44 protein-coding genes and 1 CRISPR repeat array (1 of these 45 running past the window's edge) are annotated in these 57,671 nt (G+C 75.3%); of the genes, 25 read left to right on the forward strand and 19 right to left on the reverse strand.

Going from position 1 to position 57,671, the window contains the following annotated elements:
- The 4 genes from O4U47_RS09765 to O4U47_RS09780 all read left to right on the forward strand — a co-directional run.
- Positions 1-2,495, forward strand: a 2,495-nt coding sequence (locus tag O4U47_RS09765) for a condensation domain-containing protein (RefSeq protein WP_270677385.1), incomplete at its 5' end; no start/stop codon positions are given.
- A gap of 783 nt (positions 2,496-3,278) precedes the next feature.
- Positions 3,279-10,742, forward strand: a complete 7,464-nt coding sequence (locus O4U47_RS09770; protein WP_270677387.1) for a non-ribosomal peptide synthetase — start codon at positions 3,279-3,281, stop codon at positions 10,740-10,742.
- A 63-nt stretch (positions 10,743-10,805) separates the two neighbouring features.
- Entirely contained in the window at positions 10,806-11,792 is a 987-nt protein-coding gene (locus O4U47_RS09775) for an ABC transporter substrate-binding protein (RefSeq protein ID WP_270677389.1), read from the forward strand.
- A gap of 632 nt (positions 11,793-12,424) precedes the next feature.
- Positions 12,425-13,051: a GNAT family N-acetyltransferase gene (locus tag O4U47_RS09780; protein WP_270677390.1), complete on the forward strand. Its 627-nt coding sequence runs from the start codon at positions 12,425-12,427 to the stop codon at positions 13,049-13,051.
- Positions 13,052-13,103: 52 nt separating this feature from the next.
- Here the strand turns inward: O4U47_RS09780 and O4U47_RS09785 are convergent, their stop codons facing one another.
- Positions 13,104-13,256, reverse strand: a complete 153-nt coding sequence (locus O4U47_RS09785; RefSeq protein ID WP_270677391.1) for a hypothetical protein — start codon at positions 13,254-13,256, stop codon at positions 13,104-13,106.
- A gap of 110 nt (positions 13,257-13,366) precedes the next feature.
- Here O4U47_RS09785 and O4U47_RS09790 point away from each other — a divergent pair, with 110 nt between their 5' ends.
- Positions 13,367-14,629, forward strand: a complete 1,263-nt coding sequence (locus O4U47_RS09790) for an MFS transporter (protein ID WP_270677392.1) — start codon at positions 13,367-13,369, stop codon at positions 14,627-14,629.
- Between the two features lie 52 nt (positions 14,630-14,681).
- Here O4U47_RS09790 and O4U47_RS09795 read toward each other — a convergent pair whose 3' ends face one another.
- Complete coding sequence (locus O4U47_RS09795; RefSeq protein WP_270677393.1) at positions 14,682-15,107, reverse strand: winged helix-turn-helix transcriptional regulator; 426 nt, start codon at positions 15,105-15,107, stop codon at positions 14,682-14,684.
- Between the two features lie 142 nt (positions 15,108-15,249).
- On the opposite strand from O4U47_RS09795, the gene O4U47_RS09800 reads away from it, so the two are divergent.
- The 9 genes from O4U47_RS09800 (at position 15,250) to O4U47_RS09840 (ending at position 26,205) form a co-directional block, all read left to right on the forward strand.
- Positions 15,250-16,128, forward strand: a complete 879-nt coding sequence (locus tag O4U47_RS09800) for an SDR family NAD(P)-dependent oxidoreductase (RefSeq protein WP_270677395.1) — start codon at positions 15,250-15,252, stop codon at positions 16,126-16,128.
- 250 nt (positions 16,129-16,378) lie between these two features.
- Positions 16,379-16,609 carry an MbtH family protein gene (locus O4U47_RS09805; RefSeq protein ID WP_017557660.1) on the forward strand — a complete coding sequence of 77 codons (231 nt, stop codon included), beginning with the start codon at positions 16,379-16,381 and terminating at the stop codon, positions 16,607-16,609.
- Positions 16,606-17,940: an enterobactin transporter EntS gene (gene entS / locus O4U47_RS09810; RefSeq protein WP_270677396.1), complete on the forward strand. Its 1,335-nt coding sequence runs from the start codon at positions 16,606-16,608 to the stop codon at positions 17,938-17,940. Before O4U47_RS09805 ends, entS begins: the two co-directional genes overlap by 4 nt.
- On the forward strand, positions 17,937-18,746 hold the full coding sequence (locus O4U47_RS09815) for a siderophore-interacting protein (protein ID WP_270677397.1): 810 nt from the start codon (positions 17,937-17,939) through the stop codon (positions 18,744-18,746). Before entS ends, O4U47_RS09815 begins: the two co-directional genes overlap by 4 nt.
- 232 nt (positions 18,747-18,978) lie before the next feature.
- A complete protein-coding gene (gene panD / locus O4U47_RS09820; RefSeq protein ID WP_270677398.1) occupies positions 18,979-19,401 on the forward strand; it encodes an aspartate 1-decarboxylase in 423 nt (140 codons plus the stop codon).
- Positions 19,402-19,676: 275 nt separating this feature from the next.
- The gene (locus O4U47_RS09825; protein WP_270677399.1) at positions 19,677-19,934 is read left to right on the forward strand and encodes a hypothetical protein; all 258 of its coding nucleotides are present in this window, start codon (positions 19,677-19,679) and stop codon (positions 19,932-19,934) included.
- 513 nt (positions 19,935-20,447) lie between these two features.
- Positions 20,448-21,737 carry an MFS transporter gene (locus tag O4U47_RS09830; protein WP_270677400.1) on the forward strand — a complete coding sequence of 430 codons (1,290 nt, stop codon included), beginning with the start codon at positions 20,448-20,450 and terminating at the stop codon, positions 21,735-21,737.
- Positions 21,738-22,762: 1,025 nt separating this feature from the next.
- Positions 22,763-23,371: a DUF4352 domain-containing protein gene (locus O4U47_RS09835; protein WP_270677401.1), complete on the forward strand. Its 609-nt coding sequence runs from the start codon at positions 22,763-22,765 to the stop codon at positions 23,369-23,371.
- A 104-nt stretch (positions 23,372-23,475) separates the two neighbouring features.
- Positions 23,476-25,092: direct repeats of the CRISPR family, unit length 29 nt; unit sequence CTGCTCCCCGCGCACGCGGGGATGGACCC.
- Positions 25,093-25,227: 135 nt separating this feature from the next.
- On the forward strand, positions 25,228-26,205 hold the full coding sequence (locus O4U47_RS09840) for a DUF2332 domain-containing protein (protein WP_270677402.1): 978 nt from the start codon (positions 25,228-25,230) through the stop codon (positions 26,203-26,205).
- Between the two features lie 16 nt (positions 26,206-26,221).
- Here the strand turns inward: O4U47_RS09840 and O4U47_RS09845 are convergent, their stop codons facing one another.
- Positions 26,222-26,812, reverse strand: a complete 591-nt coding sequence (locus O4U47_RS09845) for a helix-turn-helix domain-containing protein (protein WP_026123448.1) — start codon at positions 26,810-26,812, stop codon at positions 26,222-26,224.
- 151 nt (positions 26,813-26,963) lie between these two features.
- Between O4U47_RS09845 and O4U47_RS09850 the strand changes: the two genes are divergently transcribed.
- Positions 26,964-27,671: a B3/B4 domain-containing protein gene (locus O4U47_RS09850; protein WP_270677403.1), complete on the forward strand. Its 708-nt coding sequence runs from the start codon at positions 26,964-26,966 to the stop codon at positions 27,669-27,671.
- A gap of 22 nt (positions 27,672-27,693) precedes the next feature.
- Here O4U47_RS09850 and O4U47_RS09855 read toward each other — a convergent pair whose 3' ends face one another.
- The gene (locus tag O4U47_RS09855; protein ID WP_270677404.1) at positions 27,694-28,485 is read right to left on the reverse strand and encodes a VOC family protein; all 792 of its coding nucleotides are present in this window, start codon (positions 28,483-28,485) and stop codon (positions 27,694-27,696) included.
- A 400-nt stretch (positions 28,486-28,885) separates the two neighbouring features.
- Between O4U47_RS09855 and O4U47_RS09860 the strand changes: the two genes are divergently transcribed.
- Positions 28,886-29,869, forward strand: coding sequence for a universal stress protein (locus O4U47_RS09860; RefSeq protein WP_270677407.1), 984 nt, complete (start codon positions 28,886-28,888; stop codon positions 29,867-29,869).
- Positions 29,870-29,983: 114 nt separating this feature from the next.
- Here the strand turns inward: O4U47_RS09860 and O4U47_RS09865 are convergent, their stop codons facing one another.
- The 4 genes from O4U47_RS09865 to O4U47_RS09880 form a co-directional block, all read right to left on the reverse strand.
- Entirely contained in the window at positions 29,984-31,678 is a 1,695-nt protein-coding gene (locus O4U47_RS09865) for a sensor histidine kinase (protein ID WP_270677501.1), read from the reverse strand.
- A 215-nt stretch (positions 31,679-31,893) separates the two neighbouring features.
- Positions 31,894-32,619, reverse strand: coding sequence for a CBS domain-containing protein (locus tag O4U47_RS09870; protein WP_270677408.1), 726 nt, complete (start codon positions 32,617-32,619; stop codon positions 31,894-31,896).
- A 23-nt stretch (positions 32,620-32,642) separates the two neighbouring features.
- Complete coding sequence (locus O4U47_RS09875; RefSeq protein ID WP_270677409.1) at positions 32,643-33,539, reverse strand: universal stress protein; 897 nt, start codon at positions 33,537-33,539, stop codon at positions 32,643-32,645.
- A 131-nt stretch (positions 33,540-33,670) separates the two neighbouring features.
- Positions 33,671-34,342, reverse strand: a complete 672-nt coding sequence (locus O4U47_RS09880) for a response regulator (RefSeq protein WP_270677411.1) — start codon at positions 34,340-34,342, stop codon at positions 33,671-33,673.
- 425 nt (positions 34,343-34,767) lie between these two features.
- On the opposite strand from O4U47_RS09880, the gene O4U47_RS09885 reads away from it, so the two are divergent.
- Positions 34,768-35,409, forward strand: coding sequence for a CBS domain-containing protein (locus O4U47_RS09885; protein ID WP_270677413.1), 642 nt, complete (start codon positions 34,768-34,770; stop codon positions 35,407-35,409).
- A 70-nt stretch (positions 35,410-35,479) separates the two neighbouring features.
- Here the strand turns inward: O4U47_RS09885 and O4U47_RS09890 are convergent, their stop codons facing one another.
- From O4U47_RS09890 to O4U47_RS09900, 3 genes are all read right to left on the reverse strand, one after another.
- Positions 35,480-36,586: an endo-1,4-beta-xylanase gene (locus O4U47_RS09890; RefSeq protein WP_270677415.1), complete on the reverse strand. Its 1,107-nt coding sequence runs from the start codon at positions 36,584-36,586 to the stop codon at positions 35,480-35,482.
- Between the two features lie 543 nt (positions 36,587-37,129).
- Entirely contained in the window at positions 37,130-37,429 is a 300-nt protein-coding gene (locus O4U47_RS09895) for a hypothetical protein (RefSeq protein WP_270677417.1), read from the reverse strand.
- Positions 37,430-37,652: 223 nt separating this feature from the next.
- Positions 37,653-38,519: a (2Fe-2S)-binding protein gene (locus tag O4U47_RS09900; protein WP_270677419.1), complete on the reverse strand. Its 867-nt coding sequence runs from the start codon at positions 38,517-38,519 to the stop codon at positions 37,653-37,655.
- 503 nt (positions 38,520-39,022) lie between these two features.
- Here O4U47_RS09900 and O4U47_RS09905 point away from each other — a divergent pair.
- Positions 39,023-40,492 (forward strand): peptide MFS transporter, encoded by a 1,470-nt coding sequence (locus tag O4U47_RS09905; RefSeq protein ID WP_270677421.1) that lies wholly within the window; start codon positions 39,023-39,025, stop codon positions 40,490-40,492.
- 132 nt (positions 40,493-40,624) lie between these two features.
- On the opposite strand, the gene O4U47_RS09910 is transcribed toward O4U47_RS09905, so the two are convergent.
- From O4U47_RS09910 to O4U47_RS09920, 3 genes are all read right to left on the reverse strand, one after another.
- Positions 40,625-41,812 (reverse strand): JmjC domain-containing protein, encoded by a 1,188-nt coding sequence (locus O4U47_RS09910; RefSeq protein ID WP_270677423.1) that lies wholly within the window; start codon positions 41,810-41,812, stop codon positions 40,625-40,627.
- Between the two features lie 309 nt (positions 41,813-42,121).
- On the reverse strand, positions 42,122-44,314 hold the full coding sequence (locus O4U47_RS09915; RefSeq protein ID WP_270677425.1) for a prolyl oligopeptidase family serine peptidase: 2,193 nt from the start codon (positions 44,312-44,314) through the stop codon (positions 42,122-42,124).
- Positions 44,315-45,577: 1,263 nt separating this feature from the next.
- Positions 45,578-46,066 (reverse strand): Lrp/AsnC family transcriptional regulator, encoded by a 489-nt coding sequence (locus tag O4U47_RS09920; protein WP_270677427.1) that lies wholly within the window; start codon positions 46,064-46,066, stop codon positions 45,578-45,580.
- Between the two features lie 229 nt (positions 46,067-46,295).
- Here O4U47_RS09920 and O4U47_RS09925 point away from each other — a divergent pair, with 229 nt between their 5' ends.
- Positions 46,296-46,925, forward strand: coding sequence for a LysE family translocator (locus tag O4U47_RS09925; RefSeq protein WP_270677429.1), 630 nt, complete (start codon positions 46,296-46,298; stop codon positions 46,923-46,925).
- On the opposite strand, the gene O4U47_RS09930 is transcribed toward O4U47_RS09925, so the two are convergent.
- The gene (locus tag O4U47_RS09930; RefSeq protein ID WP_270677430.1) at positions 46,827-47,666 is read right to left on the reverse strand and encodes a 4'-phosphopantetheinyl transferase family protein; all 840 of its coding nucleotides are present in this window, start codon (positions 47,664-47,666) and stop codon (positions 46,827-46,829) included. The two genes, O4U47_RS09925 and O4U47_RS09930, sit on opposite strands and share 99 nt — an antisense overlap.
- Positions 47,667-47,761: 95 nt before the next feature.
- Here O4U47_RS09930 and O4U47_RS09935 point away from each other — a divergent pair, with 95 nt between their 5' ends.
- From O4U47_RS09935 to O4U47_RS09955, 5 genes are all read left to right on the forward strand, one after another.
- A complete protein-coding gene (locus tag O4U47_RS09935; protein ID WP_270677431.1) occupies positions 47,762-48,520 on the forward strand; it encodes a DeoR/GlpR family DNA-binding transcription regulator in 759 nt (252 codons plus the stop codon).
- Positions 48,521-48,943: 423 nt separating this feature from the next.
- Positions 48,944-50,257, forward strand: coding sequence for an MFS transporter (locus tag O4U47_RS09940; protein ID WP_270677432.1), 1,314 nt, complete (start codon positions 48,944-48,946; stop codon positions 50,255-50,257).
- A 97-nt stretch (positions 50,258-50,354) separates the two neighbouring features.
- A complete protein-coding gene (locus tag O4U47_RS09945; protein WP_270677433.1) occupies positions 50,355-50,528 on the forward strand; it encodes a hypothetical protein in 174 nt (57 codons plus the stop codon).
- A 63-nt stretch (positions 50,529-50,591) separates the two neighbouring features.
- The gene (locus O4U47_RS09950; RefSeq protein ID WP_270677434.1) at positions 50,592-51,398 is read left to right on the forward strand and encodes a DeoR/GlpR family DNA-binding transcription regulator; all 807 of its coding nucleotides are present in this window, start codon (positions 50,592-50,594) and stop codon (positions 51,396-51,398) included.
- Between the two features lie 103 nt (positions 51,399-51,501).
- The gene (locus O4U47_RS09955; protein ID WP_270677435.1) at positions 51,502-52,275 is read left to right on the forward strand and encodes a polyprenol monophosphomannose synthase; all 774 of its coding nucleotides are present in this window, start codon (positions 51,502-51,504) and stop codon (positions 52,273-52,275) included.
- Between the two features lie 173 nt (positions 52,276-52,448).
- Here O4U47_RS09955 and O4U47_RS09960 read toward each other — a convergent pair whose 3' ends face one another.
- The 3 genes from O4U47_RS09960 to O4U47_RS09970 form a co-directional block, all read right to left on the reverse strand.
- Positions 52,449-53,174, reverse strand: coding sequence for an FAD/NAD(P)-binding protein (locus tag O4U47_RS09960; protein ID WP_270677436.1), 726 nt, complete (start codon positions 53,172-53,174; stop codon positions 52,449-52,451).
- Positions 53,175-53,278: 104 nt separating this feature from the next.
- Positions 53,279-53,482, reverse strand: coding sequence for a VOC family protein (locus O4U47_RS09965; protein WP_270677437.1), 204 nt, complete (start codon positions 53,480-53,482; stop codon positions 53,279-53,281).
- 120 nt (positions 53,483-53,602) lie between these two features.
- Positions 53,603-55,108 carry an MFS transporter gene (locus tag O4U47_RS09970; protein WP_270677438.1) on the reverse strand — a complete coding sequence of 502 codons (1,506 nt, stop codon included), beginning with the start codon at positions 55,106-55,108 and terminating at the stop codon, positions 53,603-53,605.
- Positions 55,109-55,529: 421 nt separating this feature from the next.
- Between O4U47_RS09970 and O4U47_RS09975 the strand changes: the two genes are divergently transcribed.
- Complete coding sequence (locus tag O4U47_RS09975) at positions 55,530-56,111, forward strand: hypothetical protein (protein WP_270677439.1); 582 nt, start codon at positions 55,530-55,532, stop codon at positions 56,109-56,111.
- A gap of 195 nt (positions 56,112-56,306) precedes the next feature.
- Here O4U47_RS09975 and O4U47_RS09980 read toward each other — a convergent pair whose 3' ends face one another.
- Positions 56,307-57,671: the 3' portion of an ABC transporter permease gene (locus O4U47_RS09980; protein ID WP_270677440.1), read on the reverse strand. It continues 1,170 nt past the right edge of the window; 1,365 of the gene's 2,535 nt are visible here — the last part of the coding sequence; the start codon falls outside the window, past its right edge; its stop codon occupies positions 56,307-56,309.

Here is a 57,671-nt window from a genome sequence, read left to right on the forward strand (position 1 = left end):
GTGTTCCGGGTGAGCTGTACCTGGCGGGGGCGCAGTTGGCGCGCGGGTACGCCGGGCGGCCGGACCTGTCGGCGGACCGGTTCGTGGCCTGCCCCTTCGGGGACCCCGGCGAGCGCATGTACCGCACCGGCGACCTGGTGCGGCGCGGCCCCGGCGGCATCGAGTACCTGGGGCGCACCGACTTCCAGGTGAAGATCCGGGGGCTGCGCATCGAGCTGGGCGAGATCGAGGCGGCGCTGGCCCGCCTGCCCGGGGTGGCCGCCGCGGCCGCGGCCGTACACGGCGGCGCCTCCGGGGCGCCGCGCATCGCCGGGTACGCCGTCCCGCGCCCGGGGGCGGGGCCCGACCCGGAGGAGCTTCGTGCCGGGCTCCGGTCGGCTCTGCCGGAGTACATGGTGCCTTCGCAGGTCATGGTCGTGGACGGGCTTCCGCTCAGCCCGAACGGCAAGCTGGACCGCACGGCGCTGCCCGCCCCGGAACCGCTCGGCACCGGAGCCGGGGCCGGGAGGGCGCCCGCCGACGCGGCCGAAGAGGCGCTGTGCGCGCTGTTCACCGAGGTGCTGGGGCTGGAGTCGGTCGGCGCCGACGACGGCTTCTTCGCGCTCGGCGGCGACAGCATCCAGGCCATCGCCCTGGTCGGCCGGGCACGGGGGCGCGGGATCGCGCTGACGCCCGCCGACGTGGTCACCGAGCAGACGCCCGCCGGGCTCGCGGCGGTCGCCGGCCGGACCGTGCCCGACGGCGGCGCGGGGGACGGGGGCGCGGACGACACCGGCGAGGTGCCGTTCACACCGGTGATGCACTGGATGCTGGAGCAGGGCGGGCCGTTCGCCCGGTTCAGCCAGTCGATGGTGCTGCACACCCCGCCGGAGGCCGACGCCGCCCGGATCGAGCGGACGCTGCAGGCCGTCATCGACGCCCATCCGGTGCTGCGGGCGCGGGCGGTGGTCGGCGCCACGGCGGACGGGCACGCGGCCGAGGGCCCTGCGGGCGGCACCGTGGGGGCTCCTGACCGAGCCGGGGCCGATGGCGACCACGAGGTCCACGGCGAGGTCCACAGCACGGATCCCGCCTCTCCGGAGGCACGGCCATCGGCCTCCGACGCGGGTGCGCCCGATGGTGTCACGGACACGGGGGCCGAGAGCAGCACCTTCCGCACACGGACCCCCCGAGGCGGCTCCGATCCCGACACCGGTTCGGCCGAGGCCGTGGGGGGCCTTCCCCGCCTGGTGGTCGCCGCCCCGGAGGACGTCCGCGCCTCGGACCTCCTCCACCGCCGGGACGCGTCCGGCCTCGAGGGCGACGCCCTGGCCGCCGTCGCCGCCGAAGAGGCGCGTGGGGCGCAGTCCCGCCTCTCGCCCGGGGACGGGTCGGTGCTCAGGGCCGTGTGGCTGGACCGGGGCCCACGCCCGGGGCGCTTGGTGCTGGTCGTCCACCACCTGGCCGTGGACGGTGTCTCCTGGGGCGTCCTGCGCCGCGACCTCGCCGCCGCGTGGGCCGGCGCCGAGGAGAAGACCCCCGTGCTCCCCGCGCCCCCGGCGACCTTCGAGACGTGGGCCCACCGGATGGCGGCCGGTGCCGGGGCCCCCGAGCGCCACGCCGAGCTCGCCGACTGGCAGAGGATCACCGCACCCGTCGACATCCCCGAACCCGCACCGGACCCGAAGCGCGACACCGCCGCCACGGTGCGGCGGACGACGGTCCGGCTCGGCGCCGCCGACACCGGGGAGGTGCTGGGCGGACTCCCGGCGCTGTACAACGCGGGTCCGGACGACGCCCTGCTCACGGCGCTGGCCCTGGCCTTCGCCCGGTGGAGGGGCGACCGGGCGGGCGCCGCACCGCAGCCGCCGCTCCTGATCGACATGGAGCGGCACGGGCGCGACCCGGAGGACGCGGGCGGTCTGGACACGTCGGGGACCGTCGGCTGGTTCACCGCCGTACACCCGGTGCGCCTGGAGCCGGGCGTCGACCCGGAACGGGTGCGCGCGGGCGGGCCGGAGGCGGGCCAGGCGCTGAAGGCGGTGAAGGAGCAGCTGCGCTCGGTCCCGGGCAGCGGGGCGGGCTACGGCCTGCTGCGGTACCTGTCCGGGGACGGGGCGGCGCTCGCGGGAGGAGCGCGGCCGCAGGTGCTGTTCAACAACCTCGGGCGCATCGCACCCGCCCCGGAGGCCCAGGCGTGGGGGCCCGCGCCGGAGACCGGGGCGCTGCCGCCGGGTGCCGACCCGGACGCGCCCGTGCGGTACGCGTTCGAGGTGGTCGCCTCCACGCGCGGGGGCGACGGCGGCGCCGAGCTGACGGCGACGTTCGCCTGGCCGGAGCACCTGTTCACCGAGGAAGAGGTGCGCGCACTGGCCGAGGAGTGGACGGCCCAGCTCACAGGGCTGGCGAACCACGCCCGAACCCCGGACGCCGGTGGGGCGACCCCGTCCGACATGGCCTTCGAGGGCCTGGACCAGTCCGAGATCGACGCGTTCGAAGCGGAGTGGGACCTTTGAGCGGAACCGAACCGGGGCGCCCGACCGGCCCGGCGGCGGTCCGCAGCGCGGGCGCCTGCTCCAGGGCGGCCGTCTCCAGGCGGGGTGACGCCTCCGGCGATCGGCTCCCGGCACCGGTGGCGATGGCGGTGTCGGGAGGCGTCGTGACCACGGCACCGGCGGGCGCGACAGTGCTGGAGGCACTGGCGGGTCCGACCGAAGCGGCGCCCCGGGGATCCGTCGCAGCGGTGGCCGACGAGCACCCGGCTTCTGGCCGAAGGTCGCGTCCGTTGGAGTGGTGTCTTTTCCATCGGACCAGGTCAGCGCGGTCGGCACGGCGCTTGGGGCAGGACCGGCCCGCCGTGAGCGCCCTGACCGGCGTCCCGCCGGTGCGCACACCTCCGCCCCGGGCCCCCGATGATCTCGGGGAAAACGACGCCGCAAGCGCGGTTTCAGCGTCGTTCCCCCCGAGATCAACGACGGGAGGGGCCGGGCCGACCGTGCCGGACTGGTCCAAGGGAAATGAACACCACTCCAGCGGACACGACCGGCCTCCAGCGGTCCGCCCCCTGCCGGAGATGGGGATCCCCGCCGGGCTGGTCCCGCCGCCAGCGCCCCGCACCCTTCGGAGACGGCGCGAGAGGGCGGGCTCACCCACCCGGGAGGACGAACGGGCGCGCCCCGCCCCCGGAATCCGGGCCGGGGCCGCCTGATGCGGCCTGTGGACCCCCTCCCCCTCGCACCGAACTTCCGGTCCGCCCACGCGGACCCGGCACGACACACGCTTGAGAAAGGCGGACACGAGTGAGCAGCGCATCCGGGCTGGAGGACATCCTTCCGCTGACCCCCCTCCAGGAGGGGCTGCTGTTCCACAGCGGGCTCGGCGACGGCGCCGCCGACGCCTACAACGTGCAGGTCGCCCTCGACCTCGACGGCCCCCTGGACGCCGAACGGCTGCACCGGGCCGCCGACGCGCTCCTGGTGCGCCACCCGCACCTGCGGTCGGCGTTCCGCCGCCGCCGCAACGGGCAGCCCGCCGCCCTCGTCGGCGCGTCCGTCCCCGCCTCCTGGCGGTTCACCGAGACCGCCGAGGACGCCGTCCCGGCGCTCCTGGAGGCCGAGCGGGCGGCCCGCTTCGACCTCGCGCGGCCGCCGCTCATCCGGTTCGTGCTCGCCCGAACCGCCCCCGACCGCCACGTCCTGGTCCTGACGCACCACCACATCCTCCTCGACGGGTGGTCCCTGCCGCTGCTGGTGCGCGACCTGATGCGCATCTACGCCGCCGACGGCCCCGCGTCCCTGCCCAAGCCCGCCCCCTACCGCCACTACCTGGCCTGGCTCGGCTCCCGCGACACGGCCGCCGCCCAGAAGGCCTGGGCCGAGGCGCTCGACGGGGTGTCCGGGCCGACCAGGGTCACCGAGGCGGCACCGGCCGAGCGGCGGGCCGACACCGCCGCCTCCGGCCCCGATGCCGCCGACGCCGACGCGCCGCGCGGCGTGACCGTCGACCTGCCCGGCGACCTGACCCGGCGCGTCGAGGCGCTGGCCCGCGAGCGCGGCGTCACCCCCAGCACCGTCCTCCAAGCGGCCTGGGGACTCCTCCTCGCGCGACTGCTCGACCGCGACGACGTCGTCTTCGGCACCGCCGTCTCCGGCCGCCCGCCCGAGCTCCACGGCGCCGACGCCATGATCGGCCTGTTCATCAACACCGTTCCGGTGCGTGTGGCCCTGCGGCCCGGCGAGACCACAGCCGGGCTGCTCACCCGACTGCGCGACGAGCGCGCGCGGCTGATGGACCACGACCACCTCGGCCTGGCCGACATCCAGACCGCGGCCGGGGGCGGCGAGCTGTTCGACACCCTCCTGGTCGTCGAGAACTACCCGCTGGAAGGCGCCGACCCGGCCCAGGACGTCCCCGGGCTGAGCGCGCGCGTGCGCGGGGCCGCCGACGCCACCCACTACCCGCTGTCGGCCGCCGCGATCCCCGGCGGCGCCCCCGACGGCGGACTGCGCCTGAAGTTCGGGCACCGGCCGGACCGCGTCCCCGCGGGTCTCGCCGAACGCATCGGCGGCTGGATGGCGGGGCTGCTCGCGGCCGTCGCCGACGCCCCCGACGCCCCGGTCGCGGGCCTGGCCCTGCCCGGCGGGGAGGAGCGGGAGCGCCTGGCGGCCCTGTCCACCGGAGGCCCGGTCGACGTGCCCGCCGCCACCTTCCCCGACCTGTTCGAGCGCCGTGTCGCCGCCGCGCCCGAGGCGCCCGTGCTGGAGGGGCGGGACGCCGCCGGGCGGGACACCGCATACACGGCCGCCGAGGTGCGCGACCGGGCCAACCGCCTCGCGCGGGCGCTCATCGCCCGCGGGGCCGGGCCCGAGCGCACGGTCGCCGTGGCCGTGCCGCGCTCGCCCGAACTGATCATCGCCCTGGCGGCGGTCATGGCCTCCGGGTCGGCCTACATGGCGCTGGACCCGGCCCACCCCGACGAGCGGTGGGCCACCATGCTCGGCGACGCCGCCCCCGTGTGCGTGCTGGCCTGCGGCGACCTGGCGGGGCGGGTCGGCGCCCTGACCGGTGCGCCGGTGCTGGTGCCCGACGGCCACGACGCCGCCGAGGTCGCCGACGCCTCCCCGGAACCGGTGGCCGACGCCGACCGGGCCGCCCCGCTGACCCCCGCCAACGCCGCCTACGTCATCTACACCTCGGGCTCCACCGGGACGCCGAAAGGAGTCGTCGTCCCGCACGCCGGGATCGCCAAGCTCGCCGCCACGGCCGACCGGCGGATCGGCGCCGGGCCCGGCGCGGTGATCACCCAGGTGGGGTCGCCCGCGTTCGACGTGGCGTTCTGGGAGATGTGCATCGGCCTGCTCGGCGGCGGCCGCCTGGTGGTCGTCCCCGACGACCTGCGGGTGCCCGGCCCGCCGCTGGCCGACTTCCTGCGCGAGCGCGCCGTCACGCACGCCGCCCTGCCGCCGGCCCTGCTGTCGGCGATGCCCGAGGGCGCCGACCTGCCCCCGGGGATGACCGTGCTCGCCGGGACCGAGGCGGTCCCGCCCGCGCTGGTGCGCCGGTTCGCCGCCCGCGGGCCGATGTTCAACTGCTATGGGCCCACCGAGGGCATCGTCAACGCGACGATCGGGGTGTGCCCGCCGGACTTCGCGGAGGAGCGGGTGCCCATCGGCCGCCCCGACCCGGGGGTGCGCGCCCGGGTGCTCGACGGCGGGCTGCGTCCGGTGCCCCCGGGTGTGCCGGGGGAGCTGTACCTGGCCGAGGAGCCCGGTCCGGGCGGGGCGCGGGTGCTGGCCCGCGGGTACCTGAACCGGCCGGGGCTGACGGCCGGGAGGTTCATCGCCGACCCGTGCGCCGCCGAGCCCGGCGCGCGCATGTACCGCACCGGTGACCTGGTGCGGTGGAACGGCGAGGGGCTCCTGGAGTTCCTGGGCCGCACCGACAACCAGGTCAAGATCCGCGGCTTTCGCGTGGAGCCGGAGGAGGCCGAGGCCGCACTGGCGGCGCTGCCGGAGGCCGCCGCCGCTGCCGTGACCGTCCACCACGACGACTCGGGGTCGCCGATGCTGGTCGGCTACGCCGTCCCGGCCGACGACCTCGGCGGCGGCGCGGCCGTCCTCGACCCCGCTGCGGTCCGGGCGCGGCTCGGCGGCATCCTGCCTCCCGCCATGGTCCCGGCGGCGATCGTGCCCATGGACGCCCTGCCCGTCCTGCCCAACGGCAAGGTGGACCGCTCCGCCCTGCCCGCGCCCGACTTCGCCGCCCTCGCCGTGCGGCGGCCCGCCCGCGACCCCGGCGAGCAGCTCCTCTGCGACCTGTTCGCCGACGTGCTCGGGGTGCCCGAGGTCGGCATCGACGACGACTTCTTCGCCCTGGGCGGGCACTCCCTGCTCGCGGGCCGCCTCGTGGCCCGCATCCGCGGCGCCCTGGGCCGCGAGGTCCCCCTGCGCACGGTCTTCGACGCGCCGACCGTCGCCGGGCTCGCGCGCCGCCTCGGCGGGGACCGGGCGCGCCCCGCCCTGCGCCGCGCCGAGCTGCCCGAGCGCCCGCCCCTGTCCTACGCCCAGCAGCGCATGTGGTTCCTGCACCGCCTAGACGGGCCGTCGGCCACCTACAACATCCCCTTCTGCGCCCGCCTCACCGGCGGCCTGGACACCGACGCCCTCCGGGGCGCCCTCGGCGACCTCACCGACCGGCACGAGACGCTGCGCACCGTCTTCCCCGAGGACGACGGCGTCCCCTACCAGCGCATCCTCGCCCCCGAGGAGGGCAGGCCCGCCCTGCCCGTCACCGGCGTCGCCGCCGACGGCCTGGACGCGGCGCTCGGCGCCGAGGCCGCCGCCGGGTTCCGCCTGGAGGACGAGCCGCCGCTGCGCGCCCGCCTCTTCCGCGTCGGCCCCGACGACCACGTCCTGCTGCTGGTCGTCCACCACATCGCCGCCGACGGGTGGTCGGCCCGCCCGCTGCTGCGCGACCTGGGCCGCGCCTACACCGAGCGCCGCCGCTCCGGGCGCGCCCCCTCCTGGACGCCGCTGCCCGTCCGCTACGCCGACCACGGCCTCCACCAGCGCGCCGTCCTCGGCGCCGAGGACGACCCCGACAGCGAGGCCGCCCGCCAGGCCGCCTACTGGCGGGAGCGCCTGCGCGGCCTCCCCGAGGAGCTGCCGCTGCCCACCGACCGGCCGCGCCCCGCCGTCGCGCGCGGTGCAGGCGGCTCGGTCGGCACGGTGCTCGGCGCCGATCTGGAGGCCCGCCTGCGCACGCTCGCGCGCTCGGCGGACGTGAGCGTGTTCATGGTGCTGCAGGCGGCCGTCGCGGCGCTGCTCACCCGCCTGGGCGCGGGCACCGACGTCCCTCTCGGCACCCCGGTCGCCGGGCGCGACGACGCCGCCTTGGACGAGATGGTGGGCTTCTTCGTCAACACGCTGGTGCTGCGCACCGACACCTCCGGCGACCCCGCCTTCCGCGAGCTGCTCACCCGCGTGCGCGACACCGACCTGGAGGCGTTCGAACACGACTCCCTCCCCTTCGAGCGGCTGGTGGAGCTGCTCAACCCCGCCCGGTCGATGAGCCGCCACCCCCTGTTCCAGGTCATGGTGGCCTACCAGAACGGCGGCCCGACCCCGCCGGAGATGGAGGGGCTGCGGGTGGCCCGGCGGCCGGTGCGCGCCGACGCGGCCAAGTTCGACCTGGCCTTCGAGTTCGCCGACCGGGGCGCCGGTTCCGCCGACGGCACCGACGGCACCGACGGCGGCGGGCTGGAGTGCGCCCTGGTGTACGCGACCGACCTGTTCGACCCGGACACCGCCCGCAACGTGCTGCTCCGCCTGGAGCGGCTGCTGGACACGGTCGCCTCGGCGCCGGACACGCCGCTGAGCACGCTCGGGCTGATGGCCCCGGAGGAGGAGCGGGCGGCGGCCGAGGCCGCGTCCGGGCCCGCCGTGCCCGCCGGACCGGTGACCCTGCCGGAGCTGTTCGAGCGGCAGGCGGCCGCCGGGCCGGACGCTCCGGCGGTGGCCTGCGCGGGGCAGGAGTGGACCTTCGGCGAGCTCAACGCGCGCGCGAACCGGCTCGCCCACGAGCTCATCGCCCGCGGGGCGGGGCCCGAGCGCCTCGTGGCGCTCCTCCTGCCGCGCTCGGCCGACACGCTCGCGGCGATCCTGGCCGTCCTCAAGTCCGGCGCGGCGTACCTGCCGATCGATCCGGCCTACCCGGACGGCCGCATCGCCGGAATGCTGGAGGACGCGGCCCCGGCCCTGCTGATCACCGCCCCGGAACTGGAGGAGCGGTCGTCCGCCCTGCTGGAGCAGGCCCAGGGCGGCCCGTCGGCACAGTCCGGAGCGGGAGCGGACGCCCTGTCCTTCGTCGAGGGGGCCCACCCCGGGGAGGCGGTGGCGGGGGCCGCCGCCACCGCAGGTCCGCGCAACGGAAGCGACGGAGTCCGCAGGCCGCGACCGGCACACCCCGCCACCGCCCCCGCGACCACGCCCATGAGCGCGGAGGCCGGGAGCACCGGCGGCGGCCCCTCGGCCCCCGATGGCGACCGGTCCGCTCCCGCCGGGCACGACCGTCCGACCTCGCTTCTCGTCCTCCGCCCGGACACGGCCTCCGGCCGTCCCGCCACCGACCCCGCCGACGCCGACCGGACGGCGCCGCTCACCCCCGCCTGCGCCGCCTACACCATCTACACCTCCGGCTCCACCGGCCGCCCGAAGGGCGTGCAGGTCGAGCACCGCAGCATCGCCAACCTGTTCGCCAGCCACCGAGAGACCCTCTACCTGCCCACCCGCCGCCGCGCCGGACGGGACCGCCTCCGCGTGGCCCACTCCTGGTCGTTCGCCTTCGACGCCTCCTGGCAGCCGCAGCTGTGGCTGCTGGACGGCCACGCCCTGCACATCGCCACCGAGGAGGAGATGCACGACCCCGAGCTGCTGGTGCGGCGGCTGCGCGCCGAGCGGATCGACTTCGTCGAGGTCGCCCCCTCGCACGCGGTGCAGCTCCTGGCCGCCGGGCTCGACCGCCCCGGCGCGGACGGCTCCCGCGCCCACCCGCTCACCATGGGCGTCGGCGGCGAGGCGGTGCCCCGGACCCTGTGGGCGCGGCTGCGCACCCTGCCCGGCACCGAGGTGCACAACCTGTACGGCCCCACCGAGGCCACGGTCGACGCGCTGTCCGCGCGGCTGGCCGACGGGGAGCGGCCGGTGATCGGGCACCCCACCGCCAACACCCGCGCCTACGTGCTGGACGCGCGGCTGCGCCCGGTGCCGCCGGGCGTGGTCGGGGAGCTGTACCTGGCCGGGGCCGGGGTGGCCCGCGGCTATCTGGGCCGCCCCAAAACCAGTGCCGAGCGGTTCGTCGCCGACCCGTCCGGTGGGCCGGGCGCCCGCATGTACCGCACCGGCGACCTGGTGCGGCGCCTGCCGGACGGGGCCGTCGACTACATCGGCCGGTCCGACGGGCAGGTGAAGGTGCGGGGCTTCCGCATCGAGCTGGGGGAGATCGCCGCCGCGCTGGAGGCGCACGACCGCGTCGCGGCGGCCGCCGTCGACACCTGGGAGCCGGTCGACGGCGACCGGCGCATCGCCGCCTACGTCGTGCCCGCGCCGGGGGAGGGCGCCCCGGAGGCGAGCGGGCTGCGGGCGCACCTGGCCGAGCGGCTGCCCGACTACATGCTCCCGGCGGCCTACGTGGCGCTCGACGCGCTGCCGCTGACCGCGCACGGCAAGCTCGACCGGGACGCCCTGCCGGTGCCCGACGCCGCCTCGGCCCCCGCGCCGGGCCGACCGCCCCGGGACGGCGCCGAGGCCGTGATGTGCGCGCTGTTCGCCGAGGTGCTGGGCGCCGACGGGATCGGCGCCGACGACGACTTCTTCGCGTCCGGCGGGCACTCGATGCTGCTGGTGCGGCTGCGCTCGCGGATCGCGGCGGAGACGGGGCGGGCGCCCGCGGTGTCGGACCTGTTCGCCCACCCGACCCCGGCATCCCTGGCCGAGTTCCTGCGGGAGCGCGGCGGCGCCCCGCAGGGCGTGGTCACGCTGCGCGCGGGGGCGGGGGAGGAGCCCCTGTTCTGCGTCCACCCCTCGGGCGGGATGGCGCTGCCCTTCGCCGGGCTGCGCGACCACCTCCCGCCGGAGCGGCCGCTCATCGGGATCGAGTCGCCGGACCTGGCGACGGCGGTCGGCGGCGGACGGCCCGGGTCGGTGGAGGAGCTGGCCCGCGCCTACGTGGAGCGGATCCGCACGGTGCGCCCGATGGGCCCCTACCACCTGGCCGGATGGTCGTTCGGCGGGGCGGTGGCCCACGCGATGGCGGGCCTGCTCGAGGCCGGGGGCGAGGAGGTCGGCCTGGTGGCCCTGCTGGACGCCCCGCTTCCGGGGGGTGCGGGGCTCCGGGGCGACGACGGCGTGCCCGGGGCCGACGGTCCCGCCGACGCCGACGACCCGCTCGCCGCCAACCACCGGCTCGCCGCCGGGCTGCTCCAGGCCGGCCCCGATCCGCGGGCGCCGCGCTACACCGGTCCGGTCCTGCTGCTCACCGCCGCGGACACCCCGGCCGGGGCGGTCGAGGCGTGGAAGGGCTTCACCGCCGGTCCGCTGGCGACCGCCGAGGTTCCCGCCCCCCACCTGCGGATGCTCGACGGGGACGGGCGGGAGGCGGTCGGCCGGGCCCTGTCCGACGGGCTCGTCCGGGCCGCGGCCGCCTCCCGCGAGCACGGTCACGATCGCGAATCGGGCCTCCCCCGGGCATTGCGGACGGACCGCTGAGCAGTAAGGTTAGCCTCGCCTATCTAGGTGGACCCCACGACTTCGGAACGGAGCAGGAGAACCATGGAGGGACGCGCCGCAACCGCACATCCCCTGACCCTGGCCAGGCGTCTGGCCACCGGTGCCGCCGCCGCGGTCCTCGCCCTGGCGACGGCCGCCTGCGCAAGCGGAACGGACGCGGCGGACGGCCCGAACACCGCCACCCGCGCCTTCGCCAGCGACCACACCGACGGCGAGGTGGAGATCCCCGAGTCCCCCGAGCGCATCGTCGCCATCGGCTGGGCGGTCCCCGCACTGATCTCGGTGGAGGAGGCCGAGCTGGTGGGCGTCTCCCGCGGCACCCAGGACACCAGCCTGACCCCGGAGGAGCGGGAGAAGGCCGCGTCCCTGCCGTCGGTCGGCACCGACCTGGAGATCGACGTGGAGAAGGTCGCCGAGCTGGAGCCGGACCTGATCGTGTCCGGACTGGCCTCGGCGATGGACTTCGACTACTCCGAGCTGGAGCAGGTCGCCCCGGTCGCGGTCGCGGCCATGGACGCCCCGGTCCAGTGGAAGGAGACCGGCCGGCGCATCGCCGACGCGGCGGGGGTGGCCGACGCCCACGCCGAGCTGATCGAGGAGTACGACGCCCGCGCGGAGGAGCTGTCCCGGACCTACGCCGACGAGCTGGAGGGGACGACCTTCGCGTCCGTCGCCGCCTGGGGCGACGGCACCTGGGTGCTGGAGCACCGCGAGGCGCACGGCCCGAACGTGCTCGCCGACGCGGGGCTGGAGTTCACTGAGGAGGCCGAGGACGGAGCCTTCAGCGAGAACCTGTCGCCGGAGGAGCTGGACCGGCTGAACGGCTACGACGCGGTCATCGTGCGGGCCGAGGAGAACGGCGACCCGGAGGCCGAGGTCCAGAAGATCATGGACCAGGGGCCGTGGGACGAGACGACCCCGGCCGAGGAGGACCGCGTCTACCCGGTGCCGTACGTGGGCGCCATGAGCTACACGACGGGGCTGCTGGTCTTCGACGAGCTGGAGGAGCGGGTGCTCAAGCAGCTGTGAGCCGGGCCGCCGGCACCGGCGGGGAACTGCGTCGGTTCACCTCTGCCGGTGCCGGCCGGCCCTCGCCGGTCCCGCCCGGAACGCCCGCTCGGAGTGCTCGGGGTGGCCGCTCGGAACGGCGCCGCCGGACCCTGCGACCGGAGATGGAACCGGGAACGCCGCACCCAACAAGCCGCCTCAAGGGGGTGTCCGCTGGAGTGGTGGAGCTTTCGGCGACCGTGGCCGCCGGTCAAGGGCCGCATCCGTTGGAGCGGTGTCATTTCCCTCGGACCATGCCAGCGCGGTCGGCCCGGCGCCCTCCAATCGTTGATCTCGGGAGAAACGACGCTAAAACCTCGCTTGTAGCGTCCTTTTTCCCGAGATCATCGGGGATTCGGGCGGACGCGACCCGAGGGGAAGCGCGTCGGCTTCTCCGCCGCAGGACCGGAGGGACCCCGCTGCAAGGGTGGCGTCCCCTGGAGCGACGGAGCGGTCGGCCCCTCCGGTGGGCCCACAGCCCACCGGCTCCGCCGGACCGACCAAGGACCGGGACCGGTCCTTTTACCGCAGCCCGCCTCGCCCCCGCCCAGGGCGCCGGGGCGGGCGCACGTGCGCGGCGGACCGCCGCGCCTGACAACGGAGGTGACCTGACGGTGCCCGACAGCACCCGAGCCCCCTGGCGCTCACCGCGGGAGATCCCCGTGGGCCCCGACACCCTCGCCGCCGGGCCGCCGCCCGTCCCCGCGTCGGCCGGACCCTTCGCGCTGCGCGTCGCCCGCCCCGAGGGCGCGGACCTGGAAACGCTGCACACGTGGATGAACCGCCCGCACGTGGAGCGCTTCTTCGAGCGGGCCTGGAGCAGGGAGCGCTGGGCCGAGGAGATCGCCGGGCAGTGCTCGGGGACCTTCTCCCGCCCCGTCCTGGTGTCCGAGGACGGCCGGGACGTCGCCTACATCGAGCTGTACCGCGCGGCCCGCGACGTGGTGGGGGAGTGCTACCGCTCCGAGCCGCACGACGTCGGCCTGCACATCGCCATCGGGGAGCGGGAGGACACCGGGCGCGGTCTCGGTGCGCGTGTCTTCGCGGCGGTGGGGGCGGGGGTGTTCGCCGCCGACACCGACTGCCGGAGGATGCTCATCGAACCCGACGCCGCGAACACCGCGGCGCGCAAGGCCGCCGAACGGGCGGGCCTGCGCTTCGGGGGCGAGGTCGACCTTCCGCACAAGAAGGCGGCCCTGTTCTTCGCCGACCGACCCGAAGGGGACCATGGGGAGGAGTGAAGGGAGCCGCGTGCTCCGTGCCCCGCTGAGCCCACGGTCGAAGGCCCGGCCGTCACGCCTGCCCCGGCACCGCCCCCGGCAGCGCCGCGACCGCCTCCGGGGACCGGTCGTGGGGAGCGCTCTGCGCGCCGACCTCCTCTCCGCAGGCACGCCTCTCCCGGGCGGCCCCGCCCCCGGAGCCCTGGCCGAGAAGCACTCCGGGCACCGGCGGGAGGTCCGTCCGCGGCGGCGACGGACGGTCGCGCACGGCCGCACACCCCCTGCGCCGACCGGAGGCCGGGCCGGGGGCCGCCGGTGACCGCCTCTTCAATCGCGATGGACCTGAGCCCCCTGCGCACGCCCGGCGGGTTCCGGGTGCTCTTCGCGGTCCGCCTGGTCTCCCTGCTCGGCGGCGGGTACCGGATGGTGGCCCTTCCCCTGCAGGTGTACGCGCTGACCGGCTCCTCCGTGCTCGTCGCCAGCGTCAGCGTCGTCAACGGGCTCTCCAGCTTCACCGGGACGCTGGTCGGCGGCCCACTCGCCGACCGGGTCGACCGGCGCCGCCTGGTGCTGGCCGGAGCCGTCGCCGAGGCGGTCGTGGTCTCCCTCTTCGCCGCGAACACCGTGCTCCCCGGCGGCGCCCGGCTCGAACCGATCTACCTCGGGGCGGCGGTCAGCGGGTGCGTGGGCACGACCGGCCTGATCGCCCAGCAGTCCATGGTCCCGGCCCTCGTCGGGGCCGCCCGTCTCCCCGCCGCCGGTGCCCTGTTCGCGCTCACCGCGCAGGTCGGCGCGGTGGCCACGCCCGCGCTCGGCGGTCTGGTGGTGGCGGCGTTCGGGGTGGGCGCCGGGTTCGCGGGCACCGCGGTGATCGCCCTCGTCGCGATCGCCGCCTCGCTGTTCCTGCCCCGTGCGCGTCCCGACCGGGGAGGGGGCCCCGGCGGCGGCATCGGCCGGGCCCTCGGCGGAGCCCTGTTCGCGGTGCGGGACCCGGTGGTGCGGCCGCTCATGGTCCTGGGCTTCTCCCAGGCCCTGCTGGCCATGCCCCTGGTGCTGATCCCCGAGTTCACCGACACGGTGCTGGGCGCTGGGCCCCGCGAGGCGGGGCTGCTCTACGCGGCTCCGGCGGCAGGGGCCATCGCGGCCTCGCTCACCAGCGGGTGGACCGGGCGCGTCCCGCGGCCGGGGGCGGTCGTGTGCGCGGCGGTGGGGCTGTGCGGCGCGGCGGCGGCCTGCCTGGGGCTGAGCCGGTCGGTGCCCCTGGCGCTGACGGCGCTGCTCCTCCTGGGGTGCGGCCAAGCGCTGGAGGAGATCCTGCGCTACGCCCTCGTCCAGTCCCGCACCCCCGACGAGCTGCGGGGGAGGGTGAGCGGCGTGTGGCTGGCCCAGGCCACGGTCGGCGGGTCGCTGGGCGTGTCGCTGATGGGGGCACTGGCGGGCCTGCTGGGCCCGGCCGCGGCCCTGGTGGCGGCGGGGTCGGTCTGCACGGCGGTGGTCGCGGCCACCGCCGTGGCGGAGCCGGGCCTGCGCGGCCTGAGGGAGGACGGCGGACGGCCGGGGGAGCACGATGGAAAGCCGTTCCCGGATTCCTCTGAGTAGGCCGCGGAAAAAGGAATCCGGCGGGGTGGGAGAGCGCCCCGCCGAGCCTTTTTCATATCCGAGACCCTCCCTGCGACCGGTCGTGGAGGCTCCGCGCCTCGTCGATCTCCTTTCGATTCTCCAGCGCCCAGTCCGTGATCGTGGAAAGCGGAAGGAGGAGTGATCTCCCAAGGTCGGTGAGCGCGTATTCCACCGTCGCCGGAACAGTGGGGTGGACGGTGCGCGAAACCAGTCCGTCCCTTTCCAGGCCGCGCAGTGTTCGGGTGAGCATGCGCTGGCTGATCTCCTTGATGCTCCGGTGCAGTTCGTTGTAGCGGCGGGGGCCGCGCCCCAGTATCGCGACCACCAGGACGCTCCATTTGTCGCCGATTCTGCGGAGGACGTCGGTGGCCGGGCAGTCCTGGTGCTCGTCCTCGGTGATGGGAAGACCGAGGTCCGCCGAGAGCGCGGTGGGAACCCCGCCGTCGGTAGCGGACATCAATGTGCCTCCTTCTCAGCGGCTTCGTCATGGAGGAATATGCACCAGTGGAAGGGGTGCGGGCAACGCCCGCCGGAGGCGCGCCCGCGTCCCCGGCGCATGCCCGTGCCTGAAAGCGAACCCCCTGAGGAGGCGGCGACCGATGACGACCGTGGTGGTCCAAGGCGGAACGGACGGAATGGGCCGCGCGGCGGTCCTGGCCCGGCTCGGCAGGGGCGACACCGTCGTCGCGATCGGCAGCGCCCCGGAGAAGGGGCGGCGCCTGGCCGAGGAGGCCGCGGCGCTCGGGGCGGGGGACCGCCTCCGGTTCATCCGGGCCGACCTCTCCTCGATCGCGGAGAACGAGCGCGTGGTGGCCGAAGTGCGCGAGCGGTGCCCGGCCGTCGACGCGCTGGTGCTGTGCGCCAACCGGCAGCACCCGAGGCGAACGGTGACCGCCGACGGGCTGGAGGCGACCTTCGCGCTGTACTACCTCAGCCGCTACCTGCTCGGGCACGGCCTGCGGGCCGCGTTCGACGCCGCCCCGGCCCCGGTCGTGGTGAACATCGCCGGTGCGGGGCTCACCGCGGGCGCGGTCCGCTTCGACGACCTGAACCTGGAGCGCGGGTACGGGCCGATCCGCGCCCAGCTCCAGGCGGGCCGGGCGAACGACCTGCTGGGGCGGTCGATGGCCGACGCGCCGAGCAGCAGGGCCCACGTCCTGCTCTACCACCCGGGGTTCACCCGGACGGCGGGCGGCCTGGCGGCGCTCCCGCGGCCGGTGCGGGCGGTGATCGCCGCGGCGGGGCGGGTCGCGGCCAGATCCCCGCAGGAGGCGGCCGCGCCCGTGGTCGCCGCCGTCGACGATCCGCCCGCGCGTTCGCTGACGGCGGTCGACCGGGGGAGGCCGGTCGACCTGTCGCTGTCGACGTTCGACCCGGCGAAGGCGCGCAGGCTCGCCGAGGCCACGCGCGATCTGGTGCTGGCCCGCTATGGCCCGACCCCGCTGCTCCCGGAACCCCTCGCTCCGGGGGCCGGCTGACGCCGTCGGCGCCGCGTGTGCCGAGCAGGGGAGCGGGGGGCGGCTTCTTCGACCGATCGCCCGGCGGTCGGGGGCGTCGGTGCACCGGGTGCCGACCGTCGCCGTCCCGCGCTCCGCCGGGCGTCCCGCGGCGCAGGCCACACACAAAACTCTAAGGCAAGGCTTGCCTAAACAGTGGAAGTGCGGGAGGGTGGCCCGTGGGCGGGCACGCCCCGTGCACTGTGGACACCGAACCATCGAGGACCGGACCATGACCAACCCCTTCGACGACCCCGAGGGCACCTTCCTGGTGCTCGTCAACGACGAGGACCAGTACTCCCTGTGGCCGGAGTTCGCCGAGGTCCCCGCGGGCTGGACCACCGTCTACGGGCCCGCCGACCGCACCTCCGCCCTCGAGCACATCGAGGCCAACTGGACCGACCTGCGGCCCCGCAGCCTGCGCGAGGCGATGGAAGGCGCCGGGGCCACCGGCGCGGCGTGAGCGCGCGCGGCCCCCGGCTGCGCCGGGCAGTGGGCCGCGCGGCCATCGACCTCACCCCCCTCAAGGTCAGCCGCCCCTTCCGGAACGTCTTCGCCGCGCGCACCCTGTCCGTCTTCGGGCTGGGGTTCGCGCTCGTCGCGCTCCCCCTCCAGGTCTACGGCCTGACCGGGTCGTCGGCCATGGTGGCGCTGGTCAACGCCGTCAACGGGGTCTCCGTGCTCGGCGGCACGCTGGTCGCCGGCGTGCTGGCCGACCGCCGCCCCCGGCGCGGCCTCATCGTCACCGGCCGCCTCGCCGCGACGGTCGCCTTCACCGGACTGGCGCTGGGCGCCCTGTGGCTCGACGGCACGGCCGCCCTGGCGGCGATCGTGCTGTGCGCGGCCGTCAACGGCTTCCTGGGCACCTTCAGCCAGGTCGCGCTGCAGGCGGCGGTCCCCGGGCTGCTCCCGCGCGACCGGCTCCCCGCCGCCGGGGCGCTGCTGGCGCTCACCGGAAAGCTCGGCAGCGTCGTCGCCCCCGCCGCCGGGGGCGCGCTCATCGCGCTGCTGGGCTCCCCCCTCGTCTACGGCATCACGGCCGCCGCCTCCGCCGTGACGACCCTGATGGTGGCCCGCCTGCCCGCGATGGCGCCCGAGCCCGGCGCCGGCGCCGGGGCCGACGCCGCGCCCTCCCCGCTGGCCGCCATCGCCGAGGGCCTGCGCTTCGCGGTCCGCGACCGCGTCGTCGGGCCCATCCTGCTGCTCGGCTTCGTGCAGCTGCTGTTCGCCACCCCCTACGTGCTCATCCCCGAGCTCACCGACCGCGTGCTCGGCGGCGGGGAGCAGACGGCGGGGCTGCTCTACTCGGCCTCGGCCGCCGGCGCCGTCGCCGCCTCGCTGACCAGCGGGTGGACCGCGCACCTGCGCCGCGCCGGGGCGGTGCTGCTGGCGGCGGTCGCCCTGTGCGGGGCGGCGGCCGCCGGGCTCGGCGCCTCCACCGCGCTCGCCGCGGCGGTGCTGGCCCTGGTCGCCCTGGGCTTCGCCGAGATCATCGAGGAGATCCTGCGCTTCGCCCTGCTGCAGTCGCACACCCCGGACGCGCTGCGGGGGCGGGTCAACAGCGTCTGGACCGCACAGAACACCGTCGGCGGGTCGCTGGGCGGGGTCGTGCTCGGCGCGCTCGCCGCCGCCGTCGGCCCCGGAGCCGCCGTGCTCGCGGGCGGCGCCGCCACCGCGGTGCTGACCGCCGCCATCGCCGGGGCCTTCCCCGGGCTGCGCCGGGCCCACCCGGCCGGAGCCGGGGTCCCGCCGCCCCGCACCCCACCCGAGCCAGAGAAGGAGAAGGCCGCATGACCGCCGCGCTCACCGAGCCCCGGCTGGAGTGGTACCCGCTGCAGCCGCGCACCCTCCGGGTCAGCGAGGTCGACCGGGTCACCCCGCGCATGATCCGCGTGGTGCTGACCGGCGAGGAGCTGGACGGGTTCCGCACGGACAACTTCGACGACCACGTGAAGGTGTTCCTGCCCGGGGAGGGCGAGCGCACGCCGCGCCTGCCCGACATGGACGAGCAGGGGCGGTGGAACATGCGCGCCCCCGGGCTGACGTACCGGGACTACACGGTGCGGCGCTACGACCCGTCGGCGGCCGAGCTGGTGCTCGACTTCGTCGCCCACGAGCACGGGCCCGCCGGGCGCTGGGCCATGTCCGCCCGCCCCGGCGACGAGCTGGGGGTCCTCGGGCCGCGCGGCACCCTGCACATCGACCACGGCTACGACTACCACCTGCTGGGCGCCGACGAGACGGCGCTGCCCGCGGTGGCCCGCCGCCTGGAGGACCTGCCCCGGGACGCCCGCGTCTTCGCGTTCCTGGAGGTCTCCGACGCGCAGGAGGAGCGCTACCTCGACGCGCCGGAACGGGCCCACATCACCTGGCTGCACCGGGACGGCGCGGCGCCGGGCGCCACCGACCTGCTCGACCGGGCCCTCGCGGACTTCACGCTGCCGGAGGGGACCGGCTTCGCCTGGTTCGGCGGCGAGGCGGACTCGCTCAAGCCGGTTCGGCGCCGGCTGAAGGAGATGGGGTTCGTGCGCAACTCCACGTCGGTGGTGGACGGGTACTGGCGCAAGGGCACGGCCAACCACGACCACCACGACGACTGAGCCGGCCGGCGGGTGGGGTGGGGCGGGGCGGGGGAGCCCGTCCGCCCCCTCTCCCCGTCGACCGGTCGGTCCGGTCGGGGGTGCGTTCCCCTCCGGGGCCGTCCCCGCCGGCCGGGAACACCTGGGCGGACCCCCGCGTTCTCCGTGGTCGAGCGGGCACGCCATCATGGGAGCCGCACGGGACCTCTCCGAGGCCTGTAGACGGCGAGAACGCGAAACGAGGACCGAGAACGTGCAGCGCACCCTCATCAACGGCAAGATCCACCGCGCCACGGTGACCCAGGCCGACCTGCACTACGTCGGGTCGATCACCATCGACGCCGACCTCCTGGAGGCGGCCGACCTCGTCGACGGCGAGCAGGTGCACGTGGTCGACATCGACAACGGCGAGCGGCTGGTGACCTACGCCATCACCGGCGAGCGCGGCAGCGGTGTGATCGGCATCAACGGCGCGGCGGCGCACCTGGTCAAGCCGGGGCACCTGGTGATCATCATGGGGTACGCCCAGGTGGACGAGGCCGAGTGCGGGCGGCACACGCCCAGCATCGTGCACGTCGACCGGCAGAACCGCATCATCGAGCTGGGGGAGGACCCGGCCGAGCCGGTTCCGGGCTCCGAGCAGATCTCCGGCAGGCAGGCCGCGGGCGTCCGCTGACGGCAGGGCTCTGGTCCGGCCGTTGCCCGACAGGCCGGGCGGAGGCGGACTTCGCGGCGGTCCTTTCGGCGGCCCCGGGGAGCGACCGCCCACCCGGCGCATCTCGCCTGTATCCCGGCGGCGTCCGCTCCATTCGGGCGGGCGCCGCCGGGCGCCTGTGAACGCCGGTAGCGGAACCGGTCCCGACACCGGGAGCGCGCCCGGTGTCCAGAGGGGCGGGCCGTCCACTATCGGCCCTTTCGCCCGTCATGCGTGCGGGTATGGCGTCCTCTGCGATGGAGGATGAGGACGAGGACCGCAGGCGTGTGGCCGCTCACATCGAGTGGCAGAAGCAGGGCGCGTGGGTCGTGGTGTGGGGCGCCTACACCCGCCGCTACTGGGCTTTCGCGCGCTGGCCCGTCCCGCCCGGGGGAGCGGTCGTGCACGCGACCGACCCCGAGGCCCTCTACGGGGAGATGCGCAAGACCGAGCGCGAGTACGACTTCCTGAGGTGGAGGTACGGCGGAAGGCAGGCAGGGCGGCCCGCTCGGTGAGGGCGCGGCACCAGGGGGCGTGGGCGGTCCCGGGGCGTTCAAGGTGGTGCTCCGACCACGTTCGCGCCTCTGAAGCGGCCCTTTCGCCACGCTCGGTGCCCCGGCTGCCGCACTGTTCCCGGACGGTTCGGTGTGCGGCCCTCCCACAGTGGATCGGTGACCGGGGTGCCTGCGGCGCCGTGGATGCTGTCCCGTCGTTCCGCCCTCGACGGCGTTCACGGGGTGGGTGGCCGTCGGGTGCTCGGGCGCCCCCGTGAGTGGAGCCTATCCCGGTCGGCGCGGTCGTCGTGGTCTCGCGACGGACCATGCCCGCCTCCGAATCCGCATCTGGCGCCCCGCCCGCCTCGGCGGCCATGGGCTCTTGAAAGCCGCATCACGCCACCGGGCTCCGTCCGGGCCGCCTCTTCAGACAGTCACCCGCCCCGCATAGCATTGCCCCGGTCATCCGACGATGAGCGCGCGGGCCGACGGCGGCGGGCGCGCCCGGGAGAGGGGAGCGGCGGTGGACGGGCGATGACGACGGCCGAGGAGGCGACCGGCGGCGGGCGGCCCCTGGCCGGGAGTGGGCACGATCCCGCGCGGATCCAGCGCCGGGCCGTCGGCGTCCTGGTGACGATCCAGGTGATCGGCGGTCTCGGCGTCGGCGCGGCGCTGTCCGTGGGCGGCCTCATCGCCGAGGACCTCACCGGCTCGCAGAGCTGGGCGGGCATGGCCACCACCACCATCACCCTCGGAGCAGCGGTCTTCGCCCTCCCGCTCGCCGGACTGGCGGCGCGCCGAGGGCGGCGCCCCGGCCTCGGCACCGGGTGGTTGATCGCGGCCGTGGGCGGCGGTGTCGCCATCGGGGGCACCCAGGCCGGGCTGTTCCCGGTCTTCCTGGCGGGCATGGCCCTGTACGGCGCCGGAACCGCCACCAACCTGCAGGCCCGGCACGCCGCCGCCGACCTCGCCGCCGACGCGACGCGCGGGCGCGACCTGTCGCTCGTCGTCTGGGCGACGACGGTGGGCGCGGTCGCGGGGCCCAACCTGACCGGCCCCGGGGCGGCGGTGGCCCGTCCGCTCGGCCTGGAGCCGCTGCTCGGGCCGCTGCTCTTCTCCAGCACGGCGTTCCTCCTCGCCGGTGCGCTGACGTTCGCGCTGCTGCGCCCCGACCCCCTGCTCGTGGCGCGCGAGGTCGGCGGGAACACGGCGGCGGGCGCGGGCAAGGAGCCGCCGCTGGAGTCGTTGCGCCTGATCGTCCGCACGCCGCGCGCGCTGCTCGCCCTCGTCGGAACGGTCGCCTCGCACACGGTGATGGTGGCGGTGATGACGATGACGCCCGTGCACATGTCCCACGGCGGGGCGGCGCTCACCGTGATCGGGGTGACGATCAGCATGCACATCGCCGGGATGTACGCGCTGTCGCCGCTGGTGGGGTGGCTGTCGGACCGGATCGGCCGGGTCCCCACGCTGATCGCGGGGCAGGCGGTCCTGGTCGTGGCCGTGGTGGTGGCGGGCGCGTCCGACCACCGCGAGCCGGTGGTGATGGCAGGGCTGGTGCTGCTGGGACTGGGGTGGTCGTTGGGGCTGGTGGCCTCGTCGGCGATGCTCGCCGAGTCCCTGCCGGCCGAGCGGCGTCCGGGAGCCCAGGGGGTGACCGACCTGGCGATGAACCTGGGCGGGGCGACGGCGGGAGCGATGTCGGGGGTGCTGCTGGCCGTGGTCGGGTTCGGCGGGTTGAACGCGTTCGCGGGGGTGTTCGTCCTTCCGGTGGTCGTGCTGGCGCTGTGGGCGCGGCGGAAGCAGCCGGTGCCCGCCTCCTGACGCGTGGTGGGGCGTGCGCGGGGCTTTGCCGTTCCGGACCAGTTTGCCCAATACGCACAGTGAGTGGAGTTTGCCACTTCCGTCACTCCGGGTAGCACTTCTCGCGTCCGATGCGATGGCGGTCCGAGGGGAGCCGAGCCCCGGACCGCCCTGCGAGCGGGGGCGAGGCGATGACGGAGAGGGATCCGGACGCGGGCGGGTACCCGCCCGAGGAGGGTGACGGGGCGAGCGGCCGGGGGTCGTGGCCCGACGACGCGGCGCCTCCGCACGAGGATGCGGGCGAGGCCGCGGGGTCGGATGGGACGGCCGAGGCGGATGAGCCTGTCGGGCCGGTCGGACCTGCTGGGACGGAAGGACCTGCCGGACGCGCTGTGGGCGGCGATCGAGGCGAGGACTACGGCGGCCACGAGGCGCCGGCCGGTGGTGCGTTCGATTCCCCTGACTCCTTCGGCCCTGCACCGGGGGCGCCGGAGCCCGCGCCCGAGGAGAGCGGACCCGCGCAGGCCCCCTCGCCGCCGCCTTCTCCAGGAACCCCTCCGGGTGGTGCCCATGGGGCCGGAGGGGCGGCCGACGGGCCGACCGGTGGTCCGCCGCCGGGGGAGCGCAGCGGGCCGAGGTTCGCCCCCGCTTACGGCGAGCCCGGCGCATACGGCCCGGAAGGAGGGGCCGTCAGCGGCGCGAATGCTCCAGGTGGCGGCGCCGACGGCCAGGGCGCGCCCGGCGGAGCAACCGGTCCTCCGGGGTATGGACCTCCGCCTTCCGCCGGTGAGCCGCCGGGACAACCGGGACAAGGGGGGTCGGGCCCTGGACCTGGGCCCGGCCCAGGACCCTACGGCGGGTACCCGACCGGGGGACAGGTGCCGCCGGGGCCCATGAACGCGGGGCCGCCGCCGGGCGGGGCTCCGCCCCCGGGAGGCGCGCCTCCCGGCGGGCCTCCGCAGGGAGGGCCGCCGCCGGGCGGGTGGGGAGGACCTCCGCCCGGCGCAGCGCCTCCAGGACAGGGGCCGCCTCCACCTGGTGGCGGTGTGCCTCCAGGGGGTGGATACCCGCCTCCGGGAGGCGGATACGCGCCGTACCCGCCCCAGGGGCAGGGGAAGCAGACGCCGTGGGGGAAGATCATCGGCATCGGGTGCGCGGTGCTGGCGGTTCTGGCGATCCTGGTCGTGGTGGGCTGCTCGGTACTGGTGAACCGGTTGGCCGACGGCGGCGGCGTGTCGGGGGCGGACGGCGGTCCGGTTGGCATCGGCGAGCCCGCCACGTCGGGCGGGTTCGAGTTCACGGTGACGCGGGTCGAGGACGGTGTGGACACGTTCGGGGAGCCTCCGTTCTCGTCCGAGCCGGAGGGGCGGTACGTCGTGGTGTCGGTGGAGGCGCGGAACACCGGGAACGAGCCGGAGTACTTCGCATCGACCGATGCCCGGGTGATCGACACCGAGGGCAGGGAGTACTCGGCCGACGAGTCGGCGAGCGTGCTGGCGGAGGAGGGCGGCACCCTGTTCGAGGAGGTCAACCCGGGGAGCACGGCGGAGGGGAAGATCCCCTTCGACCTCCCGAGAGGCGCCGACCCGGAGAAGGTGGAACTGAGCGGCTGGACCTCTTTCGAGGATCCGGCGGTGATCCTGATCGGCGATTAGCGGGAAGGCCGGGGCGGGGAGCAGGTAGGTTGCCGACGTGGGTCCGATGGTCGAAGTTGTTGAAAACAAGCGCTTGATCGGTGAATCGCCCCAGGTCAACGAGACTGCTCCCCGCGCACGCGGGGATGGACCGAGTTCGCCGAGGCCGGCCGGACCGCCGCCGGGCTGCTCCCCGCGCACGCGGGGATGGACCCCTGCCGGCCGCCCGGGCCTGCTCCAGGGCGGTCTGCTCCCCGCGCACGCGGGGATGGACCCCAGACGAGCGCGCCCGGTGCCGACGGCGGCGGACTGCTCCCCGCGCACGCGGGGATGGACCCACGGCGACCTGGTCCCCGAGATGGACCCCATCGCTGCTCCCCGCGCACGCGGGGATGGACCCGTCGCCCGCAGCATCGAGGTCTACGTCAAGCGCTGCTCCCCGCGCACGCGGGGATGGACCCGGCGGGCTCTCCCCTGACGAGCTGGTCGCCGACTGCTCCCCGCGCACGCGGGGATGGACCCGGTGCGGTCATGGACCCCCTCCTGCCGCCGACCTGCTCCCCGCGCACGCGGGGATGGACCCGGGGACGGCTTGATCTGCCTGGACCTCGACCACTGCTCCCCGCGCACGCGGGGATGGACCTGCGGATGCCGTTCTCCCGGTCGATGTAGGGCCCTGCTCCCCGCGCACGCGGGGATGGACCCCAAGGCCGGTCTTCTCCGCCACGCGTGCGCGGCTGCTCCCCGCGCACGCGGGGATGGACCCGAAGATCGGTACCGCTAGTGCCGTTCTCAGTGCTGCTCCCCGCGCACGCGGGGATGGACCCATCTGCCGGGCGAACGGGGCGAGGGCGTCGGCCTGCTCCCCGCGCACGCGGGGATGGACCCTGCACCATGATCGACGCGATCTCGCTGCCCTCCTGCTCCCCGCGCACGCGGGGATGGACCCGTCGGCAGGGCGCCCTCCAGGTCGGCGGCGTCCTGCTCCCCGCGCACGCGGGGATGGACCCGGGACTGAGACCCCTCAGACCACCCCTGAGGGCTGCTCCCCGCGCACGCGGGGATGGACCCCATAGCTACCGGATGGCCAAGCTGCAGGCCGACTGCTCCCCGCGCACGCGGGGATGGACCTACGACCACACGATCGATGAGCAGATTGAGCAGCTGCTCCCCGCGCACGCGGGGATGGACCCGCCGCCGGGTCGTTGATCTTGCCGTCGTGGCGCTGCTCCCCGCGCACGCGGGGATGGACCCAGCGCGGGCACGATCAGCGCGATCCAGGGGGTCTGCTCCCCGCGCACGCGGGGATGGACCCCGGATCGACCCGGCGCCGACATAGGCGGTGTTCTGCTCCCCGCGCACGCGGGGATGGACCCATCGGAGCCCCCACCCCGAGGAACACCCCGGTCTGCTCCCCGCGCACGCGGGGATGGACCCCTGTCCCGCCGACGGGTGCGCCCGGCGATCAGCTGCTCCCCGCGCACGCGGGGATGGACCCCACCTGGCCTACCTCGACGTCGTCATCGGCGTCTGCTCCCCGCGCACGCGGGGATGGACCCCACTTCAGGGGGCTCACTGGGAGACCTCCTGCCTGCTCCCCGCGCACGCGGGGATGGACCCGAGGCACACCCGTGACCGAGAACGAATACTTCCTGCTCCCCGCGCACGCGGGGATGGACCCCCCTTCCACGGACACGCCTTCACGGCCTCTTCCTGCTCCCCGCGCACGCGGGGATGGACCCTGCGTGAGCTCAAGCTGTTCGAGGCTGGGCCCCCTGCTCTCCGCTTCTGCGGGGGAATCCGCCCCCGGGCCCACCGATTTGCGCTCGGTCCGGCTCCTATAGTCGAGGCTCGACGCTCTTGGAGAGGCGGCCTTGATGGAGTCTGAGATCTCGGCGTTCTCGACCGACCAGCGCTATCGCTGGTTCGCTCACCATGAGGCCTGCGCCACGTCTCCCACTTACTCCGTCCTCGCCGATGGCATCGCTGACGACCCGGACCTCCTCGCTCTCATCGAGCGGTTGCCCCTTCCCAAGCGGCAGCCCAACCTCCTGCTCGCCGCGGTGCGTCTCCACGGCGGGCCGATCGGCGACTACCCCGCCTTCCGCTCCTGGCTCCTCGACCACTGGGACCGGGTCGAGGCCACCATGCGCCGCCGCAGTACCCAGACCGACGAACCCGCCCGCTGCGCCGCGCTCCTCCCGATCCTCGCCGCCCTTCCTCAACCCCTCGCCCTGATCGAGGCCGGTGCCTCCGCCGGGCTCTGCCTGCACCCCGACCGCTACCGCTACAGCTACGACGCCGGCCCGCCCATCGGCGCCCCCGACGCCCGACCGCTTCTGGAGTGCGCGACCAGCGGGCCCGTCCCGATCCCCGATGGGCCGCCCCGGGTCGCCTGGCGTGCCGGGATCGACCTTAACCCCCTGGACCCCTCCGACCCCGACGACGTGCGCTGGCTGGAGTGCCTCGTCTGGCCCGGTCGGAACGACCGGCTGGAACGCCTCCGCGCGGCCTTGGAGACCGCCCGCAACCATCCTGCCCCGGTCATCCAGGGCGACCTGACGCAGGCGCTCGCGTCGCTCCTCCAGCAGGTTCCGGACGGCGCCACCCCTGTGGTCTTCCACAGTGCCGTGCTCCCTTATCCCGCCGAGGAGAAGCGCCGGGCATTCGTTGCGCTCGTGCAGGACACGCCGTGCCACTGGATCTCCAACGAGCCCCCCGGGACCCTCCCCGACGTCCGGCGCGCCCTTCCTTCGACGGCACCCTTCCAGACCGGTGACTTCGTCGTGGCCCTCGACGGGCGCCCCAAGGCCGTCGCCGCTCCGCACGGGCAGTATCTGAAGTGGGTGGACTGAGGCCCGGCGGCGGCCTCTAGGAGGCCGCGCCCCCCTCCGCCGGGGCGGGCTGCAGGTGGACCGTCATCACCAGCTCGCACGTCCGACCACCCGCCCCCCGGTACCCGTGGGAGACGTCCCCGGCGAACGCGGCCGTCTGGCCCGCCTCCACGCCGTACTCGTCGCCGTCGACCACCAGCACCATCCGGCCCGAGGTCACGCTCACCGTCTCCACGACCCCCGCCTGGTGCGGGTGGCTGGGGTACTCCTCGCCCGGCTCCAGGCTCCAGCGCCACACCTCCGTCGGCGCCGGGCCCGAGGTCGTGAGCATGAGCCGGGCCCACCCGCCCCGCTCGCCCTCCCAGAGGGGCGCCACGCCCCCGGCGTCCACGATCCGCACGCTGTCCTCGGGCGGGCCGTCCAACAGGTTCGACACCGGGATGCCCAGCGTGTCCGCCAGCCGGACCAGGGTCGCGAGGTTGGGGTTGCCCTGCGCCTTCTCCAGGCCGACCAGGGCCCCCTTGCTCACCTGCGCGCGGCGGCCGAGCTCCTCCAGGGACAGCCCCGCGCGCAGCCGGGCCACCCGGACGTTGCGCGCCACCGTCCTCAGCGCCGCTTCCTCGGCCATGCCGCCGCCCTCCTCCGCCCGTCCCGGACCGGTCATGGCGATGCGCTCTTCGGTCGTTCGGTTGACATGTGGCGGTCGATCCAATGTACTTTGAAGTCGTTCCATTGAATCCTACAGCTCCGCACCCCGGGTGCGGATCGGAGAACCGCCCATGACCGCCTTCCGCCTGGCCCCGGGGGTCGCCCAGGCCTTCCCCGACACCCTCGTCGCCCTGGTCACCGCCGACGGCCTGCGGGGCCGTGAGCCCTGGCCCGCCGCCACCGCCGCCCTCGACGACCTGGAGCGGCGCGTCGCCGACGGCACCTGGACGCCCGCCGACGAGGCCGACCCGCGCATCGAGGCCTGGCACGCCGCCTACCGCGCGTTCGGCACCAACCCCCGCCGCCTCCGCCCCAGCGTCGACGCGCTCGGCCGCCGCCTGGCCAAGAAGGGGGTCCTCCCGCGCATCACTCCGGCCGTCGACGCCTACAACGCGGTCTCGGTCGCCCACGGCCTGCCCGCGGGCGCCTTCGACCTGGACCGGGTCTCCGGCGGCGTCGCCATCCGCCACGCCGAGGGGACCGAGGCCTTCACCCCGCTCGGCGAGCCCGACACGGTGGAGGCCCCGCGCCCCGGGGAGATCGTCTACGCCGACGAGGCGGGCGTGCTCACCCGCCACTGGAACCACCGCGACGCCCACCGCACCCGCGTCACCGAGGACTCGGCGCGGGCGGTGTTCATCCTGGAGACCGTCCGCGGGGGACAGGACGGGGCCGAGGTCAAGAGCGCCGTGGCCGACCTCCGGGAGCTCCTCGCCCCGCACTGCGACCGGACCGGCGTGCACCGCCTCGACGCCGGGAACCCCGAGGCGGTCGTCTGACGGGCGTCGGCGGATCCGGTGGTCAGTCGGCCCCCGCGGCCTCCCCGCCCGGACCGCCGAACCACTCGTCCGACGCGTCGACGTTCGCCAGGACCTCCCTGACACGGTCCCGCTCCTCCCCGTCGAGGTCGATCCGCCGCAGTTCCACCTCCCACTCCGCGCGCCTCCCGTGCTCACCGAGCGCCACCGCCAGCTCGATCAGAGTCGCGTACACCAGCGCCCGGTCGACGTCGGAGGCGCCCTCGGACCGCCTGCGCAGCGCCGAGACCAGCGACCTCATCGCCGCGCGGTCGTCGTTCTTGAACTCCCGCAGGATCCTCGCGTTGTCCAGGGCGCGCTGCAGCCCCTCCAGCTCCTTCGAGCCGCCGTACTCCAGCTCCTGCGGCTCGTCGCGCTGGATGAAGATCAGCGAATTGCCCGACGGGTCGACGAGGGTGAACCGCGACGCCCCCGGCCGCAGCCGGGTGATGCGCGGGCACCCCTTCGCCAGGACCTTGCCGTAGGCCCCGCGCATCGCCCGGACGAACGCCGCGTGGTAGGGGGCCACCGCGTCCACCATCACCAGGCACCCGCCCGTGTCCTGGTTCTCCGGGGCGAAGACCTTCGGCGGGCCGAAGTAGTGGACGTCGATGCCGCTCCAGGAGAAGGCCAGGTACAGGTAGGGCCTCCGCTGCCGGTAGGCGACCGTGAACCCGAGGGCCGTGTAGAACTCCTCGGTCTCCTCGGGGGCCGCGCACGGCAGTGTCGGGACCAGTTTCTCGTTCGGCCGGATGGCGTCGCTCCGCTCGGCCGCGCCGTCGGTGACCGTCTCCATTGCTTCGCTCCTTCGTCCTACGCCGGAATCGGGAGGCCGATTCTCCCGCCGGGGGAGGGGGAGGCGCCCATGGATTCTTCGGCGGGCCGATAGGGCACATAGAAGCCGGATCCACAACAGAATCGGCGTCGTGTGAACGAATCGCGCACGCAGCCGTGCGCTGTGGCGGCGGACGGCCCGTCATCGGCCGCCCGGGCCGGATTCTGCGCGCCACGGCGACCGGCCGGGACCTAGGCCCTTACCCGCCGGGAACCACGGTGCTACCCGGCGGCGGTGGCGGCGGCCAGACTGATGGCGTCGCCGGACACGACCGCCGCTCCGGCCCCGGTGACCGTCTGGTCCCGCGGCGGAGCGCCGCCGTGCCGACGGCGGCCGCGGCGCGAGGGAGAGGACCAGGACCATGGGCATCACATCCGACGGGGGCGGCTCCGGCGCGGACCCTGCGGCCGAAGCCGGCCGGGGGGACGTCGTCGTGGGCATCGACGGCTCCGCCCCGGGGCAGGCGGCGCTGGAATGGGCGGCCCGCGAGGCCGAGGAGCGGGGGACCGGCCTCCTCATCCTGCACGCCCTCAACATGCCCCTGGTGTCGGTGCCCTTCGGGCACCCGGTGCGGCTGACACCGACGCCCGAGACGGCCGAACGCGCCGGGCGCCTGCTGGACCAGGCGTCGGCCCACCTGCGGCGGCGGCACCCGGAGCTGAAAGCGCGCACGCAGGTCTCCTCCGCCGACGCCGTGCACGCCCTCCTCGCCGCGGCGCGCACGGCCGCCGTGGTGGCCGTGGGCTCGCGCGGCCTCGGCGGCCTCGGGTCGGTCTTCCTGGGGTCGGTGAGCATCCGGGTCAGCGCCCACGCCCCGTGCCCGGTGGCGGTCGTCCCCGGGCCGAAGGAGGGGGACGGCGCGGAGCGGACGGCCGGCCGGCGCGGCCGCGTGGTGGTGGGGGTCGACGGCTCCCGGGACGCCGACGCCGCACTCCGGTTCGCCCTGGAGGAGGCGGCCAGGGGCGGCGGGGAGGTCCTCGCGCTGCACGCGTGGCAGATCTCGGCCCCCATCGACGCCGGGGCACTGTCCGACCCCTCCTACGTGGTCGAGCACCGGTTCGCCGCCCACATCGCCGAGAAGCACGTCCAGGCCATGGTGGAGGAGGCGCGTACCGACACCACGGCCGACGTCCCGGCCCGAGCCGTCGCCGTCGAGGACAACCCTGTGCACGCACTGATCCGCGCGGGCTCCGGCGCCGACCTCCTCGTGGTCGGCTCCCGCGGGCGGGGCGGGTTCACGGGGCTGCTGCTGGGATCGGTCAGCCAAGGCGTGCTCCACCACGCCGACGTGCCGGTCGTGCTGGTGCGGAACCGGGCGCAGGGTGAGACGGCCGACGCGGGGTGACCGGCCACCGCCGGGCGGCCGGTGTACGAACTCCGGTGGAGGGGCGGAGCCACCGCCCCTCCGGACCGCCCGGGGGAGCACCGTCCCATGGCCGCCGGCCCCGGGACGGAACGGCTAGCCTCCGGATTCCCCGTCGACGGGGACGCGCCATTCCAGCCGGGTCCCGCCCTCAGGCCGCGGGTGGGCCGCGAACGCCCCGCCGCGGCGTTCGGCGCGTTCGGCGAGGTTGCCCAACCCGCTGCGGCGCCCGCCCTCGGGCAGGCCCACACCGTCGTCCCGCACCTCCAGGGTGAGTTCCCCGCCGACCACGGCACGCACCTCGACGTCGACCCGGGAGGCGCGGGCGTGGCGTGCGGCGTTGGACAGCGCCTCGTTCAGCACGGCGACGACGTCCTCACCCAGGTCGTCGGGCACCGCGCTGTCGATGGGCCCCTCCAGGCGCAGGGCGGGCGGGAAGCCGAGCGGCCCGGTGGCGGCGGCGACCGCGTCCAGGATCCGGGTGCGCAGCCACCGCCGCTCCTCGTCCGCGTGCCGGAGCGCGAAGACGGTGGAGCGCGTCTGCCTGATCGTGTCGTCGAGGTCGTCCACGGCCTGCTGCACCCGCCGGGCGGGCGCCGGGTCGGATATCCGGTCCACGCAGCCCATGAGCGACAGCGCGACGGCGAACATGCGCTGGATGACGACGTCGTGCAGGTCGCGGGCGATGCGGTCGCGGTCCTCCAGGACGCTCAGCCGTTCGGCCCGGCCGCGCGCCTCGGCGAGCTCCAGGGCCAGCGCCGCGTGGCCGAGGAACGTGTGCAGGATCCGGGCGGTCGCCGACGGGAACGGGCGGGCGCCCGCCCTGCGGCCCAGGATCAGGACGCCGTGCGCGTCCTCGCCCCCGGTGAGGGGGGCCAGGAGCACCGGCCCCAGCCCGAGCCCCTCCAGGAGCGGGGACGATCCGCTCTCCTCGCGGGCCATGTCGGTGCTGAGGGGCGCATCGCCGAGGTAGGCCCGTCCGGCCAGCGTCCCCTGGACCGCGGCCGTGCGGCCCCGGGCGCGGCCGGCGCCGTGCCCGTCGGCCGCCCGGACGGCCAGTACCCTGCCCGAGGCGTCCGGTGCGGCGACGGCCACCAGGTCCGCGCCGGTGATGGCCCGGACCCGCTCGGTCAGCAGGCGCAGCACCTCGTCGAAGTCGTCCCCGGTCAGCAGCCGGGTGGAGATCTCGTCGGAGGCGCTGAGCCACCGCTCGCGCTCCAGGGAGTCCTCGTACAGCCGGGCGTTCTCGATCGCCACGCCCGCGGCGGTGGCCAGGGCCGCCACGACGGCCTCGTCGTCCTCGTCAAAGTCGGCGCCGCCGGCCTTCTCGGTCAGGTAGAGATTGCCGAACACCTCGTCGCGCACCCGTACCGGCACCCCCAGGAAACCGCGCATCGGCGGGTGGCCGGGCGGGAAGCCGTGCGAGTCGGGGTGCCCGGCGATGTCCCGCAGCCGCAGCGGGCGCGGGTCCTTCACCAGCGTCCCGAGGATTCCGCGCCCCTCGGGCCAGTGGTCGATGGCGGCGATCTCCTCGTCGTCCAGGCCGACCGGGATGAACCGCTCCAGCCCGCCGGAGCCGCCGACGACGCCGAGCGCTCCGTAGCGGGCGTCGACCAGCTCCATGGCGGCCGCGACGATGCGCCTCAGGAGCGTCTCCAGGTCCAGCCCGGTGCCGATCAGCACGACCGCGTTCAGCAGCGAGTGCACGCGGTCGCGGGCCGATGCGACGTCGCTGAGGCGGTTCTGGAGTTCGGCGAGGAGCTGGTCGAGCCGCATCCGCGGCTCCAGCATCCGTTCGTGTTCGGGTCGGGCGTCGTCGGACACGGCCCACCTCCGGAGCTGCGGCCCCCACGGCCGCACGGGTCCCTCGCCGCACACGGGATTCTACCCCCGGCGGCGCCGGTCGTCCCGGAGGGAGAGGCGCGCGGCCCGCGCACGCCGACCGCCGGGGGCGCGGTCCCCGCACCTCCGGCGGTTCCCCGGACGGTCGTGTCCGGCGCGGGCCGCTACACCCGTCCCGGCATCGTGCTGTACGGCGGAAGCAGGTCATCGACCTCCCAGGTGAGCCGGTCGTCGACGGAGACGACCCCCTCGATCCGGTTGATCAGCCGGGTCAGCGCGTGCGCCGTGCTGCGGTAGCGGACCGACCCCGTCAGGGTGACGATCCCCTCCGAGACGGAGTGGGACAGGTCGGCCCCGCGGACCGCCCGGCTCAGGTGCCCGATCTCCTCCCCGACGGCGTCCGAGACGGACTTGTCGTCCTGGAGGAACACCCGGAGCAGGTCGCGGCGCCCGACGATGCCCACCAGCCGCCCGTCCTCGCCGACCACGGGGAGCCGTTTGACCCCGCGCAGCTCCATGGTGCGCGCGGCCTCCACGACGCTGGTATCCGGGGCGACCGTGATCGCCGGGCTCGTCATCAGCTCGGCCGCGGTCGTGGCCGCGGCCTTCTCGTCGGCCCGCTCGACCAGCACTCCGGCCCCGGTGAGCCGGGAGCGCAGCCGGGCCCGCAGCGGCGGCCGGTAGTCCCCGCCCTGCTCGGTCTGCTTGAACTCGGCCTTGTGCAGCAGGTCCTGCTCGGTGACCACTCCGACGACCGTGCCGTCGTTCTTGACCACCGGGAGCGCGCTGGTGTTGCGCTCCAGCAGCGTCTCGACGATCTCCCGGTAGCCGGTCCCCTCGTTGACCGAGGCGGGCCCAGCCGTCATGACCTCGGCGATGGTCCGTGGCATCGTCTTCTCCTCTCAGCGTGCGCTCAGTGCGTCTCGGCGGGGACGACCGCGACCGGGACGGAGGCGTGGGTCAGGGCCGACTGGCTCACCGAGCCGAGCAGCATCCCGGTGAACCCGCCGCGCCCGCGGCTTCCGACGACCAGGAGGTCGGAGCCGGCCGACGCGTCGGCGAGGACCTGGGCCGGGTGGCCCGGGACCGCCGACTCCTCGACCTCGACCTGCGGGTGGTGCTCGCGCAGGCCCGCCAGCGACTCGGAGAGGAGCCGGCGCGCCTCCTGCGCGGCCTCCTCCAGCTCCGCCTGGTCGGACGCGTCGCGGACCGGTGCCTCCCAGCGGCCCATGAGCCGGTGGGAGAGCGGATCGTGCGCGATGACCGCCCGCAGCGCGGCCCCGCGCCGGGCCGCGGCGGCGAACGCCCAGGCCGCCGCCGTGCGCGCGGAGGCGGAGCCGTCGAGGCCGACGACGATCCGCCGCACCGGCGGTTTGGGATCGTGGTCGGGGACCACGACGACCGGGCAGCGTCCGGCGGCCGCCAGCTCCATACCGGTCGACCCCAGCAGGAGCGCACCGATGCGGGACTGCACACGGGAGCCGATGACGGCGAGCTCGGCCTCGGCGGACTCCATCATGAGCACCGGGGCGGCGTCGCCGACCTTGTAGACCGCGGCCGTCCGCAGGTCCGGAGCGCGCTCCGCGGCCCGCTGCACGGCCTCATCGACCACGCTCTGCGCCAGGCGCTCCGCCGAGAAGCCGGGGACGCTCAGGGGCACCCTGTGGTACAGCGGCCAGTCGAAGGCGTAGACGATGCGCAGGCTCCGGCCGCGCATGAGGGCCTCGTCGGCCGCCCAGTCCAATGCGCGCAGACTCGCCTCGGTTCCGTTGACCGCTGCGAGTACCGGCGCGTCCGGTTTCGTCGTCATGGTCGCCCCACTCCCTCGACTGGACTCCTGAAACCGACGCTACGGTCGGCGGAGGCCGTTGGGCAGCGTCCAAGGGCAGGTGGCAGAGGGACCTTGGTCCGGCTCGCCGTACCCGGACGCCGCCATCGGCGTCAATAGGTCCCGCCGCCGGACTCCTCGGACTTGAGGCGGGCGGCGTACACGGCGGCCTGGGTGCGGCGCTCCATCCCCAGCTTGGCCAGGATGTTGGTGACGTAGTTCTTCACGGTCTTCTCGGCGAGGAAGACGCGCTCGCCGATCTGCCGGTTGGTCAGCCCTTCGCCGATCAGCTCGAAGACGCGCCGCTCCTGGCCGGACAGCGCGGCCAGCGGGTCCTTGCGCTCGGCCTCCTCGCGCATGCGGCGCATGATCCGCGCCGTGCTGCGCGGGTCGAGGAGCGACCCGCCCGAGGCGACGGTGCGGACGGCCCCGACCAGGTCCGTGCCGTGGATCTGCTTGAGGACGTACCCGGAGGCGCCCGCCATCACGGACGCGTAGAGGGCCTCGTCGTCGGCGTAGGAGGTCAGCATGAGGCAGGCGAGCCCGGGCCGCCGCGAGCGCAGCTCACGGCAGACCTCCACCCCGCTGCCGTCCGGGAGCCGTACGTCGAGGAGCGCCACGTCGGGGTCGACGGCCGGGATCCTGGCGAGCGCGCCGGCCGCGTCGGCGGCCTCGCCCACCACCTCGATGTCGGGTTCGGAGGCGAACAGCGCCCCGACGCCGCGCCGGACGATGTCGTGGTCGTCGACAAGGAATACCGTGATCGTCCGCTGCTCCGCGGCCATGGTGCCTCACCTCGCGTCCGGTCGTGCCCCACTCTGCGGTGCCGCACGCCCCGGGGCCGCCGCACCGGGGCCCGCCACGGGGGCGGGCGACCCCGGGGATCCGGTTCGGTCCGCCCCCGGTTCCAGGCTAACCCCCGGACGCGCCTCGGCACAGTGCCGTCCGGGCGGTGTGGGCCCCTCCGGGACCGTGCCCGGACGGGGACGGGACCTTCCTCCCGGCCGCCGGTGCCCTACGGCCGCGTTCTCGCCGCAGGGGGCGCGGCGGGAGGGACCTCCGGCACATGGCCCCCCAGGGGCCCAGGCGTGATGATCGGTGGTGGGGAGGGCGGTGGCCCCCACCGGCCCCCAGACCCGACCGGCCGCGGCCGCCGCCACCGGAGAGGCGCGGCGGGTGCTCCGCGAGGGGGGCACGTGAGGAGAGAACGATGGCCGTCCGAGTACGCGACATGATGACGACGGACGTGGTGTGCGTCCAGCCGGGGGCGAGCATGAGGACGATCGCCCTCGTACTGGGCCGCTACGCGGTCTCGGGGGTGCCCGTCGTGGACGACGCCAAGCACGTCCTCGGCGTGGTCTCCGAAGGGGACCTGCTGCACAAGCTGGCCGACGGGGACGGGAGGTCCGCCACGGCCGACCGCGCCAAGCGCTCGGCGGTCACGGCGCAGAGGCTGATGACGGCGCCCGCCGTCACCGTCCGGGCCCGAGCGGAGATCGCCGAAGCGGCGCGCCTGATGCAGGAGCACCGGGTCAAGCGCCTTCCGGTCGTCTCGGATTCGGGGGAGCTGGAGGGCATCGTCAGCCGCGGCGACGTCGTGAAGGTCTACGCCCGTCCCGACTCGTGGGTCCTGAACCGGGTGGAGCGCCTGCTCATGCTCGACTTCGAACTGCCCCACGTCCGGGCGGAGGTGCGCGGCGGCATCGTCACACTGACCGGGAAGGTGCGCTTCCGCTCCAGCGCGGTGGCCGTCCGCCGGGCCGTGGGCGCCATCGAAGGGGTGCTGCACGTCGACGACCGCATCGAGTTCGACGCCGACGACCTGTCGCCGTTCGCCCTGCACACCGACTGACGGCGGCCGCCCGCCGCGGGGGCGGGCGGCGTGTGGGCCCGCGGCCGGATGCGGGCCCACACGCCGGTCGTCAGCCGGCCAGGGCCTGTTGCAGGCCGTAGTAGGCGGGCTTGGGCCGGTACTGCTCGTTGAAGGGGAGCGGGGCGCCGTAGCCCGGGAAGACGTCGGGCACCCAGGAGTACTGGTCGACGATGCCCCACACGGTGACGCCGACGCAGCGGTCCACCGCGAGGCAGTTCTCCATGACCGCGCGGTAGTCCTGCCCCTGCTGCTGCAGCTCACCCTGGTCGGCGGGCATCTGGATGCGCACGTCCAGCTCGGTGACGGCCACGTCCAGGCCCAGGTCGGCGAACCGCTGCATGTTCTGCCGCATGTCGTGGGGCACCTGCCCGTTGATCAGGTGCGTCTGCATCCCGATCCCGTCGAGCGGGACGCCCTGCTCCAGCAGGGAGCGCGCCAGGTCGTAGTAGGCGTCGCTCTTGGGGTTGATCCCCTCGATGTTGTAGTCGTTCAGGTACAGCTTCGCGTTCGGGTCGGCCTGGTCGGCCATGCGCAGGGCGTCGGCGACGAAACCCTCGCCCAGCGTGTCGTAGAAGACCGACCCCCGCCAGGAGCCGTCCTCCAGGAAGATCTCGTTGGCCACGTCCCAGTAGGCGACCTGGCCCGCGTACCTCCCGGCGACGGTGCCGATGTGCTCGCCCATCACGGTGCGCAGCTGATCGGGACTGAATCCGCCATCGGACACCCACGAGGGGAGCTGGCTGTGCCAGACGAGGGTGTGGCCGCGCACCGCCTGGCCGTCGGCTCGCGCGGAGGCCATGAAGGAATCGGCGTTGCCCCAGTTGAACTGCCCCCGCGACGGCTGGAGCGCGTCCCACTTCATGGCGTTCTCCGCTGTGGCGGCGTTGAACTCCGCGCCGGCGAGGCGCGCGAACTCGGGATCGCCGCTGAGGTGGTCGGCGCCGAGGGCCGCGCCGATCTCCACGCCCCGGGCCTCGGCCAGGTCCCGGAGCGTCCCCTGGGCCTGGGCGGGGGCCTGCGCCGTCACGGCCAGGGCCGCCGACAGCGCGATCGACAGCGCCGCAGCGGCGCCCGTCCGCCGACGGCGGAGGGCCGTGCGCGGTGCCCGGCGCGGCCCTCCGCGGTCCGTTGCCCGTCCGTTTCCTCTCGGTCTCATGCTCGCACCTCCGAGTGCGTCGCACTGCTGGTGATCAGGGGAAATGGGAGCGCTCCCAGCTCTGCGTGGCGAACGTAGCACTCCATGTATCCGCATGAGAAGGAGGGAAGGCAGCGAAACAAACGAAACTCGTGGGAATCGGGGAAGGCACAGGAAGTGCGCCTTCCCGATGCACGGAAATGCGGGCGGGATAGCGGCCCCGGGAGGGAAGACGGGAGTTCCGCTGACCGGGGTCAGGGGCGGGGGCCGGGTTCCCGATCCATTCCCGGAGTCCGTCCCGGCGGTCGTCGTCGCACGTGAGCGGGCAGGTGGCGCGGAATCCGCGCTCCGGGTCGCGCTTGCACTCCAATCGGTCGGCGGCGGTGCGGACGGCCCCGGCGGGTCGCCGCCGGGACCGTCCTTTGGGAGCCGCATCGGGGGGAGGCGCGGTACACGGCCTCGCGCGGCCGTACACGGTGATCGGCGCACAGGAGGCGGGCCCCGCCCCGGCGCAGTGCCCGGGAACTGGCGGCCCCGGCCCGCCGCGGCTCCCGTCCCGCCGGGTCAGACGGTGTAGGCGGTCCAGCCCACGGTCTCGGTGGTGTGGACCCCGTCACCGGTCACGCCCGAGCCGTACAGCTCGTTCATCCGGATGAGGAACCCGGTCTCGCTCACTTCGTGCAGCCGGACCCCCGGGGTGTGGGGCCCGTTGAAGGTCTGCACCGTCGTCTGCACGATGACGTTGGACCCGGCAGGGAACGGGGCGGGGAAGTCGACCCGCGTGAAGGTGTGGGTCTGGCCGCCCTTCTTCTCGACGGGGTGCTCCGAGGTCAGTTCGACCTTGCCCGTCTGGATCATGCTCATGGTGGTGCCTCGATTCCGATCGGGATCCGAAAGGCGCTCGACGACACGCGGAGTGGCGATCGTTCGGCGCCGTTCCCGAGGATCCCCCGGCGGCCGGCCCCGCCCTAGCTACGGAGTGCCCGACAACTCAGCGCATTGGTCCCGCACGGTGCGTGACCATCCGGGCGGTGGCGGACGCGAGGCCGGCGGGCCTAAGGGCCGGAGGGCAAGGCGGTGCGGCCGCTCACGGCGCCAGCGCCGGGTTCCGGATCCATTCCTGGAGTTCGTCCCGGCGGTCGTTGTCGCACTTGAGCGGGCAGGTGGTGCAGAACCCGTGCTCCGGGTCGCCCTTGTAGTCGAAGCAGCACGTCCCCCGCACCGCCCACGTGCCGCGGGGGTGGTCCTCCCGGAACGGGAAGAGCCGGGGCCGGGCCCGCGTCACCGCGCCCGCCTCGATCAGCGCGTCGCCCAGCGCGCACGCCAGCCGCCAGGCGTCCTCGGCGTCGCGCCCCAGGAACCGCGCCGGGTTGAGCATGTAGAAGTGCGCGGTGTCCAGCACCCACCCCCACAGCGTGCGCAGGCCCACCCGGGTGTGCGCGTGCAGGGCGTCGATGACGGGGGCGAAGGCGGCCACCATGTGCTCGGCGGCGGTCCGGACCAGCTCGTCCTCGTCGGCGCAGACCACCGCCGAGGGGTGGTCGGCCGCGGGGTCGTCGGCGAGCACGGCGGTGCGCACGCCGGTGAGGGTGGGGGTGCCGAAACCGCTCTCCGACCTCCAGGGGAACCACAGGCGGTCGGCGTCCGGCAGGGCGGCGCGGCGGGTCAGGTAGAGGCCGGCCGAGACCAGGAAGACCGGCTCGCGCAGGGTCGCGCGGAGGAAGTCGGTGACCGCGGGAAGCCGGTGGCCGCGCGCGCCCAGCGCGGTCAGGCGCTCGAACAGCACCGGGACCTCGCCGTCGGCGACCATCAGGTCGGTGCGGAACCACTGGTCGGCGGCAGGGTCGCCCGCCCCCGCGGTGATGCCGGGCGCGCGCAGGGCCGGCAGCGGGGAGAACTTCAGCGGCGTGCAGGCGTCGACCACTGCCTGCAGCGGGACCGGGACCTCGGGCATGCGCCGGACGACCTTCCTCGTAACGCCGGAGTGCGCGACGGGGCGGGCGCGATGGCCGCCTTCACGCGGACGGCCCGCCGTCTTTAGATGAGGCTACCCTAATCAAATCTCCCGGGGCAAAGACGGGGCGCGCCCGGTGTGTCGGATCGCCTCGCGGCGCGGGCGGTGCGCGGGGGCGTGCGGGGTCCGGCGGCCCCTGTGGGGTGTCCGTTATGTCCTGTGAGGAATGCAACAAACCCCAAGAGAGTGGAAAGTCAGGAATGACACAGGGTGTACATTCCTTGACCAGGACGGACGTTCGTGACCCCGGACGTCCCCGGCGGGGCGGACCGACGCCCGCCGACCGGAAGACCCGATCGCCGCGCAGGGCGCCGCCCGGCCCGCCGCAACCCCGGCCCCCACGAGGGGCACGGGGCCACCTGTGCCGAGAGCCGGTCCGCCCGGCCGCGCCCGCGCGCCCCGACCCGGGAGCGCGCGGGCACACGCGAACGACGGGAACACCGATGCGGAACCACCCCAAAGGGTTGATCACCCTGGCCGGGACGGAGATGAACGAGCGCCTGTCCTTCTACGGCATGCGCGCCATCCTCGTCCTCTTCCTCGCGGCGGCGGTGAGCGAGGGAGGCATGGGCCTGGGAACGGGCACCGCCACCGCGGTCGTCGGCCTCTACCTGGCCATGAGCTACTTCACGGCGCTGCCCGGCGGGTGGATCGCCGACCGCCTGCTCGGCCAGCGCCGCACCGTGCTGGTCGGCGGCGTGGTCATCATGCTCGGCCACATCAGCCTCGCGCTGGAGTTCGGATCGGCGTTCGTCTGGTTCGGCCTGGCGCTGGTGTGCGTCGGCACCGGACTGCTCAAGCCCAACATCTCCGCGATGGTCGGCGAGCTGTACAAGGATGCTCCCGACGCCCGCCGCGACGCCGGGTACTCGCTCTTCTACATGGGCATCAACATCGGCTCGGCCATCGGCCTGTTCCTGGTGGGCTACCTCGGCGAGCGGTTCGACTGGCACGTCGGCTTCGCCGTCGCCGCCGTCGGCATGGCCCTGGGCCTGCTGCAGTACGTGCTGGGCCAGAAGAACCTCCAGGGCGCCGGGGACCGGCCCGGCAACCCCCTCACCGCCGGAGAGCGCGGCCGCCTGCTGCGCAACCTCGCCATCGCCGTCGCCGCGGTCGCGCTGGCCTTCGCCGCCGCCGCGCTGACCGGCACCCTCAGCGTCGACAACGTCACCTACGTGCTGACGGCCTTCTCGATCATCGTCCCCATCGGCTACTTCGTGTACATGTTCGTCGTGCGCCGCGACGAGATCACCGACGAGGAGCGGCCCAAGCTCAAGGCGTTCGTGTGGCTGTTCATCGCCTCGGCCGTCTTCTGGATGATCTTCGACCAGGCGGCCGGGCCGCTCACCCTGTTCGCCAAGGAGCACGTCGACCTGCACATCGGCTCCTTCGCCGTGCCCGCCGGGTCCACCCAGGCGGTCAACCCCGTGATGGTGATCGTGCTGGCCGGGGTGTTCGCCCTGGTCTGGAGCAAGCTGGGCGACCGGGTCAGCACCGGCATGAAGTTCGCCTTCGCCCTGGTGGTGTGCGGCTTCTCGTTCGTCGTGATGAGCTGGGCGACCGCCGCCACCGACGGCGGCACCGTCAAGGTGGGCCTGATGTGGCTGGTCGGCGTCTACCTGCTGCAGACCATCGCCGAGCTGTGCCTGTCCCCGGTGGGCCTGTCGATGACCTCCAAGCTCGCCCCGGAGGCGTTCAAGGCGCAGATGATGGGCCTGTTCTTCCTGTCCATCACCGCCGGGGACGCCGTCGGCGCCCAGGTCAGCCGCCTGCAGCCGGTGCTCGGCGGGAACTACTTCCTGCTGCTGGGCCTGCTGGCGGTGGTGTGCGGCATCGCCCTGTTCTTCTTCGTGGGCCGGCTGCGCGGGCTCATGGGGGAACACCGCCCCGCGCCCCAGGAGGCCGCGGCCTGAGGGGCGGCCCTCGGAAGGACCGCCGCCGCCCGTCCTGACGGCGCCCGGACGCCGCACCCCGCCCACCGGCCCCCGACCGCGCACCGCGGCCGGGGGCCGGAGGCGTCGGGACGGCCGGAGCGCCCCGTCCCGTCAGCGCAAGACCACCAGATGGTGCCGGACGAATGCGCGCAGCACCGCCGACACCGTGTCGAAGCCCGCCCCCGACCGCTCGGCCAGCTCGCCCGCCGTCAGGCGGCGGTCGCGCGCCAGCACGTTCAGCACCGGTTCGGCCGCCGCCGGGAACCGGTAGCGCCGTCCCGACACCGTCACCGACGCCTTGCCGCCCTCCACTGCCACCGGCGGAGCGATCAGCGGCACGAACTCCACCACCGTGTCCTCTTCCGGGGCACGGCCGTCCTCCACCGCCCATCGCAGGGCGTAGGACTGGCGGCGCGGGAAGCGGGCGTCGCGCTCGGCGAGGAAGGCGTCCACCCCGTTCTCCTCGGCCAGCGCCGCCAGCACCCGCACCAGCTCGTCGTGGCGCTTGCGGCGCTCGTCCAAAGAGGCGAAGCGCGGCAGGTCCCGGCGGAAGACCTCCTCGTCGTAGAGGCGCTCCACCAGCGACCGCGCCCAGTCCACCCCGGTGGCGCGGGTGAAGCCGAACGTCAGGTGCATGCTCACCCCGCCCGTCCCGGTGACCGTGTGCCACCACCCGCGCGGGACGTGCAGCACGTGCCCCGGCCGGAGCACGCCCTCCCACACCGTGCCCTCGGGCGGGGTGTGGGAGTGGTCGGAGTCGACCTTCATCGGGTGGGGGCGGCTGCCCGGCCCGTGCACCTGCCAGGCCTTCTCCCCGGCGACCTGCACGATGAAGGTGTCGTGGTCGTCCCAGTGGGTGGCGAAGCCGTGCGAGTCGCCCCAGATCAGGTACAGGTTCACCTGGGCGCGCTCGCGCACCAGGCGCATCAGGTCGTCGGCCGCCTCCCGGACCGGCGGGTGCAGCCGGTCGACGCTGTCCAGCACCAGGCTGGCCCCCTCGCGCAGCTCCCGGTAGAGCGCCTCGGGGCGCACCACCCGGGTGGACTCGCGGGAGACCTCCCCGGCCTCGGTGTAGCGCTCCACCGGCACCGCCGAGCCGGTGCGGTGCAGGCGCAGCCGGGGCGGGGCCAGCGGGCGGGTGGCCAGGACCTCGTCGAGCGCGTCGAAGTCCAGCAGGCCGCGCACCGCGTCTTCGCCGACGTCGGCGAAGAGCACGTCCTCGGACAGGCGGCTGCGCAGGGCGTCCTCGCCGATCGCCGCGCGCACGGCTCCGGTGAACAGGGTGTGGGGCTGGGACACGGTGGCGGTGACCTCCCGGGGAAGGGGCGGGGCCGCCGGGGGCCAGTGGCGAACCCCCGGCGGCGCTCTAGAGGGCGGTCACCCCGGCGGGGGCGCCGCCGCGCGGTGACCGGTGCATCGGACGGTCGGATTCGGTCGCGGTCAGATGAAGTCGGAGCTGCCGTCGGTGCCGTCGTTGTCGCCGCCGCCGGCGGTCAGGTCGCGCGAGGTGACCTCGTCGAGGTCCTCGACCTCGACCTCGAACTCCATGGGGTCCATGTCTGCTCCTGTCCTTCCTCGTCGGGGTTCCCTGCCCGGTGGGGCAGAGCTTCAGCGCCCGCCCGGGCGCGGCCGCAGGCCGGTCCGCTCGGCGGCGAACGCGTGGGCGTCGGCGGCCAGGGCGACGGCCCGGGACACGGCGCGCTGGCCGTGGCCGACGTCGCGCTCGTAGCGCAGCAGGGCGGGCGCGCCGGCCCCCTGGAGGGCGGCGCACATCTTGCGGGGGTGGGCGGCGCCGGTGCGGGTGTCGGAGTGGAAACCGGTGAGCAGGACCGCCGGACGGCGGCCGCCCGCCCCGTCCAGCGCCAGGTGGTAGGGGGAGTACGAGAGCAGCGCGGCGAAGTCGTCCGGGTCGGCGGCGGTGCCGAACTCGCGGGTCCACATCCGGCCCAGGCCCATGCGCTCGAAGCGGGCCATGTCGGTCAGCGGCGCCGAGGAGATCACCGCCGCGCACAGGTCGGGCCGGAGCCCGGCGGCGGCGAGCACCAGCATGCCCCCGGCCGACCCGCCGGTCAGGCACAGCCGGGCACGGTCGGCGTGGCCGCCCTCCACCAGCGCGTCGGCGGCGGCGACCAGGTCCTCCACGGCGCGGGGCTTGGCGCGTCCGGCACCGCGCCGGTGCCAGTCCCGGCCGCCGTCGCCGCCGCCGCGCACGTGCGCCACCGCGTACCGGCCCCCGGCGCGCAGCCAGGCCAGCACGGTGGCGCTGAAGCCGAACTGGCGGGGGCGGCCGAAACAGCCGTAGGCGTGCAGCAGCAGCGGGCCGTCCTCGTCGGGATCGGTGCCGGGCGCGGACAGCAGGGTGATGGGCACCCGGGTGCCGTCGGCGGAGCGGCAGCGCAGCACCCGGCGGCGGATGCGCGCGGTGGGGGCCGGGGGGCGCCCGCCGTCGGCGGCGGAGGGCCAGGGGCGCGGGCGCGCGGCGCCGGGGCCGAGCACCAGCACCCCCTGGGGCGTGGCGACGTCGGCGTAGCAGAAGTGGGCGGCGCCGTCTTGGCCCTGCTCCAGCCGGGTGACCATGCCCTCGCCGGGCAGGGTGACGGCGCGCAGGCGGCGGCCGTCGCGGGCGTCGTGCACGTCGAGGGAGCTGACACCCAGGCGGGTGCGGGTGACCAGGAGCTCGGGCCGGTCGGGGGTCCCGGCGGCGGTGAACCCGTCGAGGGGCGCGTCGGGGTCCTCGGGGACGACCTCGCGCCAGTGCGCGGGGGCGGCGGGGTCGGCGGCGCAGACGCGGCGGCGCGGGGCGTCCAGGGTGGTGCGGAGGTAGAGGACGCCGTCGGGGCCCAGGTCGGCGGTGGTCTCGGCTTCCAAGCCCTCCTGGACCGGGACCCAGGCGGGGGCGTCGGGCGGGGAGGCGTGCAGGTCGGCGATCCACACGTCGTTGCGGTGGCCGGTGCCGTGGCTCTCGGTGGCCAGCAGCCAGCGGTCGCCGAGGACCCGCACCCCGGGCACGGTCCGCGGGCCGGTGCAGGCGCGCACCAGGGTGTCCGGGGCGCCTCCGGCGGGGGCGTTCCCGGTGGCGGTGTTCCCGGTGGCGGCCACGCGGTGCAGCCAGAGCCCGCGGCGGCCGTCGGCGCCGTCGCGGCGGGCGTAGAAGAAGGCGGGGCCGCCCGGGGCCGGGGGGAGCCAGGCGACGTGCGAGTAGCGGACGCCCGGGATGGGCGGCTCGACGGGGGAGCCGTCGATGGTGCGCAGGATGCGCAGTTCGCCGTGCTCGGTGCCGCCGGTCGAGGTCTGCACCGCGACGAGGGAGCCGTCGGGGGAGGGCTCCCAGGCGTCCAGGGTGGTGCGCCCGCTGGGGGCGGCGGCGACGGGGTCGAACACGGTCCGCTCGTTCCGGCCTGCGGCGCCGTCCTTGGCGTGCCTGCCCTTCCCCCGGCCGCCGGCGGCGCCGTCCCGGTGGGCGGCGCCTCCGAGGGAGGCGTCCCCGAAGGCGACGATGCGGGGGTGCTCGTCGCCGGGGGAGCGGCGGGTGGCGAAGGCGGTGCCGCCGCGCAGGAGCGGGGGCGACCACAGGTCGTGGTCGAGCAGGCGGGTGATGTCGGAGGCGAGGCGGTCGCGCATGGGCCAGGCGCGGGCGGCCTCGGTGAACTCGCGCTGCCGCGCGTCGAGCCAGCGCCGGGTGGCGGTGGACTCGCCGTCCTCCAGCCACCGGTAGGGGTCGGGGACGGTGCGCCCGTGGACGGTGTCGAGGACCGACGCGGTGGGTCCCTGAGGTGCGGTCCGGGCGAACGGAACGCTCACCGGGCGGCGCGGGGTCGGCGGCGGGGGTTGTTCCGGTCGGGCACGTGGGCGTGTCGGCTGCGCACGATGACATCGTTCAAGCGCGCCGCGACGACGGTCAAGGGAGGAGTGACTGTCCGAAAGGCAAGCCAGATGTGCCGGTGAGGCGAGTTGTTCCCCCGGACCCGCCAGGTGACGGAGGTGGGGAGGGCGGTCGGCCCTTCCGGTGGCGCTGTCGGGTGCCGGGCGCGTGTGTGGTCGCCGGAGGGGGCGGCGACGGAATGAGCGGGGCGGTTCCCTGGGCCTGCTTGCCGTCCGGCGGGTTCCTCGCGGTCCGGGTGGTCGGACGGCTCGGCTGGTACCCCGCTCACGGGCCCTGGCCGGGCGGCGGGCCGCTGGGGTGCAGGGGGGAAGGGCGGCGACGACGGAGGTCGGCGGTCCTTCCGGTGGTGCTGTCGGGTGCGGGCGTGTGCGTGGTGACGGGAGGGGGCGGCGACGGAATGAGCGGGGCGGTTTCCCGGGCCTGCTTGCCGTCCGGCGGGTTCCTCGCGGTCCGGGTGGGCGGGCGGCTCGGCTGGTACCCCGCTCACGGGCCCTGGCCGGGGGCTGGCCGCCGGGGTGTGGGGTGGATGGCGGCGACGACATGGGAAGAGCGGGGCCGAGCGCTCCGGTCGGCCACCGGGCGTCTGCGCCACCCGCGCCGGGCCCTCTGCGTGTCTCGGCATGTGGGACCGATCGCCGAGTTACGCCTGGTGGCCGGTATCCGGACCTGAATACCGGCCACCAGGCGCATCTCGGCGAAGGGTCCCACATGCTGATACAGCCTCGTCCCGCCACGCGAGACGCCATGCCCCTGAAACCGGGCATATCGGATCCCTTCGCGCTCGTTGGCCGATCCAGCGCGGCGAACGAACCACCTGAAGGGCGATCGCGTGGTGCAACCACCACCCTCGTCGCCCCCGGACCGCGAGGGGCCCGCCGCCCGGCAAGCAGGGCCGGGGAAGCACCCGGCTGTCGCCGTCGCCGCCCCCTCCGGTGACCACGCACACGCCGCACGGCCGACAGCGCCACCGTAAGGGCCGCCGACCTTCGTCGTCGCTGCCCTCTTCCCTGACACCCCGGTGGCCCGGCGCCCGGCCGGGGCCCTTGAGTGGGGCACCTGCCGAGCCGCCCGCCCGGACCGCGCGGGGTCCGCCGCCCGGCAAGCAGGAGCAGGGAATCGCCCAGCTGGTGCCGTCGCCGCCCTCCACCCCGCCATCCCGGGGTCCGTGTGGGCCGGGCCGCCTACTCCGTCTCTGCCGACGCGTCGGGCGGCAGCAGGGGGCCGCCCTCCCATTCCTGGAAGACCAGCATCGTCTCCACGTTGTGGATCTCCGGGCGGGAGGTCAGCTCGTCGACGATCAGGCGCTGCAGGGTCGCCACGTCCGGGCAGGCCACCAGGACCAAGAAGTCCGACGCCCCCGCGATGTTGTACAGCGCCCGCGTCTCCGGCTGCGCCAGGATGTGCTCGGCCAGCGGCGCCAGCACGTCGCGGCTGTGCTGGGTGCGCAGGGTCAGGAACGCCTGGATCGGGCGCCCCAGGGCCTCCGGCGACACCTTCAGGCGGTAGCCCTCGATCACCCCCGACGCCCGCAGCCGGTTCACCCGGTCCAGGCACGTCGACGGCGCCACCCCCGCCTCCGCCGCCAGGTCGCGGTTGGTGATCCGTGCATTGTTCTGCAGGATGCGCAGAATCCGCAGATCCACCGAATCCAGATCGACTCGTCCAGTCATGGGCCGAATATATCACGGCGATTTGGTGATGTTTTCGCAGATCATCCATAATTAGCGGGACATGTTCGTTGAACGACCGGCGTACGTCCGGTCGTTCCGCAATTCGTTCCGCCGTGCCGCGGTTCCCCCGGAGAGGTGAGGGGACGGGCGCCGACCGAGGGCCGCCCGGGGCGGGCGCGGCGGGTCCCGACGCGGACGAGGGGGTGCGCTCGTGCCGATCCCGGAGCACATGGGTGGGTTCATCGCGGCAGCGGTGCTGGTCACGGTCCTTCCCGGACCCGATTTCGTGCTCATCACCCGCAACACCGCCCGCGGCGGGCGGCGCGGCGGGCTGGCGACCGCCGCCGGGTCGGTCACCGGCATCGCCGCGTGGGCGCTGCTGGCCACCGCCGGCCTGTCGGTGCTGGTCGCCTCGCACCCGGCGGTGCTGCACGCGCTCCGCCTGGCCGGTGCCGCCTACCTCGTCTACCTCGGCGGCAGCACCATCCTCGCGCTGTGGCGCGCGCGCCGCGCCACCGACGGCGCCGCCGAGGCGGCCGCCCACCACGGCGGCGGCGCGGACCGTTCCGGAGCCCCCTACCTGCAGGGGCTGGTCAACAACCTGCTCAACCCCAAGCTGCCGGTCATGTTCGTGACCGTGCTCCCGCAGTTCGTCTCGGCCCCCGAGGCGGCGGTCCAGCAGACGGCGCTGCTCGGCGCCGTGCTGGTGGCGATGGTCGTGGTCTGGTGGCTGGTCTACGTGCTGGGCATCAGCGCGCTGTCAGAGATCATGCGGCGCCGCCGCGTCCGGCAGGGCATCGACCTGGCCGGGGGTGTGGCCCTGACGGCCTTCGGGGTGGCCCTCGCCCTCGCCGCCTGAGGCGGCGGCCGCCAGCAGCGGGCCCGCGTCGCGCACGGCGACGGCGGGCTCGTCGGCGCTGAGCACGGCCAGCGCCGCGCGGTAGCGGGGGCCCGCGTCCAGGTCCACCAGGCGCACGCGCCCAAGGGGCGGGGCGCCGGGCGAGGCCCAAGACAGAACGCGGCCGGGTGCGGCGGGGGAGGACACCTCCACCGCGGCCAGGCCCGCGTAGATGCCCTCGCCGCTCGCCTTGAGCAGCGCCTCCTTGCGGGCCCAGTAGGTGAAGAAGCCCTCCGCCGCGCGGTCGGCGGGAAGCGCGGCGAGCGCCTCACGCTCGGCGGGGGCGAGCGCCATCTCGGCCAGCGAGGAGGTGTCGCGCCGCGGGGAGACCTCTTCGACGTCGACCCCGACCGGCACGCCCCGCGCCACGGCGAGCGCCACCCGGTCGCCCGAATGGCTGATGGACACCTCCAGCCCGGCGGCGGGCCCGGCGGGAACGGGCTTGCCGTGCGGTTCGCGGTCGGCGCCGTCGCAGTTGCGGCAGTGCAGGTCGAACGCGACCGCGGCCGGGGCGCAGCCCGCCTCGCGCGCCACGGCCAGGCGGGCGAGGGCGTGGGCGACGATGTAGCGGTCGCGGTCGGCCTGGCGGCGGAACCGGGCGTGGCGCTCGCGCTCGCGCGCGTCGAGGAGCCGTTCGAGGGCGGGGTGGGCCAGGGCGGGCGTGGCCCACCATATGTCGCAGTGCACCCGTGCGTCGCTCACCGTCCCATTGTGGCGGATCAGGGCGCGTTGGTGTCCGATCAATTTTCGTGTTCGTTGGATTGCGAAACGAACATACTCAGTGTTTGAATGAGGCCATGGACAGTGCGGAACGGGTGGATCTGGTGATCGCCCGGCTGAAGGAGGCCGGTGAGGTCGGCGTCGCCGAACTGGCGGAGGCCAGCGGCCACTCGGAGATGACGATCCGCCGCGACCTGGACCGGCTGGAGTCGCAGGGGGTGCTGCGCCGGGTGCGCGGCGGGGCGGTCAGCCTCGTCCCGCGCGGGCAGGAGCCGCCCTACGTGCTGCGCGAGCGCCAGGCGGTGGAGGCCAAGCAGCGCATCGCCGCCCGCGTGGCCGCGCTCGTGCCGACGGGCGCGGCCCTGGCCCTGGACAGCGGGACGACCGCGCTGGAGGTGGCCCGCGAACTCGCGGGACGCCCGGTCACCGTCATGCCGCTGTCGCTGCAGGGGGCCGACGTGCTGGCGCGGTCGGCGGAGACGACGGTGCTGGTCGCCGGGGGCGAAGTGCGCCCGGGTGAGCTGAATCTGCACGGCCCCCTGGCCGAGGCGTCGCTGGCGGCGGTGCGCTTCGACGTGGCGGTGGTGGGGTGCTGCGGGCTGTCGGCGGGGGACGGCGTCACGGCGCACGACCTGCCGGACGTCGCGGTCAAGCGGGCGATGATGCGCTCGTCGCAGCGGACCGTCGCCGCGGCGGACTCGACGAAGATCGGCCTGGTCACGATGGGCTATGTGTGCCCGGTCGGGGAGATCGACACGCTGGTCACCGACGACGGCGCCCCGGAGGACGCACTGGCCGAGATCCGCGCGGCGGGCGTCGACGTGGTGACGGTGTAGGGCCCCGGGAGGGGGCGGCGGGGTGTCGCGTGGAGAACGGCGACGAGGACTGGTCGGTGGTCCGTGCGGCGGCTCCGTCGCCCCCTCCCCGTTGACGCTTCTATGCCAAGCGGCCGATGAGAGCGCTTGGTGTTCTCGGGAGAACGGACCCTACCGGCGCGGTCGTGGCGTCGTTCTTCCCGGGATCAACGATGGGGCCTGTGCCGCCCGTCCGGGACACGCCCGCACGCCGCGTGGCCGACACCGTCGCCGCAGGGGCCGCCGGCCTTCGTCGTCGCTGCCCTCCACCTGGCATTCCGGGGCCTGGTGCCAGGCGGGCGGGGCGGAAGGCGTGGGCCCCGTCGCCGTCCGGTATCGACCGCCCGTACCCCCGGGCCCCGGTAGCGGGGCCGGCCCCGACGCCTTGACCGAAAAGGAGAGACCGTGCCCGAGACCGGTGTCGACAGAGCGGCCGCTTCCGGCGGCGCCGTGCCGCCCCCGTCCGCCGACGCGAGCCCCGACGCGGCCCCCGGCCGGAGCCTGCGCCGGGCCCGCGGGGCCGTCGTCGTCTACTTCTTCGTCGCCGGGGTGATCCTGGCGACCTGGGCCTCACGGGTGCCCGACATCAAGGCCCAGGTCGGCATCGACGACGGCGCCCTGAGTGTGGGCCTGCTGGGCCTGGCCGTCGGCGCGCTCGCCGCCATGCAGGTCGCCGGGCGCGCCACCGACCGGTTCGGCAGCGCGGCCGTCACACTGCCCGCCGCCGTCTTCGGCTCCCTCGCCCTCGCCGCCCCCGCGCACGCCCATTCCCTGCCCGCGCTGTTCGCCGCCCTCTTCGCCCTGGGCGCCGGGCACGGCCTGATCGACGTCCCCATGAACGTGCACGCCGCCCGGGTCGAGCGCGCCTACGGTCGTCCCATCATGGCCTCATTCCACGCGGCCTTCTCCATCGGCGGGTTCGTCGGCGCCGGGACCGGGGCGCTCAGCGCGCACATCGGCATGAGCGCCACCGCCGCCTTCTGGACCGTGGCGGCGGTCTGCACCGTCGCCTCGTTCGCCGCCCGCCCGATGCTGCTGCCCGGCCGCGACAGCGAACCGGCCCGGAGCGGTGACGAGAAGAGCGGAGGCGGCGGTACCGCCCCCGCCGGACGGGCCCGCCCCCGGATCGCCCCCGTGGTGCTCCTCTTCGGCGTCGTCGCCTTCGCCTCGTTCGTCGCCGAAGGGGCGGCCACCGACTGGACCAGCGTCTACCTGCACGACACCGCCGGGGCCTCCGACGCCGTCGCCGCCGCCGGGTTCGCCGTGTTCTCCGCCGCCATGGCCGCCGGACGCCTCGTCGGAGACCGCCTGGCCGCCCGCTTCGGCCCGGTGGCCCTGGTGCGCTCCTGCGGCCTGCTCGCCGCCGGGGGCCTCGGCCTGGCCCTGGCCGTCCCGGTCCCGCCGGCCGCCCTGGCCGGGTTCGCCCTGATGGGGGCCGGGCTGTCCTGCGTCGTCCCGCAGGCCTTCTCGGCCGCGACCTCCTACGACCCCGCCCGCGCCGGGCGCAACCTCGGCATGGTCGCCGCCTTCGGGTACGTCGGCCTGCTCAGCGGTCCCGTCGCCATCGGCGCCATCGCCCACCTGACCGACCTGCGCGCCGCCCTGGCCGTGCCCGCGCTGCTCGCCCTGGTCGCGGTCGCCGCGGCGGGGGCCCTGCGCCCCCGCCGCCCCGCCCCGGCGGCGGGACCCGCCCCGCAGGCGGGGTCCGGCCAGGTGTAACCCGGCGGCGCAGCGGGAATCCGTCAGGTGACCGTCCGGCCCGGGCGCCCGCAGCCCCCGCGGGCCGTAGGCCGGACCAGCGCCCAAGGAGGCCACCGTGTCCCTGTCGGCCCTCTTCGGTCTCGGGTCCCTCGCCGTCCTGGCCGTGCTGACGCTCCTCTTCCTCGCCGCCCTGTTCGCCGCGGACGGTGCGGACGGCGGGGACGACGCCGCCGCCGACGAGGAGTCCGTCGACAATGCCCTGCACATGCACGGCGTGCACGGCTGCTGACCCGGGCGCCGCTATCCTCGGGGCCGCGGCCGCAGGGCGCGGCCCGGGGAGCGGAGCACTGAGATGACCGACGACGGCAGGACCACGTTCGCTGCGGCGCGCCGCGAGCGGATCATGGAGCTGGTGCGCGCCAACGGCAGCATGGCCCTGCGCGACATCGCCACCCAGGTGCGGGCCTCGGAGGTCACCGTGCGCCGGGACGTGCGCGCCCTGGAGGCCGAGGGACTGATCGACCGCCGCCGGGGCGGCGCCGCCCTGCCCGGACAGCTCGGCCACGACCAGAGCTACGCCCAGATGACCGGGCACAACGCCCCGCAGAAGCGCGCCATCGCCGCCGCGGCGGCCCGGCTCGTCGAGGACGATGACGCGATCGCCCTGGGCCCCGGCACCACCGCCGAGGCGCTCGCCCGCGAACTGGTCGGGCGGCGCAACCTCACCGTGGTGACCACCTCCCTGCCCGCCGCCGACGTGCTGGCCGGGGCGCCGGGCGTGGAGGTGGTCATGCCGGGCGGCACCCTGCGCTCGTCCATCCGGGCGCTGGTGGGCGCCGCCACCGAGCAGGCCCTGGCGGGGCTGCGGGTGCGGCGCGCCTTCGTCACCGGCAACGGGGTCACCGCCGACCGGGGGCTGAGCACGCCCAACCCGGCGGTGGCCGCCACCGACCGGGCGCTGGTCGCCGCCGCGCAGGAGGCGATCGTGCTCGCCGACAGCAGCAAGGTCGGCACCGACACCATGGTGCAGACGGTGCCGCCCGAGCAGATCGCCCACCTGGTCACCGACAACCGGGCCGACCCCGAGGTGCTGATGACGCTGGAGGACGCCGGCACCCTGGTGCACGTGGCGGTCCTCGACACCGACCGGGGCGAATGAGCCCGGGATCGGCCCTCATGGCGGGCCGGGGCGCAGAACGGTAAGAATGGGGCCCGGCGGGGCGGTCCGGTCCCCGCGCCCCGACAGCCCAGGAGGCCGACCCATGCCGACCCCCGCACCCCTGCCCGAGCCGTGGGCCGCGTCGAAGGTGACCGTCGTCGTCCCCACCTACGACGAGGCCGACAACCTGCCGGTGCTGGTGAACGCGCTGCTCGGACTGGACCTCCCGGGCCTTCGGGTGCTGGTCGTCGACGACGGCTCGCCCGACGGGACGGGCGAGATCGCCGAAAAGCTCGCCGCCGACGCCGGGGGCAGGGTCGGCGTGCTGCACCGGACCGCCAAGGACGGCCTCGGGCGCGCCTACGTGGCGGGGATGGCCCGCGCCCTGGAGGAGGGCGCCGAGTACGTCGTGCAGATGGACGCCGACCTGAGCCACCCGCCGCGGTACGTGCCGCAGCTTCTGGGCACGGCGCTGGCGACGGGCGCGGGCGTGGTGATCGGCAGCCGCTATGTGGCCGGGGGGAGCCTCTCGGAGGAGTGGAACCTGCGCCGCAGGGTGCTGAGCGGGTGGGCGAACGCCTACGTCAAGGCGATCCTGGCGCTCCCGGTGCGGGACGTGACGGCGGGGTTCAAGATCTGGACCGCCGAGGCCCTGCGCGCGCTGGACCTGGAGACCATCGGGAGCGCGGGGTACAGCTTCCAGGTGGAGATGCACTTCCGGGCCTACCGGAGGGGGCAGAAGATGCTGGAGATCCCGATCCACTTCGAGGACCGGCAGGAGGGCGACAGCAAGATGGACCTGGCGGTCCAGGTGGAGTCCGCCCTGCGCCCGTTCCGCCTCCGCCGCGACGAGCGGGGGCACCGCCGCTCCCGCTGACCCGACCGGCCCCGGCCGGGACCCGTTCCGGGGCGGGCGCGGCCCGGGGCCGGTGCCGTACGGGCCGTCAGGCCGCGCGGCCGACGAGGGCGTCGCGCATGCGGTCGGTCGTCCCCATGCCCGGATCGGGGAGGCGGTCGGCGGGCGGGGTGTCCGGGGCCGCCGGGCGCCGGTCAGCGGTCGGCCGCGCGCGAGCGCAGCACCGTGTCGCAGATCAGCCCGGCCAGGCGTTCGGCCTGGTCGCGTGTGTGCGGGACGGGGGCCTCGCGGGCTCCCCGGCGGACCGGGCCCACGGCGAACAGGCGGCGCTCCGCCCGCCCCCGCGGGCCGAGCAGGGCGCCGCGCGGGCAGGTGGCCAGCCCCTCGGACGGGTCGTCCCCGGTCGCCACGGGCGGTGTGCGCACCCGCGGGTCGCCCGTGGCGACCACCAGGGCCCACGCGGCGACCGGGGCCGGTCCGCCCGTCTCCACGCGCACCCGGCCGGCCTCGGCGCGGGCGCCCGCCACCCGGGCGGGGCGGACCTCCAGCGACGCGAACGGGGCCGCCCACGCCGCCGTCGCCGTCAGCGTGTCCTCCAGGTAGTCCCCGTAGACGCGGCGCGGCAGGAACGTGGCGGGGGTGCACCGCACCCCGCTCAGCCGGGCCCATTCCAGCAGGTGGGCCGGGCGGTCGGGGAACGCCGACAGCAGCCGCGCGGGCACCGGGAGCCGGTCGGAGGTGTGCAGGTCCGAGCCGCGCCCGCAGCGCCCCGCGTCGTCGAGCACGACCACCCGGTACTCCAGGCGCAGCCAGGTGGTGGCGCGCAGCAGGGCGATGGCGGCCAGCGCGGTGCTCGGGCCGCCCCCGGCGAAGGCGACCAGCGGTTCCGCACCGCCGCCGGGCGCCGCGGATCCGTCCATGCCGGGAGTCTAGACCTCTGGGCCGACCCGGCGAACCCCGCGCGCCGGGCACCGTGCCGTGCCGTTCCGGGGCGCACGCTGTGGCCCCCGTCGCCGGTCGTCGGTCAGGAGACGGGCCGGAACCCGCCGATGAGGGTGATCCGGTTCCCGTCGGGGTCGGTGACCGCCGACAGGCGCACCCCCTTGTCCACCTCCTGGACGTCCTCGGGCGACAAACCCCGCTCCCTGAGAGCCGCCACGTGGGCGGGCAGGTCGTCGGCCGCCAGGTTCACCAGCGCCGTGCCCGCCCGGTCCGGGTCCCGCCACACCTGAACCCACCCGGTGTCGGCGGCCCGCCACGGTGAGGCCGCCCGGCCCGAAAGGGCGCCGCCGGCGGCGCGGCGTGAGGAGGCCGCCGCGGTGGACGCGTCACCGCCCGTCGCTGCCGCTCACTCCCGCCGACTGGGCCCCTCGCCGGGTTCCGCGGCCGTCTCCCGTGGCTCCATCGGCGGGCCGCTCACCCCGCAGAACAGGCCCTTGTGCTGCTCCACGCGCTGCGGCCGCTCCCGCAGTAGGACGAACGCGAGCGCGCCCCCGCCCACGCTCACCGCCGCCACGATCAGCATCGCCGCCGCGAAGCCGCCCTCGATCCCGGCCGCGCCGCTCACACCCGCCGCCGCCGGGACCGCCGCGACACCGATCAGCTGTGCCGCCCGCGCCACCGTGTTGTTCACCCCTGAAGCCACCCCCGCGTGCCGCTCCGGGGCCGACGACAGCGCCGTCGCCGTCAGCGGTGCCACCGCCGCCGACAACCCCAGCCCGACCACGAGCACCCCCGGCAGCACCCCGGCCACGTACCCCGCCTCGGGCGTCAGCCGGGACAGCAGCAGCATGCCGACCCCCACCAGCAGCGGGCCCGCCGTCATCTGCGCGCGCGGGCCGATCCGCTCGGCCAAGCGGCCCGACCGCCCCGACAGCAGCAGCATCAGCACCGTGATCGGCAGGGACGCCGCCCCCGCCTCCAGCGCCGTGTACCCCGCCGCCTCCTGCAGATACAGCACCAGCAGGAACAGCAGCGGGCCCAGCGCCCCGTACATCAGCACCGTCACCAGGTTCGCCGCGGTGAACCGCGCCGACCGGAAGACCCCCAGCGGCAGCATCGGGGACGCGCTGCGCGCCTCCACCGCGGCGAACGCCGCCAGCGCCGCCACGCCCACGGCCCCGCTCACCACCACCGCCGCCGGCGGGACCGCCCCCGCCCCGGCTTCGATCAGCGCGTAGGTGATCCCCGCCAGGGCCAGCACCGCCAGCAGCGCCCCCGCGTAGTCCATCCGCGCGGGCGCCCCCGCGTCCCGCGACTCGGGCAGGTGGCGCCGGGCGATCAGCAGCACCGCCGCCGCCAGCGGCAGGTTGATGAGGAAGATCAGCCGCCAGGAGCCGATGTCCACCAGCCACCCGCCCAGGAACGGCCCGACCGCCGCCGCCACCCCGGTCAGCCCCGACCAGGCGCCGACCGCCTGGGCCCGGTCCTCCTTGCGGAACCCCGACTGCAGCACCGCCAGGCTCCCCGGGGTGAGCAGCGCGCCGCCCACCCCCTGCAGCACCCGCCCGGCCACCAGCAGCTCCAGCGTCGGTGCGGCCGTGCACAGCGCCGACGCCAGGGCGAACCACGCCACCCCCAGGGAGAACATCCGCACCCGGCCGAACCGGTCCGCCAGCGAGCCGCCCAGCAGGATCAGCGCCGACAGGGTGACCATGTAGCCGTTGGCGATCCACTGCAGCCCGGCCACCCCGGTACCCAGGTCGTCCTGGATGACCGGGAGGGCGACGTTGACGACCGTGGAGTCGAGGAAGGCCATCCCCGACCCGAGCACGGTGGCGGCCAGCGTCCACCGCGCCGCGGGCGTCCCCCACGCGATGCCGCCGTCCCGGTCCCGGTCGCTCCCCGCGTCCACACGGCCTCCTCTCCCCGGCGCGCCTGTCCTCCGCGCCCCGCGGACCCCTCGACGGCGGCCGGGCGCCACACTACGCCGGAGGGCCCCGCCCGATGCGCGCACCGCGCCGGAGGCCGCACTCCCACCCTCCTGGCCGGTGGAGTGCCCGGTGGTCGGCGTCGGCGAGGCGGAATCGGCGCGCCGCTGTTCTGCCCACCGCCAGGATTCCGCCAGACCGTACACAAGAATCGGACAGATATGCACTTTGGGCTCAAGGGCCGCTGAAACCTTATTTGAACCTCGAGTTGGCGGGCGAGAAAAGGCGCCGGTCCGGCCACGCGATCCGGATTCCTCGGGGTAGGTTCAAGTCGTCGGAAGCAGCGATCTCACCGGCAGGATCACAAGGCGGGCCAACGCCGCCCGGAGGAAAGAGGTCGGTTTCATGAATGAATCCTCAGACGGCAAGGGTTCTTCCAGGGCGGCGAAGTGGGGCTGCATAGGGGTCGTGGGGGCGGCCGCGATCGGTGGTGCCTTCACCGTCGTGGCGGCGGTGGCCCCTGGACTTCTGGGGGCGGATCCGTCCGTGTCCGAGGACGCCCCCTCAGGGCCCTCCGAGTCCGGTGGTGAGGGCGATCCGAACGTGACGGCGGTGTCGCCGGTGACTGGGGTGTGGTCCGGGAAATACCGTTGCGAGGAGCTTCTCGGGATGGAGCTGGAGATCGCCCCGGACCCTGATTCGGGCGAGGACGCCGTGGCGGCGACATTCACCTTCTTCCCTGTGGATGGCAATGCGGGAAATCCGCTGGGAACATTCGCCATGCAGGGCAGCTACCGCGACGGAAACCTGGCCCTCGACCGGGATTATTGGATCGTTGAGAACCCCTCCTATGTGATGCTCGATCTCACCGGAGAGCACCCGGACGGTGACCAGGACCGGCTGGAAGGCGAGGTCAAAGCCTCTTCCAGATGCCAGAGCTTCAGCATTGAGAAGATCGCTGACGAAGCACAGCCGCCTGAGGTGTAGTGGTCGGCGCCGTGCTGCGCCGGATGAAGGCGGTCCGACAGAGAGACCCTCGGATCAGGGACCAGGAACGCTCGCGCGGCTCTCGGCGCGGGCGCGCTGACTCCGGCACGCCTCGCATGGGGCCGGAACGCACGAAACGGGGGCGGGGCGGGCCCTTTCCGGCCGCGTCCCGCCCCCGCAGGGGTGCGGTATCCGTCACTCGCTCGCGAGCGCCCCCGTGATCGACTGGCCGGCCGCCTTGCGGCCCGGCAGCACCGACGCCAGCAGGCCCGCGGCCACCGCGACGCCGATGAACACCGCGATCTGCGCGACCGGCAGGGTGAACACCATGCTCGGCATGGCCGACGTCCCGGCCGCCCAGCCGAACACGACGCCCAGCAGGATGCCCACGCCCGCCCCGATCAGGCACAGCACCACGGCCTCGATGCTCAGCATCCGCCGCAGCTGCCCCCGGGCGAGCCCGAGCGCCCGCAGCATCGCCGACTCGCGGGTGCGCTCCAGCACCGACAGCGCCATCGTGTTCGCGATGCCGAACACGGCGATGATGATCGCCAGGCCCAGCATGGCCGCGATGGCCAGGAAGGCGATGTTGAGCACGTCGTCGAACTGCGCCTTCATCTCGGCCATCGAGCTGACGCCCACCGTGGGGGCGTCGGCGACCGCGTCGTACACCGCGTCGCGCACCTGCTGCGCCGAGGCGCCTTCGGCCCCGTTCACCAGGATCTCGGAGGACCCCTCGATGCTCGGGAACGCCTTCTCGAAGTCCTCGGGGGCCAGGGTCGCGCCCCACAGGGTCCCGCCGTCCTCCAGGACCGCGGCGATCTCGTACTCCTTCACCCCGTCCTCGGTGGCCACCGGGAGCATGTCCCCGGCCTCGCGGTCGCCCGCGTACCCCTCCGACACGGCCACCTTGCCCGGGCCCATGCCGGACAGCGCCCCGGAGACGGCGTCGTTCTTGAGGTCCCCGCCGAGCGTGCCGCCGATGTAGGTGCTGACGGGCAGGTCGCCCGTGGCCTCGTCGCCGCCGGTGTAGGTCTGCCGCTGCTCGATGACGGTGCCGGTCGCGTCGGACTCCTCCAGCGCGTCCACCGACTCCTGCGGCACGACCGCGTCCGGCTCGTCCATGGGCGCGCTGACCAGGTAGTCGGCCGGGAACTGCTCGGCCAGCATCTCGTCCATCGTGGTCTTGAGCGAGGCGTTGACCACCGCGTAGCCGGTGATCAGCGTCGCCCCCACGGTCAGGGCGATCATCGCCGTCGCCGCCCGCTTCGGGCTGCGCCGCGAGTTGTCGGCGGCCAGCATGCTCGCCACCCCGACGCGCCGCATGACCGGCGAGACGGCCGCCACGACCGCGCGTACCAGCAGCGGCGACAGGACCACCACGCCGACGAAGCAGATCAGCCCCGCCACCGTCGTCAGGATCATGCCGGTCGCGCCTACACCGACGTTGGTGGCAACGAACACGATGCCGCCCGAGATGAGGAACAGCACGGCGCCGATCGTGATGCGCACCCAGCCGATGCCCTTCTCCAGGCCCTGCGCGGTGGCGCTGGTGCGCAG

Origin of the sequence: Nocardiopsis suaedae, assembly GCF_027706745.1 — a bacterium.
GTDB lineage: Bacteria > Actinomycetota > Actinomycetes > Streptosporangiales > Streptosporangiaceae > Nocardiopsis_A > Nocardiopsis_A suaedae.

Bases quoted from the DNA above. Each gene is read 5' to 3' on its own strand.
- O4U47_RS09800 (WP_270677395.1), top strand. From the start codon at position 15,250: ATGACGACCGTGGTGGTCCAAGGCGGAACGGACGGAATGGGCCGCGCG.
- O4U47_RS09875 (WP_270677409.1), bottom strand. From the start codon at position 33,539: ATGACGACGAAACCGGACGCGCCGGTACTCGCAGCGGTCAACGGAACC.
- O4U47_RS09860 (WP_270677407.1), top strand. From the start codon at position 28,886: ATGGGCATCACATCCGACGGGGGCGGCTCCGGCGCGGACCCTGCGGCC.
- O4U47_RS09960 (WP_270677436.1), bottom strand. From the start codon at position 53,174: ATGGACGGATCCGCGGCGCCCGGCGGCGGTGCGGAACCGCTGGTCGCC.
- O4U47_RS09840 (WP_270677402.1), top strand. From the start codon at position 25,228: ATGGAGTCTGAGATCTCGGCGTTCTCGACCGACCAGCGCTATCGCTGG.
- O4U47_RS09790 (WP_270677392.1), top strand. From the start codon at position 13,367: ATGGACCTGAGCCCCCTGCGCACGCCCGGCGGGTTCCGGGTGCTCTTC.
- O4U47_RS09795 (WP_270677393.1), bottom strand. From the start codon at position 15,107: ATGTCCGCTACCGACGGCGGGGTTCCCACCGCGCTCTCGGCGGACCTC.
- O4U47_RS09865 (WP_270677501.1), bottom strand. From the start codon at position 31,678: ATGCTGGAGCCGCGGATGCGGCTCGACCAGCTCCTCGCCGAACTCCAG.
- O4U47_RS09850 (WP_270677403.1), top strand. From the start codon at position 26,964: ATGACCGCCTTCCGCCTGGCCCCGGGGGTCGCCCAGGCCTTCCCCGAC.
- O4U47_RS09925 (WP_270677429.1), top strand. From the start codon at position 46,296: ATGGGTGGGTTCATCGCGGCAGCGGTGCTGGTCACGGTCCTTCCCGGA.
- O4U47_RS09845 (WP_026123448.1), bottom strand. From the start codon at position 26,812: ATGGCCGAGGAAGCGGCGCTGAGGACGGTGGCGCGCAACGTCCGGGTG.
- O4U47_RS09955 (WP_270677435.1), top strand. From the start codon at position 51,502: ATGCCGACCCCCGCACCCCTGCCCGAGCCGTGGGCCGCGTCGAAGGTG.
- O4U47_RS09975 (WP_270677439.1), top strand. From the start codon at position 55,530: ATGAATGAATCCTCAGACGGCAAGGGTTCTTCCAGGGCGGCGAAGTGG.
- O4U47_RS09950 (WP_270677434.1), top strand. From the start codon at position 50,592: ATGACCGACGACGGCAGGACCACGTTCGCTGCGGCGCGCCGCGAGCGG.
- O4U47_RS09825 (WP_270677399.1), top strand. From the start codon at position 19,677: ATGGAGGATGAGGACGAGGACCGCAGGCGTGTGGCCGCTCACATCGAG.
- O4U47_RS09885 (WP_270677413.1), top strand. From the start codon at position 34,768: ATGGCCGTCCGAGTACGCGACATGATGACGACGGACGTGGTGTGCGTC.
- O4U47_RS09830 (WP_270677400.1), top strand. From the start codon at position 20,448: ATGACGACGGCCGAGGAGGCGACCGGCGGCGGGCGGCCCCTGGCCGGG.
- O4U47_RS09900 (WP_270677419.1), bottom strand. From the start codon at position 38,519: ATGCCCGAGGTCCCGGTCCCGCTGCAGGCAGTGGTCGACGCCTGCACG.
- O4U47_RS09895 (WP_270677417.1), bottom strand. From the start codon at position 37,429: ATGAGCATGATCCAGACGGGCAAGGTCGAACTGACCTCGGAGCACCCC.
- O4U47_RS09880 (WP_270677411.1), bottom strand. From the start codon at position 34,342: ATGGCCGCGGAGCAGCGGACGATCACGGTATTCCTTGTCGACGACCAC.
- O4U47_RS09855 (WP_270677404.1), bottom strand. From the start codon at position 28,485: ATGGAGACGGTCACCGACGGCGCGGCCGAGCGGAGCGACGCCATCCGG.
- O4U47_RS09935 (WP_270677431.1), top strand. From the start codon at position 47,762: ATGGACAGTGCGGAACGGGTGGATCTGGTGATCGCCCGGCTGAAGGAG.
- O4U47_RS09775 (WP_270677389.1), top strand. From the start codon at position 10,806: ATGGAGGGACGCGCCGCAACCGCACATCCCCTGACCCTGGCCAGGCGT.
- O4U47_RS09890 (WP_270677415.1), bottom strand. From the start codon at position 36,586: ATGAGACCGAGAGGAAACGGACGGGCAACGGACCGCGGAGGGCCGCGC.
- O4U47_RS09905 (WP_270677421.1), top strand. From the start codon at position 39,023: ATGCGGAACCACCCCAAAGGGTTGATCACCCTGGCCGGGACGGAGATG.
- O4U47_RS09870 (WP_270677408.1), bottom strand. From the start codon at position 32,619: ATGCCACGGACCATCGCCGAGGTCATGACGGCTGGGCCCGCCTCGGTC.
- O4U47_RS09920 (WP_270677427.1), bottom strand. From the start codon at position 46,066: ATGACTGGACGAGTCGATCTGGATTCGGTGGATCTGCGGATTCTGCGC.
- O4U47_RS09815 (WP_270677397.1), top strand. From the start codon at position 17,937: ATGACCGCCGCGCTCACCGAGCCCCGGCTGGAGTGGTACCCGCTGCAG.
- O4U47_RS09805 (WP_017557660.1), top strand. From the start codon at position 16,379: ATGACCAACCCCTTCGACGACCCCGAGGGCACCTTCCTGGTGCTCGTC.